This is a genomic window from Bilifractor porci (genome assembly GCF_009696005.1).
GTDB lineage: Bacteria > Bacillota > Clostridia > Lachnospirales > Lachnospiraceae > Bilifractor > Bilifractor porci.
Genome location: NZ_VUMV01000005.1, coordinates 57672 through 115342, shown reverse-complemented (window position 1 = coordinate 115342; position 57671 = coordinate 57672). Strand labels below are relative to the sequence as shown.

51 protein-coding genes (2 of these 51 cut by a window edge) are annotated in these 57671 nt (G+C 52.3%); 7 read left to right on the top strand and 44 right to left on the bottom strand.

Translation table 11 applies throughout. The annotated features are described in order from the left end of the window. On the bottom strand, positions 1 to 643 hold the 5' portion of the coding sequence (locus FYJ60_RS08215) for a hypothetical protein (protein ID WP_154458191.1). Its footprint begins 464 nt before the window's first position; only the first 643 of its 1107 coding nucleotides appear in the window; the start codon lies at positions 641 to 643; the stop codon falls past the left edge of the window. Positions 644 to 767: 124 nt separating this feature from the next. Between FYJ60_RS08215 and FYJ60_RS08205 the strand changes: the two genes are divergently transcribed. Next, positions 768 to 1637 (top strand): GNAT family N-acetyltransferase, encoded by an 870-nt coding sequence (locus tag FYJ60_RS08205; RefSeq protein WP_235903367.1) that lies wholly within the window; start codon positions 768 to 770, stop codon positions 1635 to 1637. Here the strand turns inward: FYJ60_RS08205 and FYJ60_RS08200 are convergent. From FYJ60_RS08200 to FYJ60_RS08175, 6 genes are all read right to left on the bottom strand, one after another. Next, positions 1621 to 1830: a DUF1858 domain-containing protein gene (locus tag FYJ60_RS08200; RefSeq protein WP_154458190.1), complete on the bottom strand. Its 210-nt coding sequence runs from the start codon at positions 1828 to 1830 to the stop codon at positions 1621 to 1623. The genes FYJ60_RS08205 and FYJ60_RS08200 overlap by 17 nt on opposite strands. A gap of 193 nt (positions 1831 to 2023) precedes the next feature. Continuing rightward, complete coding sequence (locus FYJ60_RS08195) at positions 2024 to 2197, bottom strand: DUF362 domain-containing protein (RefSeq protein ID WP_154458189.1); 174 nt, start codon at positions 2195 to 2197, stop codon at positions 2024 to 2026. Between the two features lie 179 nt (positions 2198 to 2376). Beyond that, the gene (gene dnaB / locus FYJ60_RS08190) at positions 2377 to 3720 is read right to left on the bottom strand and encodes a replicative DNA helicase (RefSeq protein ID WP_154458188.1); all 1344 of its coding nucleotides are present in this window, start codon (positions 3718 to 3720) and stop codon (positions 2377 to 2379) included. Between the two features lie 46 nt (positions 3721 to 3766). Beyond that, positions 3767 to 4213, bottom strand: a complete 447-nt coding sequence (gene rplI / locus FYJ60_RS08185) for a 50S ribosomal protein L9 (RefSeq protein ID WP_154458187.1) — start codon at positions 4211 to 4213, stop codon at positions 3767 to 3769. Beyond that, positions 4210 to 6261 (bottom strand): DHH family phosphoesterase, encoded by a 2052-nt coding sequence (locus FYJ60_RS08180; protein WP_154458186.1) that lies wholly within the window; start codon positions 6259 to 6261, stop codon positions 4210 to 4212. The genes rplI and FYJ60_RS08180 overlap by 4 nt, the downstream gene beginning before the upstream one ends. A gap of 200 nt (positions 6262 to 6461) precedes the next feature. Further along, positions 6462 to 6944: a single-stranded DNA-binding protein gene (locus tag FYJ60_RS08175; protein WP_154458185.1), complete on the bottom strand. Its 483-nt coding sequence runs from the start codon at positions 6942 to 6944 to the stop codon at positions 6462 to 6464. Between the two features lie 723 nt (positions 6945 to 7667). On the opposite strand from FYJ60_RS08175, the gene FYJ60_RS08170 reads away from it, so the two are divergent. Next, positions 7668 to 8066 carry a helix-turn-helix domain-containing protein gene (locus FYJ60_RS08170; RefSeq protein ID WP_154458184.1) on the top strand — a complete coding sequence of 133 codons (399 nt, stop codon included), beginning with the start codon at positions 7668 to 7670 and terminating at the stop codon, positions 8064 to 8066. A 53-nt stretch (positions 8067 to 8119) separates the two neighbouring features. Here the strand turns inward: FYJ60_RS08170 and rfbG are convergent, their stop codons facing one another. The 4 genes from rfbG to FYJ60_RS08150 all read right to left on the bottom strand — a co-directional run bounded on the left by rfbG (position 8120) and on the right by FYJ60_RS08150 (position 13865). Beyond that, complete coding sequence (rfbG, locus tag FYJ60_RS08165; protein ID WP_154458183.1) at positions 8120 to 9280, bottom strand: CDP-glucose 4,6-dehydratase; 1161 nt, start codon at positions 9278 to 9280, stop codon at positions 8120 to 8122. Between the two features lie 108 nt (positions 9281 to 9388). Beyond that, on the bottom strand, positions 9389 to 10345 hold the full coding sequence (locus FYJ60_RS08160) for an NAD-dependent epimerase/dehydratase family protein (RefSeq protein WP_154458182.1): 957 nt from the start codon (positions 10343 to 10345) through the stop codon (positions 9389 to 9391). Further along, complete coding sequence (locus FYJ60_RS08155; RefSeq protein WP_154458181.1) at positions 10338 to 12191, bottom strand: thiamine pyrophosphate-binding protein; 1854 nt, start codon at positions 12189 to 12191, stop codon at positions 10338 to 10340. The genes FYJ60_RS08160 and FYJ60_RS08155 overlap by 8 nt, the downstream gene beginning before the upstream one ends. Positions 12192 to 12392: 201 nt before the next feature. Then, the gene (locus FYJ60_RS08150) at positions 12393 to 13865 is read right to left on the bottom strand and encodes a radical SAM protein (protein WP_154458180.1); all 1473 of its coding nucleotides are present in this window, start codon (positions 13863 to 13865) and stop codon (positions 12393 to 12395) included. 324 nt (positions 13866 to 14189) lie between these two features. On the opposite strand from FYJ60_RS08150, the gene asnB reads away from it, so the two are divergent. Beyond that, positions 14190 to 16157: an asparagine synthase (glutamine-hydrolyzing) gene (asnB, locus tag FYJ60_RS08145; RefSeq protein WP_330579153.1), complete on the top strand. Its 1968-nt coding sequence runs from the start codon at positions 14190 to 14192 to the stop codon at positions 16155 to 16157. A 225-nt stretch (positions 16158 to 16382) separates the two neighbouring features. Here the strand turns inward: asnB and FYJ60_RS08140 are convergent, their stop codons facing one another. Together FYJ60_RS08140 and FYJ60_RS08135 are read right to left on the bottom strand one after the other, a co-directional pair. Further along, on the bottom strand, positions 16383 to 16685 hold the full coding sequence (locus FYJ60_RS08140; RefSeq protein ID WP_205839033.1) for a hypothetical protein: 303 nt from the start codon (positions 16683 to 16685) through the stop codon (positions 16383 to 16385). A 107-nt stretch (positions 16686 to 16792) separates the two neighbouring features. Further along, positions 16793 to 16981 carry a hypothetical protein gene (locus FYJ60_RS08135; protein WP_205839032.1) on the bottom strand — a complete coding sequence of 63 codons (189 nt, stop codon included), beginning with the start codon at positions 16979 to 16981 and terminating at the stop codon, positions 16793 to 16795. A gap of 226 nt (positions 16982 to 17207) precedes the next feature. On the opposite strand from FYJ60_RS08135, the gene FYJ60_RS08130 reads away from it, so the two are divergent. Then, entirely contained in the window at positions 17208 to 17615 is a 408-nt protein-coding gene (locus tag FYJ60_RS08130; protein ID WP_154458178.1) for a metal-dependent transcriptional regulator, read from the top strand. Positions 17616 to 17920: 305 nt separating this feature from the next. Here FYJ60_RS08130 and FYJ60_RS08125 read toward each other — a convergent pair whose 3' ends face one another. The 5 genes from FYJ60_RS08125 to FYJ60_RS08105 all read right to left on the bottom strand — a co-directional run bounded on the left by FYJ60_RS08125 (position 17921) and on the right by FYJ60_RS08105 (position 26508). Continuing rightward, positions 17921 to 19579: an ABC transporter ATP-binding protein gene (locus tag FYJ60_RS08125; RefSeq protein WP_154458177.1), complete on the bottom strand. Its 1659-nt coding sequence runs from the start codon at positions 19577 to 19579 to the stop codon at positions 17921 to 17923. Continuing rightward, on the bottom strand, positions 19566 to 21323 hold the full coding sequence (locus FYJ60_RS08120) for an ABC transporter ATP-binding protein (RefSeq protein WP_154458176.1): 1758 nt from the start codon (positions 21321 to 21323) through the stop codon (positions 19566 to 19568). The genes FYJ60_RS08125 and FYJ60_RS08120 overlap by 14 nt, the downstream gene beginning before the upstream one ends. A 346-nt stretch (positions 21324 to 21669) precedes the next feature. Further along, a complete protein-coding gene (locus FYJ60_RS08115; protein WP_154458175.1) occupies positions 21670 to 23574 on the bottom strand; it encodes an ABC transporter ATP-binding protein in 1905 nt (634 codons plus the stop codon). Then, a complete protein-coding gene (locus tag FYJ60_RS08110; protein WP_154458174.1) occupies positions 23574 to 25343 on the bottom strand; it encodes an ABC transporter ATP-binding protein in 1770 nt (589 codons plus the stop codon). The genes FYJ60_RS08115 and FYJ60_RS08110 overlap by 1 nt, the downstream gene beginning before the upstream one ends. 142 nt (positions 25344 to 25485) lie before the next feature. Beyond that, the gene (locus FYJ60_RS08105) at positions 25486 to 26508 is read right to left on the bottom strand and encodes an AraC family transcriptional regulator (protein WP_154458173.1); all 1023 of its coding nucleotides are present in this window, start codon (positions 26506 to 26508) and stop codon (positions 25486 to 25488) included. 331 nt (positions 26509 to 26839) lie between these two features. Here FYJ60_RS08105 and FYJ60_RS08100 point away from each other — a divergent pair, with 331 nt between their 5' ends. Both FYJ60_RS08100 and FYJ60_RS08095 read left to right on the top strand, forming a co-directional pair. Beyond that, positions 26840 to 28231: a radical SAM protein gene (locus FYJ60_RS08100; protein WP_154458172.1), complete on the top strand. Its 1392-nt coding sequence runs from the start codon at positions 26840 to 26842 to the stop codon at positions 28229 to 28231. A 247-nt stretch (positions 28232 to 28478) separates the two neighbouring features. Then, a complete protein-coding gene (locus FYJ60_RS08095) occupies positions 28479 to 29843 on the top strand; it encodes an MATE family efflux transporter (protein ID WP_235903366.1) in 1365 nt (454 codons plus the stop codon). 6 nt (positions 29844 to 29849) lie between these two features. On the opposite strand, the gene FYJ60_RS08090 is transcribed toward FYJ60_RS08095, so the two are convergent. The 15 genes from FYJ60_RS08090 to FYJ60_RS08020 form a co-directional block, all read right to left on the bottom strand. Further along, positions 29850 to 30512, bottom strand: a complete 663-nt coding sequence (locus FYJ60_RS08090; RefSeq protein WP_330579152.1) for a DUF4317 family protein — start codon at positions 30510 to 30512, stop codon at positions 29850 to 29852. Positions 30513 to 30716: 204 nt separating this feature from the next. Further along, a complete protein-coding gene (locus tag FYJ60_RS08085; RefSeq protein WP_154458171.1) occupies positions 30717 to 31280 on the bottom strand; it encodes an ATP-binding protein in 564 nt (187 codons plus the stop codon). A gap of 65 nt (positions 31281 to 31345) precedes the next feature. After that, complete coding sequence (locus FYJ60_RS08080; RefSeq protein WP_154458170.1) at positions 31346 to 31915, bottom strand: alpha/beta hydrolase; 570 nt, start codon at positions 31913 to 31915, stop codon at positions 31346 to 31348. Positions 31916 to 32070: 155 nt separating this feature from the next. Further along, positions 32071 to 33474: an AI-2E family transporter gene (locus FYJ60_RS08075; RefSeq protein ID WP_154458169.1), complete on the bottom strand. Its 1404-nt coding sequence runs from the start codon at positions 33472 to 33474 to the stop codon at positions 32071 to 32073. A 35-nt stretch (positions 33475 to 33509) separates the two neighbouring features. Then, a complete protein-coding gene (gene purD, locus FYJ60_RS08070; protein ID WP_154458168.1) occupies positions 33510 to 34790 on the bottom strand; it encodes a phosphoribosylamine--glycine ligase in 1281 nt (426 codons plus the stop codon). A 15-nt stretch (positions 34791 to 34805) separates the two neighbouring features. Continuing rightward, positions 34806 to 35450, bottom strand: coding sequence for a phosphoribosylglycinamide formyltransferase (gene purN / locus FYJ60_RS08065; protein ID WP_154458167.1), 645 nt, complete (start codon positions 35448 to 35450; stop codon positions 34806 to 34808). After that, the gene (purM, locus tag FYJ60_RS08060) at positions 35444 to 36472 is read right to left on the bottom strand and encodes a phosphoribosylformylglycinamidine cyclo-ligase (protein WP_334296184.1); all 1029 of its coding nucleotides are present in this window, start codon (positions 36470 to 36472) and stop codon (positions 35444 to 35446) included. The genes purN and purM overlap by 7 nt, the downstream gene beginning before the upstream one ends. A gap of 56 nt (positions 36473 to 36528) precedes the next feature. Further along, positions 36529 to 37035 (bottom strand): 5-(carboxyamino)imidazole ribonucleotide mutase, encoded by a 507-nt coding sequence (purE, locus tag FYJ60_RS08055; RefSeq protein WP_154458165.1) that lies wholly within the window; start codon positions 37033 to 37035, stop codon positions 36529 to 36531. A gap of 111 nt (positions 37036 to 37146) precedes the next feature. Continuing rightward, the gene (locus FYJ60_RS08050; RefSeq protein WP_154458164.1) at positions 37147 to 39267 is read right to left on the bottom strand and encodes an aminopeptidase; all 2121 of its coding nucleotides are present in this window, start codon (positions 39265 to 39267) and stop codon (positions 37147 to 37149) included. Between the two features lie 90 nt (positions 39268 to 39357). After that, a complete protein-coding gene (locus tag FYJ60_RS08045; protein ID WP_154458163.1) occupies positions 39358 to 39675 on the bottom strand; it encodes a hypothetical protein in 318 nt (105 codons plus the stop codon). Continuing rightward, positions 39675 to 40367 (bottom strand): orotate phosphoribosyltransferase, encoded by a 693-nt coding sequence (gene pyrE / locus FYJ60_RS08040; protein WP_154458162.1) that lies wholly within the window; start codon positions 40365 to 40367, stop codon positions 39675 to 39677. Before pyrE ends, FYJ60_RS08045 begins: the two co-directional genes overlap by 1 nt. A gap of 87 nt (positions 40368 to 40454) precedes the next feature. Then, positions 40455 to 41369, bottom strand: coding sequence for a dihydroorotate dehydrogenase (locus tag FYJ60_RS08035; protein ID WP_154458161.1), 915 nt, complete (start codon positions 41367 to 41369; stop codon positions 40455 to 40457). Beyond that, complete coding sequence (locus FYJ60_RS08030) at positions 41366 to 42151, bottom strand: dihydroorotate dehydrogenase electron transfer subunit (protein ID WP_154458160.1); 786 nt, start codon at positions 42149 to 42151, stop codon at positions 41366 to 41368. Before FYJ60_RS08030 ends, FYJ60_RS08035 begins: the two co-directional genes overlap by 4 nt. A gap of 219 nt (positions 42152 to 42370) precedes the next feature. Then, the gene (pyrF, locus tag FYJ60_RS08025; RefSeq protein ID WP_154458159.1) at positions 42371 to 43288 is read right to left on the bottom strand and encodes an orotidine-5'-phosphate decarboxylase; all 918 of its coding nucleotides are present in this window, start codon (positions 43286 to 43288) and stop codon (positions 42371 to 42373) included. 90 nt (positions 43289 to 43378) lie between these two features. After that, the gene (locus tag FYJ60_RS08020) at positions 43379 to 44731 is read right to left on the bottom strand and encodes a dihydroorotase (protein WP_154458158.1); all 1353 of its coding nucleotides are present in this window, start codon (positions 44729 to 44731) and stop codon (positions 43379 to 43381) included. Between the two features lie 184 nt (positions 44732 to 44915). Between FYJ60_RS08020 and FYJ60_RS08015 the strand changes: the two genes are divergently transcribed. Beyond that, positions 44916 to 45116, top strand: coding sequence for a cold-shock protein (locus FYJ60_RS08015; RefSeq protein ID WP_154458157.1), 201 nt, complete (start codon positions 44916 to 44918; stop codon positions 45114 to 45116). A 101-nt stretch (positions 45117 to 45217) separates the two neighbouring features. On the opposite strand, the gene FYJ60_RS08010 is transcribed toward FYJ60_RS08015, so the two are convergent. The 11 genes from FYJ60_RS08010 to uvrA all read right to left on the bottom strand — a co-directional run. Beyond that, positions 45218 to 45574 (bottom strand): hypothetical protein, encoded by a 357-nt coding sequence (locus FYJ60_RS08010; RefSeq protein WP_154458156.1) that lies wholly within the window; start codon positions 45572 to 45574, stop codon positions 45218 to 45220. A gap of 130 nt (positions 45575 to 45704) precedes the next feature. After that, a complete protein-coding gene (gene glmS / locus FYJ60_RS08005) occupies positions 45705 to 47531 on the bottom strand; it encodes a glutamine--fructose-6-phosphate transaminase (isomerizing) (protein ID WP_154458155.1) in 1827 nt (608 codons plus the stop codon). Between the two features lie 77 nt (positions 47532 to 47608). Beyond that, the gene (locus tag FYJ60_RS08000; RefSeq protein ID WP_330579150.1) at positions 47609 to 47920 is read right to left on the bottom strand and encodes an HPr family phosphocarrier protein; all 312 of its coding nucleotides are present in this window, start codon (positions 47918 to 47920) and stop codon (positions 47609 to 47611) included. 30 nt (positions 47921 to 47950) lie between these two features. Beyond that, positions 47951 to 49276, bottom strand: a complete 1326-nt coding sequence (locus tag FYJ60_RS07995; RefSeq protein WP_154458154.1) for a CdaR family protein — start codon at positions 49274 to 49276, stop codon at positions 47951 to 47953. Then, positions 49266 to 50138 carry a diadenylate cyclase CdaA gene (cdaA, locus tag FYJ60_RS07990; RefSeq protein ID WP_330579149.1) on the bottom strand — a complete coding sequence of 291 codons (873 nt, stop codon included), beginning with the start codon at positions 50136 to 50138 and terminating at the stop codon, positions 49266 to 49268. Before cdaA ends, FYJ60_RS07995 begins: the two co-directional genes overlap by 11 nt. Before the next feature lie 44 nt (positions 50139 to 50182). Next, positions 50183 to 51466, bottom strand: coding sequence for a hypothetical protein (locus FYJ60_RS07985; protein WP_154458153.1), 1284 nt, complete (start codon positions 51464 to 51466; stop codon positions 50183 to 50185). Then, positions 51459 to 51899 (bottom strand): hypothetical protein, encoded by a 441-nt coding sequence (locus FYJ60_RS07980; RefSeq protein WP_154458152.1) that lies wholly within the window; start codon positions 51897 to 51899, stop codon positions 51459 to 51461. Before FYJ60_RS07980 ends, FYJ60_RS07985 begins: the two co-directional genes overlap by 8 nt. 75 nt (positions 51900 to 51974) lie before the next feature. Then, positions 51975 to 52883 (bottom strand): ComF family protein, encoded by a 909-nt coding sequence (locus FYJ60_RS07975; protein WP_154458151.1) that lies wholly within the window; start codon positions 52881 to 52883, stop codon positions 51975 to 51977. Beyond that, entirely contained in the window at positions 52880 to 55123 is a 2244-nt protein-coding gene (recD2, locus tag FYJ60_RS07970) for an SF1B family DNA helicase RecD2 (RefSeq protein WP_154458150.1), read from the bottom strand. The genes FYJ60_RS07975 and recD2 overlap by 4 nt, the downstream gene beginning before the upstream one ends. Positions 55124 to 55145: 22 nt before the next feature. After that, positions 55146 to 56150 (bottom strand): rod shape-determining protein, encoded by a 1005-nt coding sequence (gene mreB / locus FYJ60_RS07965; RefSeq protein ID WP_154458149.1) that lies wholly within the window; start codon positions 56148 to 56150, stop codon positions 55146 to 55148. 158 nt (positions 56151 to 56308) lie between these two features. After that, positions 56309 to 57671 carry the end of an excinuclease ABC subunit UvrA gene (gene uvrA / locus FYJ60_RS07960; protein ID WP_154458148.1) on the bottom strand. The gene runs 1484 nt beyond the window's last position, so 1363 of the gene's 2847 nt are visible here — the last part of the coding sequence; its start codon lies off the right edge, out of view; it ends in the stop codon at positions 56309 to 56311.

Below are 57671 nucleotides of genomic sequence, written 5' to 3'. Positions count from 1 at the left end.
GACGGCGTCTGTCGGAACGCCTTTCCGCTTTGCTGCTCTTTGTCTTTCTGGCACTGTCTTTTTTATGTTTCTTCTTATTATATTTTTCCTCTTCTTCACGGTCTGATTTTCTTTTCTTTTCCGCCAGATCCGTATAGAAGGTGTCATCGTCCTCCTCCGGCTCCTCCTCGTCCTCATCGTAATCATCCGAGCCTTTCTTGAGGATCTCCGCGATAATAAATACAATGATAATCAGAGCCAGTACGGCGGCCAGAACAATAAGCCCGGTCACGCTCTGCGTGGCGATTGACAGAAAGCCGATAAACGGCACTGCCGCCAGAACATGGAGATAATTTCTGGAGACGGTCGCTGTCCTTCCTGTCCCCCCGGTTACCGTGATGACGCCGCTTTCCGCATTGTAATCCGTAACGGTAAGAACATTCAGTTTATTAGTATCAAGCTCCAGGATTTTCTGTCCTGCAGCCAGGGAAGAAACATCTTCCTTCTTTGAGTATACGGCAGTTCCTACCTTCTGATTGCTGACTGTTGTTTCCTGGACAACCGTCACATCAATTCCAAGGAACTGCGGAATAATAAGTCCCGCCCCTGCCGCGATAAACACTGCCAGCATGATACCTACGATGAATTTCAAAAATTTTGACATCGTTGTTTCCCCTTATATAAGCATTTGCGTACAATCCCGCATATTGACAAAATTATACCCCCAAACAGGAGGGATTGCAAGGAAGGGCTTTCACCTTTACCGGCAATCTGCTATGATTGTCACCATGAACAGCAGAACAGAAACAAAAATAATTGAAGATCTTTCTCTGAATGCCTGGCCCTCTCACCAGATGCAGCTGTATGACGGATGGATTCTCCGCTTTTCCTATTTTTACACACACAGGACAAACTGTGTGGAACAGATCGGACCGTCAACACTCCCCATACCGGAAAAGGTCCGGTACTGCGAGGACATCTACCGGCGCTGGGGAACCCCGGCCATCTTCAAAATCACGCCGCTGACGGATCCGGACTTCGACCGTTTTCTGGAAAACAGGGGATATGGCAAAGAACACATCAACCACATTATGCGGCAGACCTTCCCCTTCTGCGGTGCTCCCGATGAGAAAACCGGGGCAGAGTCCCTGTGGAGGCTTCCGTATCCAAGACAGCTGCTGGAAGAAAATTCCGGTGAACAGGGCTTTGCCGTGACCGTTCATCCGGACCCGGAAAAATCGTCTGTCACGCTGGAATGCACTTCCTTTATCCCGGACGCCTGGATTGAAGGCCTGTTTTCCCTGAAGCATACCACCAATGCCATGCACCGCAGAGTGGTTCCTTCCATGTACCGCGCGATTCCCAAGGACACCATCTGCGTCGCCCTGCGGGACGGAAAACAGATTATCGGGACCGGACTGGGAATTCTGGACCGGGAGTATATCGGCATCTATGCCATTCACGTGCACCCCGGCTACCGGCGACGGCATTACGGCCGAACCATCGTCTGCACCCTTCTGCAGAAGGGACGGATGCTGGGAGCCGAAAAATCCTATCTCCAGGTTGTGGACGGAAACACACCAGCGGAACGGCTCTATTCCTCGCTGGGATTTTCCTATGCCTATACCTGCTGGTTCCGCGTCAGGCAGTTGCTATGAAATCATTCAGCTGCTCGACCAGCGCGTTGACGCCTTTTTCGTCAAACCCGTGTACCGCGCAGGCTTCCTCCAGAGTCTCTCCGTATGCGGCCTCACAGGTAATGCAGTGCATGCCCTGACCCATGAGAATATTCGCGATCATCGGATCTATCTGCAGAATTTCCGTTATGGTCATATCTTTTCTGATTTTCATTTTGATCTCCTTTTCCCCGCGCCGCGGGGCGAATAACGTACTATTCCCCTTTGCCGCCTCAGCACTTTTCTGTCCCGCCAACCGCTGGCAGACTGCCTGCTGGCAGATCCATGGCAGATCAACTGCCGGAAAGGGCAAAAAGAAAAGCTGCCGAAAACGGCAGCTCCTATCATGGATTTCTTTTTCTGAAATTTTATTCAGCTTCGGAAATAGCGCCGGTCGGGCATGCCTCTTCACATGCGCCGCAGTCTACACATGTATCAGCGTCGATGACATATTTTCCGTCTCCCTCGCTGATCGCATCTACCGGGCACTCACCTGCGCAAGTTCCGCAGCTAACGCAATCATCACTAATAACTCGTGCCATTTCAAATTACCTCCTTGAGAATTAAAGCGCCATAGAGTTCATCACTTCTCTACATGCATCCCATTCTAACCCAAGGTTCCGGCGAAAACAAGTATATTTTTCGATACAAATATCCCTGTTTTTCAAGAAACTTTTCCTGTTCCTGCCATCAGGCCGCCGCAGGATGCAGAAGCCCTGTCTTACTCTCTTCTTGGCTCCGCGTTGACAAATTTTGTGTAATCCGGCAGCCATGCCAGATTGACGGTGCCAATCGGGCCGTTTCTCTGCTTAGCGATAATCACCTCGCAGATTCCCTTGTCCTCGGAATCCTTGTGGTAATAGTCGTCTCGATAGAGGAACATCACCACATCCGCATCCTGCTCAATGGCTCCGGATTCACGCAGGTCCGAGAGGATAGGCCGATGGTCCGTCCTGCTTTCCACCGCACGGCTGAGCTGGGACAGCGCGACGACAGGAACGTTCAGCTCCCTTGCCAGCGCCTTCAGGGACCGGGAGATCTCGGAAATTTCCTGCTGCCGGGAGTCGGAATTTCTGCTCCCGCTTCCAGTCATCAGCTGCAGGTAATCGATCATGACAATATCCAGCCCGTGTTCCAGCTTATATTTCCTGCATTTGGTGCGCAGCTCCCGGACGGTGATACCGGGGGTATCATCTATAATCAGATTTGACTGTCCGATGATCCCGGCGCTCTCGATCAGCCTTGTCCAGTCCTCGTCTTTCAGGTTTCCGTTCCGGAGAGCCTGGGAATTGACGTGTGATTCCATGGCAAAGAGCCTGTTCATCAGCTGGTTCTTGGACATCTCCAGACTGAAAATAGCCACAGAGCGGTTCTTCCGGAACGCCATGTACTCTGCAATGTTCAGTACAAAAGCCGTTTTCCCCATGGAAGGACGGGCGGCAACAAGAATCAGGTCCGAAGGCTGAAACCCGGACGTCTTGAAATCCAGATCCGTAAACCCGGTGGCAAGTCCGGTTACATTCCCCTGTGTCCGGGATGCCATCTCTATCGTTTTGATCGTATCAATAACAACCTGCCGGATGGGGACAAAGTCCGTTGTATTTCTCTGCTGAAAAAGATTAAAGAGTTTTTTCTCCGAATCATCCAGGATATCGTCCACCGGTTCCTGATTCAGATAGCAGGTGTTTTCAATCTCCTCTGTTGTCCGGATCAGCTTTCGGAGCGTGGATTTCTCCTTCACGATGGACGCGTAATTTTTAATATTGGCGGAAGTCGGCACGGCGTTCAGAAGATCCCTGACATATTCCATATCGGAAATTTCCGGAGGCACATTTTTCTCCCGGAGTCTGTTCTGGAGCGTGACGATATCAACCGCTTTTCCCTCATTATACAGCTCCACCATGGCATCAAAAATAATGCCGTACTGCCTCTGGTAAAAGTCCTCACTGGTCAGGATTTCCGACGCAGAAACAATGGCCTCTCTGCTTAACAGCATAGAACCGATGACCGACTGCTCCGCCTCCTCGCTGTGGGGTAGTATTCTTTTTACAGCCGCTTCTTCCATCCTGACTCCCTGCCTGTTCCGGTACTCACTGCTTATCTCCCGCCTTTTACTCGGCCGTCACATGGACGGTCAGCTCCGCCGTCACCTGCGGGTGAAGCCTGATGGCAATCTTATGATCTCCCAGCTCCTTGAGCACCCCGTTCATCTGGATCTTTTTTTTATCAAGTTCAAAGCCCAGCTGCTCCCTGGCGGCATCGGCAATCTCGCGGGAAGAGACAGATCCGAAAACTTTTCCGTTCTCTCCGGTTTTAATGGAAACTGTGACGGCAGACGCCTCTATTTTCTTTCCGAATTCCCTGGCAGCCTCCAGCGCCTCTTTTGCCAGCTTCGCATCGTTGGCATTTTTCAGTTTCAGGCTGTTCAGATTTGCCGGGGTTGCCTCTACGCCTTTTTTCTGCGGAATCAGCATATTGCGGGCATAGCCGTCGCTGACATTTACAACATCTCCCTTTTTGCCAAGTGATTTGATATCCTCGGTAAGAATAATTTTCATTCGATTTCTCCTTCCTCTATCATTTCATCCAGGACGGATTTCAGCAGTGTTTTCACCTCATCCATCGTTTTTCCGGTAAACTGGGTTCCGGCCATGTTCAAGTGACCGCCCCCGCCCATCCGCTCCATGATAATCTGGACATTTACCTCATCAATCGCGCGGGCGCTGATATAGATAACTCCCTTATCTTCCGTCAGGACGAAGGATGCCTTCACCTCACGTATATTCAGAAGCTGATTGGCCACCTTCGAGCCGACAATACTGGGGCTCTCCCCGGCATTTGCCGGGCATTCCGTTATGGCAAAGCGCCCTCTGTAGAGTTCTACATTCCGCAGCGCCTCTCCCCTGGCCTTGTATTCCTCCATATCTTCCCGGAACATTTTCCGCACACGGGTGACATCCGCGCCGCACCGCCGCAGATAAGCCGCGGCTTCAAACGTCCGCACTCCCGTATGCTGGATAAAGCCGTCCGTGTCTATCATAATTCCGGCGTACATCGCGTCCGCCTCTACATTTCTGAGCTTAATTCCCTCGGTGAAGTATTGAAGGATTTCCGCAACCATTTCACAGGCAGATGAAGCATAGGGCTCAATATAGGAAAGCACCGCGTCCCGGATGCTGGCATTCCCCTGACGGTGATGATCCAGGACCACAATGGTTCGTGTCTGGTGCAGAAGCTCCTGGCACTCTGTATAATCCGGCTTATTCGTATCGACAACAACCAGAAGTGTGTCTCTGTCCACCATTTCCTTCGCCTCGGAAACCGAAAGAAACATATGCGGATCATAATCCGGATTTTTCCGGAAGCTTTCGATAAAGGGCCGGGTAGACGTGTTCGGCGTATCAATGACGATATAAACCTTCTTATTCAGCGCCTGCGCCGCGCGGCTGATCCCGATGGCCGAACCGAAGCAGTCAATGTCAAAATTCTTATGACCCATGACAACAACCTTTTCCTTGCTGTCCATGAATTCCTTCAGCGCATGCGCCTTGACCCTGGCCTTGACCCTGGTGTTCCGCTCCACGGCCTGGCTCTTTCCTCCGAAGTAGGTAATGCTGTCCCCGTCCTTCAGGACAACCTGGTCGCCGCCTCTTCCCAGGGCAAGATCAATGGCAATCCGGGCGCACTCATAATTGCGGCGGTAAGAACCGTTGTTCGCGCCGATTCCGATGCTCAGTGTCATGGCAATGTCATTTCCGATATTGACGCTTTTGACCTCTTCCAGAATATTAAACTTCAGAGCCTTCATCTCGTTCAGCGAGCGCGTCCGCATCACGACAATGTATTTATCCGACTCATATTTTTTGACGATTCCGTCTACATCCTGCACGTATTTGCTGATCTTCCGGTCAATCAGCGCGGTAAGCAGCGATCTTCGGACAATCTCTACATTTTCCAGAGCTTCATCGTAATTATCCAGATAGATCAGGCCGCAGACCATGGTCTCATCTTCATACTTCCGGATATAGCTTTTCAGCTCCGTCTCATCAAAGAGGAAAAACGCGTACATGTAGGCAGGTTCTTCCGTCTTTTTTTCTATGATTCCTGACTGTGCGATCAGCGGATCAATCTCTACGCTGCGGATCTGCATCCGGTAATCCCTGCTGTCCGCCGAGACATGGTATTCAACCGAATTCCCGTTTTGGGGAAATTTATCCATGGTGATTGTGGAGAACAGACTCGTGATGGATTTACTGTACCGGTGCCGGTCCTTTCCGGTAATGCTCTCAAACGCGTCATTAAACCAGAGAAGATGGCCGTGGTCATCGGTGATGGCATACGGAACTGCGAGTTCCGTGACCAGCTGCTTCTGAACCTGGCCGTAATGGGCCGCAAACGTGACCATTTCGTTCAGGATACTTCTGCTGTAAATGTGATTAACAATCAGTTCTGCCGCAAGATAAGCCAGGATTGCCACTGTAACAAGCATCCCGGCGGGAACGCTGATAAAATAAATCCCGATATCAACGACGACAAAGAACAGAACCAGCAGGATCGGCACCCGCAGCAGACGCCGCAGCTGGCCGGTCAGTTTTACTTTATTCATAGGATTTTCCCGCCTCATTAAAATCTGAGTGTGATAGCCGTGTCCACGCCGGAAAAGCAGACATTATGACGGAAATACCGGCGAAACCACGTGAGTATTATATTCTATCTCACAAAAGGAAGCAAGAGAGGCTGCCGCATGCGGGCAGCCTCTCGGTCTTTCCCTGTTCGGATGAGCAGGTTTTTTCTTATTAATCCGTTTTATTGAAAAGGAAGCTCCTCATCAATTCCGTCCGGAATATTCATGAACCCGTCCGGATCTGCCGTCGGCGCCGATCCGGAACCACCGGAAGCCTGTGCCGGAGCGGGGGCCGGAGCTCCCTGCGGCGGCTGATAGGATGCCGCGTTTTCCGAAGAAACGCTCTTGCTCTCCGCAAAATCCTGTTCTTCAATGACAACATCGGTGGTGTAAACACGTGTTCCGTCATTCTTTGTATAGCTTCCTGTCTGAAGACGCCCGGAAACCACAATTTTTGTGCCTTGATGCAGGTATTTCTCGGCAAACTCTCCCTGCCTGCCAAATGCGACGCAGCTGATAAAATCCGCGGTCTGATCATCATTCTGCCGGCGGAATCTTCTGTCCACAGCGAGGGTATACCTGGCAACAGCCTGCGGATTCTCCCCAGAGGAATAGCGGACAATCGGATCACGGGTCAGACGGCCCATCAAAATTACTTTATTCATAAGACAAATACCTCTGCTTCTCTTTTACTTTTTCATGCAGTGAAAGTGTAACATAGCAGAAAATCAAAATCAAGTTCAGGTGGCATGCGTAAAAATAGCCGCACATTTATTCCGCATTTGCGCACTATATAGATTATTTTTCAGATTATTATATGTTTATATCTCTTATTTCTGAATATAACATTGAATAGCAGTCATTTTTGCAGTATAGTAAAAATAGCTAAAAAAACAACCTGCAGGTAAGCTGCACTACTCTTCCCGGATGCCTTTCCGCATCCGACTCAGGACATCCGGCACATAGCGGCCGCGGCCGTTGTGCTGTCCTCCCCTCTATTCTGGCCGGTCTGTGAACAATCTGCCCGTCTGTTCCAGACCGGCCTGTCTCTTTATAATTATCCAGAATATACGGTTTAGGCAGAATTCTTATTTCTGATCGAAACTCATACTGCTTGCTGTGTATTGGGGCATCTCTCTCTTTTCCAGATCTTCATACTCTATGATTTTTTATTATCAGCAATATCCGTTTCTGTTTCTTAAGAAGGAACCAACACAAAGGCCAAATGGAAGCAAACGAAAGAAATAGTGTGCATTTGCGTAATACACGTTGTCATTTTGTATACTACCCGTATTATGATGGGGATATTAAAATAATCCTGCAGGGCGTCCTTTTGTCCTGTTCACTACTTGCTTTGTTACTCTGATTGAAGGACGGGAATTTCAGGAATGCCAGAATATTCTTCAGACGAGAAGAACAATTTTACGACATATGATGTGAACGGGCGTCTGCTGGAGCTCCTGAAAAACTGCGGCGTCAGTAAGTATCAGGCAGCCCGGATTGCCGGTATTTCCCGGGGAACGGTTTACAGCTGGTTCCGCCGCAGCAATTCTCCCAAGGTATCAGACCTGGAGGCAATCTGCCAGAAGGTTTTTCACATGACACTCGCCGATTTTTTCCGCAGTCCGAAAGAGGATATCATTCTCGGAGACAGTAAGGAAGCGGTTTTTCTGGAACAGTTCCGCACGCTGACGGAAGATCAGAAATCCCGCCTCTACGAAACCGTGGACGACTTTGTGCAGGCAAATGCCAACCGCAGCCGTTCCGGAAATAAAAACCGCCGGTAATCATCTGCCTGCGTTTTTTTCTATTTCTATCGTTCCTCTCTCAGATGTCTTCTCTATCCGTTTATCCGAAAAAACTCTCTGATTTCCGTGTCCATTTCTTCCGGTACGATTTCCGGGTCAGCAAGCATCCGCCCGCTGAACTGCACCGTTTTTTTCATGCAATCTCTGATATGCCAGCGGGGGGTCCAGCCCAGCCTGCTCCGGATCAGACTGGTGTCCAGTTTCAGAAGGCCTGCCTCATGAGGCGCCTCTTTCTCCGCACGGCTCTCCCATTCCGCCTTGACCGGGAGAATGCTTTCACGGTTCCACTCCTCGCAGAACAGGCTGACCAGTTCTCCCGCCGCGACGCAGTCCGCGTCGTCCGGGCCGACATTATAATATCCCGAACACTGCCTGTCTTTTTCCTGCCTTTCCGCTATCAGAAGATATGCGCCAAGCGGTTCAAGCACATGCTGGAAGGGGCGGGTAGCGTACGGATTTCTGACGCCGATCACCGCGGTATCCTTCCGGTTTTTCCATGCCTGTTCCACCGCCCGGATAGAGTCCGGAAGTATCCGGTCTGCGGCAAAATCTCCTCCGCCGATCACGTTTCCGGCGCGGGCCGTGGACAAAGCAAGAAAGCGCCTTCCCTCTCTTCCGTCCGCATCCGCAAAGAAGGAATTCCTGTAGGAATGGGTGGCAAGCTCCGAACAGGATTTGGAATTGCTGTACGGGTCAAAGCCGTCCAGCGGGTCTGTCTCCCTGTAACCCCAGACCCATTCCCGGTTCCGGTAGACCTTGTCTGTCGTCACGTTCAGTGCGGATCGGACAGAGTCCTCCAGACGGATGCATTCCAGGACATTCACCGTCCCCATGACATTCGTTTCATAGGTTTCCCTCGGATTTCTGTAGGACTCCCGGACAATCGGCTGCGCCGCCAGATGAAAGACGATTTCCGGCCGGAAATCATGAAAAATTTTCTGCAGTCTCCCGAAATCCCTGATATCGCCGATTTCCGAGCGCAGCTGGCCGGACTCTGCAAACCGGGAAAAGCCCGCCATGGAATACAGATTCGGCCGGGTAGGAGGTTCCAGGCTGTATCCCTGCACCTGCGCTCCTGCCAGAAGCAGCATCCGGGTCAGCCATGTTCCCTTAAATCCTGTATGCCCCGTTACCAACACTTTCTTATTCCTGTAAAAGTCCAGCCTTTGCCTCCCTGCGGTGTTCCGTTCCATTTTCTACCCCTCCGCTCATACGTTTTTTATACCATGCATTTTCGGCAACTGTGCCTGAGACAGTCCCCGTCTGTTTTTCGTTTTCCCATGTACTTCGGACAGCGGTGCCTAAGACAGTTCTTCCTGCTCCGGCCCACACTCCCTTCTGCATTCTTCGATCAGTTCCCTGATCCCTTCCGTAAAACTTATCCGGGGCACAAATCCGGTATCCCTTGTCAGAGAGCTGATATCCGCACAGAGCTTCATCACGCTGTTCCCGGTATAGGGAACTTCCCCGTACCCGACAGGGAGCCGGTAGCCGGAGAGTCGTGCCGCCTCTTCCACATACTCACGCAGAGGCTTTTTCTGTCCGCTGCCCAGGCAGTACACCGCTGATTTCCCGCAGCGTTCCCCTGCCAGATAAAACGCGCGCCCGGCGTCGTCGGCATTCAGATAGTCCCACTCCTGGATTCCCTGCGTCATGGCAATATGCTCTCCCCGGATCATTTTTCTGACAAGAAAACCCATCAGCATGTCTTCCTTGTCCCCGATTCCGTATGTGCTGAAGATCCGCATCCATACCACCGGAATTCCCAGCTTCTCTCCTTCCAGCCGCGCCAGCCTTCCTGCCGCGTATTTGCAGATTCCGTAAGCCGCAGCCGGATGCTCCGGCGTATCGGGGGAAATCCTGTCCAGATTCAGCGGCCCGTACTCGGCCTGGCTGCCCGCGCCGATAAAAAGCCTGCAGGAAAGCGCGGCAGCAGAGCGCAGCGCGTCAATCGTAAAATCAATATTCTCTGTCTGAAATTTCACATCGCCGTTTTTTGCGCGCCCGGTATGCCCCCAGCCAAGGTGATAAAAGACATCACACCGCTCCGGAATACTGCCCGGCAGCGAATCCAGATCCGACAGGTCACACTCCAGCTTATGAATCAGCGGATGTTCCGGAAGAACCGACATCCGTCTGGATCCCGGCCGGATCACCGCGTATACCTCCGTATGGTTTAACACACACTGCCGGATCAGCGCGCGGCCGATCAGCCCCGTCGGGCCCGTAATAACCACCCGTTTCTGTGTCTCACTCATTCTTTTCTCCCACTTCCATAATTTTCTTCAGCTCTTCCCGGTCAAGGAACGGCGCCATATCTTCCAGCGGGGCGGAAACCATTTCTCCTGACGGGAGTTTTCTTGTACTTGCCTTCGGGTCCGTAGTCTGCGCGGGATCTACAAATGCCTCCGCCAGCAGCACCCCTTCTGACGCAAGAATGCGGTCCACAAACCTGTCCACATCCTCGTTTCTGCGGACGCTGATATAAGGGATTCCATACGCGCCCGCTATTTTTTCCATAAAGGGAAAACTGATATCACCGGACTCCGGACCGATGCCGATAAAATTATCATGGAAATAATTGTGCTGTGTCTGTTTCACCGTATGGTAGCCGCCATTATTGATCAGGACAATCTTCAGCGGAATGCGGTTGTGCACAATCGTCTGCAGCTCCTGCAGATTCATCTGGATGCTGCCCTCTCCGGTAACAACAGCCGTCAGCCTCTCCGGCGCCGCCAGCGCAGCACCGATTCCTGCGGGAAGCCCGTAGCCCATGCTGGCTGTCGTGGCATTGGCCAGAAAGCGCTGTCCCTCCCGGATATTGGCGGCCTGGCTGAAAATGATCCGCGACTGGCCGGCGGATACCACCATGGTACTTTCCAACGGGAGTTTTCCGGTCAGGACATCCGCAAGATGATAAATATTCGCCTTTCCGGGCAGCATCTTCTCCTTATTTACAAGGGGATAGTTTCTCCGCCACTCCAGACACATGCTCCGCCAGCCCGCATAGCGCTCGCGGAGCAGCGGCGCCTCTGCGGTGTCCAGAAGCCCGTTCAGTTTATCCAGAAGGCTCTTCACGTCACAGGCAAGCGCCAGATCCGCGTGAACCGTATCCTTCCGGATCTCCTCCGGATCAATATCATTGATCATACGGAATGCATTGCGTCCCCACACACCGTCAAAACCGGTCTGATTATAGTTCAGCCTGCTTCCGAGAGACAGGATGACATCGCTGTTCTGGACGGCAAAATTTCCCGGCCGTGTTCCGGTGGTTCCGCACCTCCCCGCAAACAGCTCCGAATCTGTCGGAAACGCATCCACGGAGCTCATTCCGTCCACGACGGGAATCCCTGTTTTTTCCGCAAAGAGCATGAAATCTCTGTGTGCCCCGCCCAGCCGGATTCCATTCCCGGCAAACAGGACCGGCCTCCGGGCAGTCCGCAGATGTTCCAGCACGGTTTTGGCCAGTTCCTCCGGACATTCAAATCCGGATTCCGTTTTTTCCGCGCAGTCTTTCCAGCCGTCAGCCGTATACACGCGTCCGGTAAAAAAGCCATAGCCCTCCTGCGATTCCGGGGAAATGTCTTTTGTCTGAATATCCATCGGAATATCAATCCAGCATGGTCCGGGCCGCCCCACTCTGGCCAGGCAGAAAGCTTTTTCCATGTGATACCGGATCGTATCCGGGTTCTTGATCATCACGGCATATTTGGTGATCGGCTCCGCCACCCGCACAATCTCGCACTCCTGGATCCCTCTGCTTCTCAGCGTCAGGCCGGATTCACATGCCATCGTCGCCAGACGGGAATTCCCGCTGATGACCAGAAGCGGAATCGAATCCTGCCAGGCGCAGAGCACTCCTGTCAGCGCATTTGTCGCTGCCGGCCCGCCGGTTGTAGAAACGACTGCCATCCGGTTGTTCACCCTGGCATATCCTTCTGCCGCCATGGCGCAAGCCTGTTCGTGATGGTTCAGCACGCAGTGAAGTCTTTTCTCAGACTTAAAAGAATCATTCAGGTGCATGGCAAGTCCGCCCGGCACCATAAACGCCGTTGTAATACCGTTTTCCACCAGAAACTGTGTCACATAATCTGATAATTTCATTCTAATCCCCCATCCGGCAAACGCATCTTTCCCTCATATTCTTCTACATTCTATCGGAAACAGCAGGGTCCCGCAAGCACAGCAAAAGACTGCCGCCCCGCACGCGCCAGATGAATCATAATAAATTCATTCTGAACGCGTGTGAAGCGGCAGTCCAAAAGCCCGGCACAAAAGTTCTGTCCGGCTTTCCGGAATCAGACATCAGATGTGATTGGTTCCGTCCGCATGCTCGAATGCGGCAAGATCCGGATGTTCCCTCTTTTCTTTCGTATAATTCTCGTAGGTCGGTTTTTTATGAACCTCGGATGCCCAGATCTCATCGGCAACCGGCTTCCAGTTCTTTGCGTAATCGTCGCACTTTGCGCAAAGCTCATCCGCGGATTCCGGAGCCTCTTCATTGGTCTGGTGTGCCCCGGTCTTCGCAACCATCTCCCGCAGCAGCTGCGGATTCTCCAGCATGGGACAGGGACGCAGATGATTTCTGTTGAACGGCTGGCCCTCATGATATGCCATAAACAGCGGGCTCTGCAGCATTTCCAGAACAGAATTCTGGTGAATGTTTGTGTTAGAGTAGTGAATAAATACGCAGGGCTCCGCGTCACCGCTGGAATTGATATGGAAGTAGTTTCTTCCTCCTGCGATACAGCCTCCCACATACTCCCCGTCATTCTGGAAGTCCATGGGATAGAACTGAATATCACTCTTATCCGAGCGAATATAGCGGATACGCTCGATCATATACTTTCTCTGCTCCGGAGTCGGAAGCAGATCCGGAACTGCGTTTTTTCCGGTCGGCATGTAATGGAAGTAGAAGCCGAACTTCGCTCCCTTGCGCTCCAGCATGTGGAAGAACTCGTCGCTGGTAACCGCGTCGATATTCGCCCTGGTGTAGCAGACGGAAGTACCGAACAGGATTCCATACTTCTTCAGAAGATCCATAGCCTTCATCACTGCCGCGTAGTGACCGTTTCCGCGGCGTCCGTCGTTTGTCTCCTCCGTTCCCTCAATAGAAAGGAAGAAAGTCATGTTTCCAAGCTCTACCAGCTGTTTGCAGAGTTCCTCGTCAATCAGCGTAGAATTGGAGAATGCCGCAAAATAGCAGTCATTATGCTTCTTGATCAGCCGGAGGATATCTTTTTTCCGCACCATGGGCTCTCCGCCTGTCATGAGGTAAAGATACACGCCGAGCTCCTTGCCCTGGGTAACAATTTTGTCCATATCTTCAAAGGACAGATTATTTTTATGTCCGTAAGTTCCGGACCAGCATCCGGCACAGTGCATATTGCAGGCAGAGGTCGGATCGAACAGAATCAGCCACGGAATATTGCAGTTGTATTTTTCCCTGTTCTCCCGAATCGTCTTGGTTCCGCGAAGGAAAGCCTCGTAACCGAGATTCAGAAGCGTCATTTTGGCAAATTTCGGATTGATTTCATCGATCGTTTTATCAATAAACTTCATCCAACGGTTGTCCGGATCCTGGATTGCCGCCTTAACCGCAGCGATTTTCTCCGGTGTGAAAGATTTTCCGAAGAATTTTTCCGCAAGATCCATGAACTTCAGATAAGTTTTTCTCTTGTCAGAACTTTTCTTTACATCTCTAACCAGGCCATCAATGACAACGCCAATCGCCTGACGCTCTGCCGCATGTCCCAGTTCCTGAATTTTAGAAGCCATAGTATCCTCCTTTAGTTAAACACAGGCGTATTATAGTCCGAATTTTACGGGAATTCATGGGACAAACTGCTGTTTTCGTCCGAAATGGAGCCGCGTTTTCCCACTTTCGCAAAAATGTAACCCTGAAACGCGGCAGGGCTTCTTTCTTACCTGTGTACGCATGAGTCTCTCGCGCTGTTCCTCTGCTTAAAAGAGCTCTCGCATCGCCGCAAGTACTTTATTTTCTTACTTGCGGGTATTTCCCGTCTGCTCTATACTATCTGTTAACTGAACCCTGGTTCCGGCTATCCGCTGAACCGGGGAGAGGAATTAAAAAGCGCCTTCATGATTTATTTCTATTTTGAAGATATTTCCCTGCGGGCGCAGAGTCAGCAGCTGAAAGGAGTCGCGCACATGTGTGGAATCTGCGGATTTACAGGAACTCTTCCGGACGGAAAAACCGTCCTTACGAATATGATGAACCGGATTATTCACCGGGGGCCTGACGGGGGCGGGCAGTTTATCAACGAAGATATGACCATGGGATTCCGCCGCCTGTCCATCATTGACCTGAACACCGGCGACCAGCCGATGTTCAATGAGGATAAAAGTCTGGTCATTACCTTCAACGGTGAGATCTATAACTATAAGGAGCTGAAAGAGGAGCTGATTGCCAAAGGGCATATTTTCAGCAATAAGGCAGATACAGAAGTCCTGCTTCACGGCTATGAGGAGTGGGGCGAGAAGCTTCTGGACCGGCTCCGCGGCATGTTTGCTTTTGTTATCTGGGATATCCGGAAAAAGGAATTGTTTGCGGCACGCGATATGTTCGGCATCAAGCCGTTTTATTTCACGGAAATTGACGGTCACCTGGTATACGGCTCGGAGATCAAAAGCATCCTGGAGTTTCCCGGCTATCACAAAGAAGTGAATCTTCAGGCTCTGGAACAGTATCTGTCGTTCGAGTACTCGGTTCTGCCGGAGACTTTCTTCAAAGGAATCTTCAAGCTGATGCCCGGCCACTACATGCGCTGGAAAAACGGGGAAATGGAAATCTGCCGCTATTTTGATCCCATGCTTGCCCCCACGGACCAGCCGGTAAACCACGAAGAGCTGATCGACCAGATTGACAAGACCCTGCAGGACTCCATCCGCTATCACATGGTCAGCGACGTAGAGGTTGCCTCTCTCCTGTCCAGCGGTGTGGATTCCAGCTACGTGGCCACGCAGTTCCACGGCCAGCACACCTTTACCGTCGGATTTGATTATGAAACCTACAACGAAATCCCCTATGCGCAGGAGCTTTCCAAGAGCCTTGGCATTGACAATGAGAGCATGGTGATCAGCACCGAGGAATATTGGAAGGAGCTTCCGAAAATCCAGTACTACATGGACGAGCCCCTGGCCGACGCCTCTGCCTCTGCCCTGTATTTTGTAGACCGCATGGCTGCGGACAAGGTTAAGGTTATCCTTTCCGGAGAGGGATCGGATGAGCTGTTCGGCGGCTATGTCATTTACCACGAGCCCATGTCTCTGGCGCGCTATGAAAAGCTCCCGAAAGGTTTCCGGAAGGGACTTGCTTCCATAGTAAAGCATATCCCGGGACATCCGAAGGGGAAGGGCTTTATTCTCCGCGGTTCACAAAGCGTGGAAGAGCGCTTCATCGGCAATGCCAATGTTTACTCCACCGAGCAGCGGAACCGGGTCCTTCGCTATCCCACACCGGATTCCGATCCGAAGTATTTAACAAAGCCTTACTACGATAAGGTAAAGGATCTGAAAGATCCGGAAAAAATGCAGTATATTGATCTGAACTTCTGGCTGATCGGCGATATTCTGCTGAAAGCAGACAAGATGAGCATGGCACATTCCCTGGAGAGCCGTGTTCCGTTCCTGGACCGCAAGGTTTTTGAACTGGCAAGAAAGATACCTCTTTCCGAGAAAATCAATGACGAAAACACAAAGGTATGTTTCCGCGAGGCCGCGCACCGCTATCTCTCAGACAGACAGGCATCCAAAAAGAAGCTTGGCTTCCCTGTTCCGATCCGGATCTGGCTTCGCACTGATAAATACTACGAGATTGTAAAGAAGGAATTTACCAGTCCGGAGGCAGAAAAATTCTTCCACACGGATGAACTGGTCAGGATTCTGGACGCGCATAAATCCGGGAAAGAGGATTACGCCCGCCATATCTGGGTGGTCTATATGTTCCTTCTCTGGTACCGGGAATACTTTACCGAAGGCGGCTGCAGCGTGAGCATCGAGGACGAGCTTGCCATCGAGGAACGCCGGAGAAACAAGGTTTACGCCTGAATCCGGCGGCCGCCGGGTATGTAACGCAGAGCCCTGGGTCACAAAAGTCAAACGGTTCGCATGATTAAGATCTGACAGGCATTCAGGGTGATGCTGCATGAAAAATAAAAAAGGGCTGCTGTCCGAAGCGGGACATGAATGATTCATGTGCCCGGCATACAGGACAGCAGCCCTTTTTATCCAGTAAGCGCACCGGCCGACGGAGGTGACGGCCGGATTGCGATTTTACACCGCAGCAGCTTCCGCCTCTCTCGCGGCTTTGCGTGCCGCCGCTTCCGCAAGCTGGCGCTCTTTGTTCTTCTTCGCGACTTCCATCATCGCGTTATACATATCTTCTCCGACGCACTGCTTTGCATACTTGCACCACTGCACACAGCTGAGCGCGTCATTGTAGACTGTCGTTCCGCAGTGCTCACAGGTCACCTCTGTATCGGTGGAAAAAATTTCAATCGTGTGTCCGCACTTCGGACACTTTTTTTCTCTGATCGTAGGAGTTTTATCCCTTCCCTGGCATCCGAACATCATCATAACAACCGCCTCCCATTATCTCCGACCCGGCCGGTCCAGACTGCCGCGCAGCACGTTAGCTGCCGGAGGAATCTGCCGGAATAACCGTTTTCCGCTTTCCAGGTAGATCATAGCGCCTTTTTGAAGAAAAATCCGTTGCCTATGTTACATTTTTCCGTGATATGCGGAGAGAGTTTTTTTACGCCGCTTACTCCATATCCCTCAATGCCGCATCCATCGGTATTTTCTTTATTTTCCTGTACTCCGACAAATTGACCAAAGGACATGCGGCCAGATGAATCCAGTACGTTGCTCATGCTCCTGAGGCTGATTGCTATGGTTGACAATGACCTTTCGTCCTTTTTCGTGTTCCGAGCGGATGAAGGCCGCCTTATCCTCCCGCCGCCCGACAGGGTGCCGCGCCTTTCTGCCGCTTGAAAGGGATCAGCTGTCCGCCCTCTCTTGATTTTACGGAGGCATAAGCGTATGATTAGATCATTAAAGGTTTTTAACATCAGTTAAGGAAAATGGAGATTTTTAACTATGACCATTCAGAAATCTGCGGAGGATTACCTTGAGGCAATGCTTATGATGAAGGAGCAGCACGGATATATCCGCTCCATTGATGTTGCCAATCATCTTGGCGTTACCAAACCCAGTGTAAGCTACGCGACAAAAAGGCTGCGTGAAAACGGGTATATCACGATGGATCATTCCGGCTTCATTACGCTTACCGACAGCGGAATGGAGATTGCAAGCCGTATTTACGACAGGCATAAGGTTCTTACCCAGCTATTCATCACCATCGGCGTGAATCCGGAAACCGCGCGGGAGGATGCCTGCAAGGTTGAGCATGATCTCAGCGAGGAAACCTTCTCCGCCCTGCGGGGACACGGGGAGAAAATGTCGGCGCTGATGTCCCGGATGCAGAAGGATGCGGACAAGGCATAAAAAAGTTAGATTTATTTAATTTAGGTATTGACACTTTCCCGCGTCTGTTATATTATATTTTTGTGGTTAGTAATATCTAACTACGCTGCATACAAATCCTTTCAAAATTGTGATCAGCGAAACGCCACGCAGATCGCAGCATCCGAACCGGGGAGGTGCCGCAGCCTCCTCCGGGTGCCGGATGCCCTGAAGGAAGACATTTGATTCACCCATCACAACTTGACGGATGTGCCCATCACACATCCTACCTCCTTGAAGAACGCCGGTCGCACATGCCGGCGTTTTTCACATTTCCCATTTCCGATTCAAATTTCCGAAGATGTATTTTTCCCCTGCTCCGAAATTTCAATGATTCTCGTACTTCCCAGCGCGGCGCTCAGGCGATGGGAGATGGTAAGAACCGTCCTTCCCTCTGACGAATTTTTCAGGGCGCGGATAACACGGGCCTCCGTCTCCGCATCCAGACTGGCCGTTACCTCATCCAGAAGAAGGATTGCCGGATCCGTTACCACGGCCCTGGCAATGGACAGAAGCTGCAGCTGTCCTCTGGAAAACTGCTGCGGATCCATCGGTGTGTCCAGTCCGGAAGGAAGGCCGTCGATAATTTTTTCAAGTCCCGCCAGCCTTACCGCCTTCCGGATCTGCTCCTCACTGATTCCTGTGTCATAGATCGTAATCTGATCCCTGACCGTCCCCGGCACCGGGGCAAAACTTTGCTCTACATAGCCGTAAACTTTTCTTTTTTCCTCCGGTCTCAGGGAGCAGGGGCAGCGTCCGGCCAGATTGACTGAACCACTGTCCGGTTCATACAGACCGGTCAAAAGCCTGAAAATGGTGGTTTTTCCTGCCCCGGTTCTTCCGGCAAAGGTGACCATCTCCCCCCTTTCCACGGAGAAAGACAGATCGTTCAGTACAGGATGTTCTTTCTCGTAGCCGAATGTCACATGCTGGAAACTTACGCAGGCATCCTGTTCCGGACAGGAATCGGCCGGATTCCACTCCGGTTCACTTAAAAATTCATTGATATGACCGATAGCCGCGGCCGCTGACTGTATATTCTGGATTTCCATGCCGATATTTTCCAGCGGGGCAAATATTTTATTCACATAGGCCATCATGGCGACAGCCGTACCTACCGAAATTCCGAAAAAGGACCGCCAGGCATCTCCCTTCGCCGCAAGAACCATCATCACCGCGGTAACACACGCCTGTGTCAGCAGGATCACCGGAGAATAAATGCTGTCGATAAGATTTGATTTTTCCACCGCGTCATAGCTTTCACGGATATATCCGTCATAAGTATCCTCCATATATTTTTCCGCGTGCAGGACATGAATCATCCGGATACAGCGCAGTGTTTCCGGCACATGGCCGTTCACTCTTGCAATCGCCCGGCGGTTGGCAAGCTGTGCTTTATTTGCCCGTTTCTGACAGACCCTGGTAAACAAAAACAGAAGCGGCGTAACCGCCGTAACCAGGAGTCCCAGACCCGGTGACCTTGTGAAAATGACGGCAAGGATGCCGATCACCTTAAACAAATCCGCAATCATGCTGACCACGCCGTCACTGTACAGGACATCAATCGCATCCCCGTCGTTCGTAAAGATGGACTCAATCTTCCCGCTCTCATGGCTGTGGAAATAATCCGCCGGAAGCCGGCCCAGCTTTTCACACAGGGCAGATCGGATACCGTGTGTAACCTTCTGTCCGAAGATGGTGATAGAAGCATTCTGTGCCGATTCCAGAATGTCCGCGATTACAATAAAAAGGAAATACAGAAGAGCCAGCCCCCAGGAAACATCCCGATAATCCGTAAGAAGATTTACCGCTCTTTCCAGCACAAGAGGCGGAATCAGAGAAGAAAACACCGAGGCGGCGATAATCAGGGTCAGGCCGGCTATCAGCCCTTTGTTTTTTGAGATCACCTTCCGAAGTGATTTCCGGAGAAGCTCATGATTTCTCATCGTAATCACCGCCTTTCATCTGCTCCCGGAACAGCGTCCGGTAGCCGGGTTCCTGTTCCAGCATTTTTTCATGCGGCAGAAATGTTCCTGTCCCGTCATGCAGATAGAGAACATGATTAAATTCCGGAAAATGCCAGAGCCGGTGAGACAGGATCAGTATTGTCCGGTCCCCGCAGTATTCCCGTATGGATTGGAGAATCTTCGTCTCTGTGGTTTTGTCAACGGCAGCAAACGGGTCATCCAGGATCAGAACCGATCTGGCGTGAGCCAGAGTCCTTGCCAGGGCGACTCTTTCCTGCTGCCCTCCGGAAAGCATGGTTCCTGCTTCTCCCGCTTTCCCGTGTTCCGTCCTCTGCATGGCCTCCAGATCCGCGTCCATAGCTGTCATTTTCAGGAAGAATCCGGTGTCAACCGGCGATCCCAGAGATACATTCTCCGCTATGCTCAGATTAAGAAGCTCCGGATCATGCCCCATCCAGGTGATCAGAGAACGTTTTTCTTCCTCCGTGAGTGTCCGGAAATCCTTTCCGCCCACCAGAATCATCCCTTTATAGGGGGCTTCTCCGATCAGGACCTTACCGAGAAGAGACTTGCCGCTTGCGATTTCCCCTGTCACCCCGACGATTTCTCCCGGACGCACCGTAAAATTCAGATCCCTCAGGTAATCGGCACCGTCATATCCGCAGCTGACATGACGAAAGGCAAGAGAAGCCTTCTCTACCGGGGCATCCGCCGCGTCCGGAGTATCCTTTACCGGGTCTTTCATCAGCGGCTGGATTCTGTGCCAGGAGACGCTCGCCTTCTGCACCGCATTAAACAGCTTTGCCGCATGCGATGCCTTTACTGCCAGCTTGGTAAAGCAGGCAAGGAAGGTCGTGAATGCCGCAATATTCCAGGGCGTCCATCCGGTTCCGTTTACATTTCTCGCCCCGAAATAAATCACCATGACCGCTCCGAACATGGCAATCGCGTCATACAGAGGAGTCATGGAGCCTTCAAAAAGATTAGCCGCCGCGCTTTTTTTCTCGTAATCCGCAAGCGCCTCCTCATATTTCTCATTGCGGTTTTCTTCCCTTCCGTAAACGCGGTAAGTCAGCGCGTTGCCAATCCGGTCCATGGTCTGCCCGCTCAGGGAAGCGGCACTTTTCTTATAGGCCGCATTCGCGGCTGTGACGTTTTTTTTCAGCCTGTCCGCGGCAAAATAGGCTGCCGGGGAGAAAATACAACTGAGAATGGCAAGCCGCCAGTCATAATAGACCAGCATGCCGATGTAGGCCACCATAACCACACCGGTATCAAAAATCTCCGTCGTGAACTTTCTCATCCCTTCCACGCAGGAATCCACGTCCGCGATCGCCTTGGTAAGCAGCTGTCCCAGGCCCTCTTCCGCCAATTCCTTCTGACTTGCGTGGACAAGACTGTTATACAGGCACCGCCGCATGCTGCGGCTGACATTATTGGCAAACCGCCTGACGCCGAAACGCTTGACTGCCCGCATCAGCTGCACCAGAAAAATAACTGCCACATACGCCGCAGCCAGAACTCCCATATCCCGGAGTACGGCCTTTCCCCGGATAATGTCATAGAGACACTGGGCGAGTCTTCCCTCAAAATAAGGTCCGGCCAGCATACCGACGTTATAGATCAGTCCTGAGACCGTGACGACAATCAGAACCGGAATTTCTGCCTTGAAATAAGAACGAATTCTGTCCGGGTGATCCGGCTCTCTCGTATTCGTGTGCATTTCCAATCTCCTCCATGATTTCTGGGAGATCCGCCGACGCCTGATAAACAGCATCCCGGTATCCTTATCTGGATTATACTACGTCTCTTCTACTATACAAACCTGTCTGCAGCATCCGGAAAATTTCTGATGATCTCTCGCTTTTGTTTAACAAATCCCTCTTTACCGTTTCACTTTAAGGCTCCATCTGCATAAAAAAATATCCTCCATATTCCGTGCATCCTTGTTAAGACAACACTGAATATAGAGGACAAATCTGAACAGCCGAATGGCAGCTGCTTAAGAAATTCTAAAGTTCCGGTGAAAAAGCGATGTCCGCCCGGCTGTTTCTTTTACAGATTTTCCGTCAGGAGATGGAATTTCCTGTGTACAGCTGATAATACCTTCCCTTCTGCTCCATCAGCTGCTCATGGGTACCTCTTTCTATAATGCGGCCCTGCTCCAGCACCATGATACAGTCCGCATTGCGAACCGTGGACAGCCGATGGGCGATGACAAAGGATGTCCTTCCGTTCATCAGCTTGTCCATGCCCTCCTGGACGATCTTCTCGGTTCTGGTATCAATCGAGCTGGTAGCCTCGTCAAGAATCAGGGCCGGCGGATCCGCCACCGCTGCCCTGGCAATCGCCAGCAGCTGTCTCTGACCCTGGCTCAAGTTTGCCCCATTGCCCGTCAGAACAGTATCATATCCTTTCGGGAGACGCCGGATAAAGCCGTCCGCATTGGCAAGCTTTGCGGCATCCTCGATTTCCTGATCTGTCGCGTCCAGTTTTCCGAAACGAATATTTTCCCGGACCGTTCCGGTAAACAGGTTGGTGTCCTGCAGAACAATTCCCAGAGAATGACGGAGGTCTGCTTTCTTTATTTTGTTGATATTAATGCCGTCATAACGGATTTTCCCGTCGGCAATATCGTAGAATCTGTTTATCAGGTTTGTGATTGTTGTTTTTCCCGCCCCTGTAGAACCGACGAAGGCTATCTTCTGCCCCGGCTCCGCGAACAGTGTGATATCATGAAGGACCAGCTTTCCGGGAACATAACCGAAATCCACATGATCCATGACGATCTCGCCCCGCTGTCTTCTGTATTCTACCTGGTGTGTCTCCTGGTGCTCATGTCTCCATGCCCAGATTCCTGTGTGTTCCTCACACTCTGTCAGGGTTCCGTCGGAATTCTCCTTCGCGTTGACCAGACGCACATATCCCTCATCCACTTCCGGGGTTTCATCCATCAGACGGAATACACGATCCGCTCCGGCAATGGCCATGATGACCGCATTCAGCTGCATGCTGACCTGGTTGATCGGCATATTAAAACTCTTGTTAAAGGAAAGAAAGCTGGCCAGTCCTCCGACCGTCATCCCGCTGATGTGGAAGATGGTAAGAATCCCTCCGACAATCGCGCACAACACATAGCTTACGTTTCCCAGCTGCGCATTGATTGGCATCAGGATATTGGCAAAATTATTCGCGGAAAACGCGCTCTCATACAGCTGATTGTTCCGTCTGGTAAATTCCTTTTTAATTGCTTCCTCGTGATTGAATACCTTGACAACCTTTTCCCCGGCCATCATCTCTTCAATATAGCCGTCCAGACTGCCGAGGTCCTCCTGCTGCTTCATGAAGAACTTTCCGGAGAGTCCTCCCAGTTTTCCGGTAACCAGGAGCATAATGACAACCATTCCCATTGTCACAAGCGTCAGCGGAATGTCCAGAATAATCATGCTGACCGTAACACTGACGATCGTAATGGCACTGTTGACAAGCTGGGGGATACTCTGGCTGATCATCTGCCGCAGGGTATCAATATCATTGGTGTACACGGACATAATATCGCCGCGCACATGTGTGTCGAAATAGCTGACAGGCAGCGTCTCCATGCGCTCAAACAGGTCATTGCGCAGATTCTTAAGCGTTCCCTGCGTCACGTAAATATTTATTTTGTTGTAGGCAAAGGTACTTGCCACACCAATCCCGTAAAAAACCGCGACTCTGGCAATCGCCATGGCAAGCGGTCCGAAATCGGCCTTGCCCGGTGTTGTGAGCATCGGCGTAATATAATCATCAATCAGATTTTTGATAAACAGAGTTCCCTGTACATTGGCCAATACGCTGACAAAAATCAGCACCAGAATCAAAATGACATGGATTCTGTATTTCCTGTTCACATACTGAAGCAGCCGGTTAAGAGTCTTTCCCGGATTCTTTACCGATGACTTCATGCCCCTGGGCTGCGGTCCATGTCCCGGCATTACTGGTCACCTCCTTCATCAAAATCCCCGTTTCCGCCCGTCTGTGATTCATAAACCTCTTGATAGATTTTATTGGTTTTCAGAAGATTTTCCGGTGTATCAAAGGCGTCTACATGACCGTCATCCATGACGATAATTCTGTCTGCATTCTGCACACTGGAAATACGCTGTGCAATAATCAGGCGGGTGGTATCCGGTATGTCCTCCTCCATCGCTTTCCGTATTTTCGCATCGGTGGCGGTATCAACGGCGCTGGTGGAATCATCCAGGATCAGGATTTTTGGTTTTTTGAGCAGTGCCCTGGCAATACAGAGTCTCTGCTTCTGTCCTCCGGAGACATTGCTTCCTCCCTGCTCAATATAGGTGTTGTACCCCTCCGGCATCCGATTGATAAACTCATCCGCACAGGCAATCCGGCAGGCCTCCTTGCACTCCTCTTCTGTGGCATTTTCGTTTCCCCAGCGAAGATTTTCCAGAATGGTTCCGGAAAACAGGACATTTTTCTGCAGAACCACAGCAACCTGGTCCCGCAGGGTAACAAGGTCGATGGTTCGGACATCCTTTCCTCCGACCCGGACCGCGCCCTTGTCCACATCGTACAGCCTGGACAGAAGGTTCACGAGCGAAGTTTTCGCGCTTCCGGTCCCCCCGATGATGCCGACCGTCTCTCCGGAACGGATGGACAGATTGATATCGCGCAGCACCGGCTCGCCGCTTCCCTTCGCATAGCTGAAATCTACATGGTCGAAGGCGATGCTTCCGTCCGAAATCTCGTAGTCCGGATTTTCCGGGTTCGTCAGATCCGGCTTCTCATTTAATACCTCGCTGATTCGCTCGGCACTGGCCTCGCTTATCGTAACCATGACAAATACCATGGCGACCATCATCAGGCTCATCAGGATATTCATGCAGTAAGTCAGCAGGCTCATAAGCTCTCCCGTTGTCAGCGTCGAGGAGACAATCATCTTTGCCCCCAGCCAGCTGATCAGCAGGATGCAGGTATAGACAGTGGCCTGCATCAGCGGGGCGACCACGACAAGGTTGTTTTCCGCTTTTGTAAAAAGCCTGTAAATATTTTCCGACGCCCGATGTTCCTTCTTTGTCTCGTAGTCCTCTCGGACAAACGCCTTGACGGCGCGAATTCCCGTGACATTTTCGTCAATGCTTTCGTTCAGATCATCGTATTTCGGGAAAACCTGGGAAAAATACCGGGTTGCCCTTCTCATAATGAAGAAAAGCAGGAGACCCAGGACAATGACAGCCACCAGGTAGATGCTTGCCAGATGGGAATTGATGGTAAAAGACATGAACAGCGCCACAATCATGCTGATCGGCGCCCGCGTGAACATCCGGAGCAGCATCTGGTAGGCATTCTGGATGTTTGTCACGTCCGTCGTAAGACGGATGACAAGACTGGACGTGCTGTATCTGTCGATATTGGAGAATGAAAATCTCTGGATGTTATAGAACATCGCCTCCCGCAGATTTTTCGCGAACCCGGCCGATGCCATTGCTCCGTACCGGCCGCCAAGAACGCCGCAGATAAGGCCGCACACCGCCAGAATCAGCATGCGGATGCCGATGGAAATAATGGCGTTCATATCTCCTTTTTCCACGCCATCGTCAATAATGGACGCCATCAGCAGAGGAATCAGCATTTCAAAGATTACCTCTCCGACCATAAACACAGGGGTCAGAATGGAGGGGATCTTAAATTCTTTGATCTCTGCTGCCAGCGTACGCAGTACACTCTTTTTTTTGCTCTGCATAATTCTCCTTTCTTTTCGATAATCTTTCTGATCAAATACCTCTGTCTGTACAGAAAATAGTCCTGCCGAAATCAGGGCGTACCCACGATTGTATCATTTTGCGTACACGGAAACAAGGAGTATGGAGAGTTATTCCCTGATTTCACATTTTTTTAACATTTCCGCCGTCGATCCGGATTCTCTTCATCTCCTGATTCTTTTTCCTGAAAGCATGCGGCGTCATTCCGTACCTGGCCTTGAAAACCCGGTGAAAATAGCTGTGATTTTCATATCCTACCATGTCAATAATGTCATTGATCGGTTCATCGGTTTCTACCAGCAGCGATACAGCCCGGTTCAGTCTTTTTCTCTGAAGCAGCTCCGTAAAATTTCCTCCCGCCGAGCGCTTGATCATCCTGCTCAGGGTATGGACAGGGAGCTTCAGGTTCTGTGCCAGCTCCCCAAGCGAGGCAGTCGGATAATTCCGGTCAATATAGTCCAGCGTGCTCATGACAATCATATTCTCATACTGATCCGGATTCAGGCTTTCCGCAGACTGCACGGAATCCAGAAGATGCATGAACAGCAGCCCCATCGTCGTCTGGTTAATCCGGTTTCGGTTGACCACTCCGTCCCCGGCAGTTCCTGTAACCAGTGATGTGATCAGATTCTCCATCAGATTCTGAATCTGAAGGATCCCCGAAACACGAAAGTACAGATATTCCCCCTTCTGGCCGTCTTGGCGCAGGGTGTTAATGACAAAATTGGCAAGCATGTTATTGCCGCCGATCATCTCCAGGGCAACATCAAAAAACTCCGGGAGTATGATGAAGTTAATGATGATATCATCCATGCCGGCCGGGAGAAGCTCATGCCTGGTATACTGATTGAGAAACAGCAGTTCCCCCTGCCTGACGGTTATCCTGTTTTCCCCGATGATGTTTGTCACGGAACCACGGCACACATACACGACCTCCACATAATTATGGCGGTGCATGGGAAACCGGATAAACCGTGTATGGGGACGGACCGCGATCAGCTGCCCGTCTTTCAGCATCCGGGCGCTGTCCACCGTAAATTCCTCTCCGGAGGTGTAAAGCTGCTTTTCCACTCCCCCGTTTCCATCCAGAATTCTCTGCTCTTCTTCCGTAATAACGCTAAGCTTTGAAAGCAATTTCTCATCCATAAGATATTCATGCCCTGCGGCAGACCTGCCGGGCCTGATTTAATATTCCCCGAAAAACCGGCTGTATGAAAATGTACCTAATATAGTTTAGTAAAAAAAAAGTGCGCCGACAAGCTTTTCTCCATCTTTTCCAACATTGCCCAGTTTAAAAAATCTGTAGACTTTTCGGACATTTTTCACTATCTGTCCCAGCGTATTGAACAAGCCCTGCTCGACTTTCTTTTTTGTTTTCTTTATAATTTTCAGCATATGAGATTATAAAAGACGCTCATCCGGATGAATGGTCTGATTGATTATACGTCTGAATGGACATGCGAGGAGGAGTTGCACTATGCCAAATAAAATCGTACATGCCGCAGAGAGAAAAGCCTTTGAAATAGCGCTGGATCAGGTCATCAAGACGGCCAACAAGGAAGACGGCTATCTGAAGATCATTGATGTGGCATCCAAGTTTCTGGGAGATACCTGGCGTCCGGAGGCTTTTGAAAACCTGAAAAACAATTTCAAGCCCGGTATGAAATGGCCCAATTTCTTCGACCGTGTCCTGCGCGATGTGGATCCGGAGGTTGTCAAGGGTCTGTTCCTGTCCTTCGGTTTTGAAACCGGATACATCGGCTACCATGAGACCCAGAAAAATGTCAAGAAATACGGAATTAACATTCCGTGGGTCATCCTGTTTGATCCGACCAGCGCCTGCAATCTGCACTGCACCGGCTGCTGGGCTTCCGAATACAGCCGTACCCTGAATCTTTCTTATGAGGATATGGATAAAATTGTCACCGAGGGCAAGGCGCTTGGCACACATGGCTATGTACTGACCGGAGGCGAACCGCTGATTCGCAAAAAAGATATTGTCTCGCTTGCGAAAAAGCACAAGGACTGCGGTTTCATGATCTTTACAAACGGAACGCTGGTAGACCAGCAGTTCTGTGATGACATGAGAGAGTGCAAGAACATCGTTCTGTCCATGTCTGTAGAAGGTCTGGACGACGCGACCGACGCCCGCCGCGGCAAGGGTGTTTTTGCCAAGATCATGAGTACCATGGATCTGCTCCGCAAGAACAAGCTTCCTTACGGAACATCTATCTGCTACACCAGCGCGAACTATAAGGCAGTTACCAGCGACGAGTTCCTGGATTTCCTGATTGACAAGGGTGTCCTTTTCAGCTGGTACTTCCACTTTATGCCGGTGGGCAACGATGCCACCATGGATCTGGTTCCTACTCCGGAGCAGCGTGAGTATATGTATCACCGGATCCGTGAGGTCCGCGGATACCAGGGCGGAAAAGAAATCTTCCTGATGGATTTCCAGAATGACGGAGAGTGGGTGTCCGGATGTATCGCCGGAGGAAAGGCGTATTGCCATATCAATCCGCGCGGAGATGTGGAGCCCTGCGTATTTATCCACTACTCCTCTGCGAATATCCATGACAAGAGTCTTCTGGAGTGTCTGCAGCAGCCGCTGTTCAAGGCATATCACCAGCAGCAGCCGTTTAACGAGAACCTGCTTCAGCCCTGCCCGTTCCTGGAGAATCCGAATAAGCTGCGTGCCATGGTAGAAGAAACCGGCGCCAAGAGCACGGATATGCTGGATCCGGAATCCGTGGAGCATCTGACTGACAAGGTCGAGGACTACGCAAAGAACTGGGCACCTGTGGCAGAAAAGCTCTGGAGCTCCAATCATCCGGATTATAAGGCGCACACCTCTTCTCACGCGGAATAAGCGGTTCTGCCCGCAGACGGGCATGAGGAATGTGCTTTAACAGATGTCGGCAGAACACCGGCTTTATGTGATTTACGAGAACATCCGTTTTTCGTAAATCACATTTTTGTTGTCTGCCGATTATAAAAACTTCGTGGAGGAGTGACAGCACTTCAGGACACTTCCTCCCATTTTTGCGATACGCCAGGCGGCGTATTCTTTGATACAGGATCCGCATCTGCTTCGGCGGGCGGACAAGAGAGGGATTATGGAACGTACGGAAAATAAGATGGGCGTCATGCCCGTAAAGAAACTGGTTGTGTCAATGAGCCTTCCCATGATGGTATCCATGCTGGTACAGGCTTTGTATAATATTGTGGACAGTATTTTCGTCTCGCAGATCTCGGAGGCGGCGCTGACGGCAGTCACGCTTGCCTTTCCCCTGCAGAATCTGATGATCGCGGTCGCTTCCGGTACGGGAGTCGGTATTAACGCTCTTCTGTCCCGGTCACTGGGAGAAAAAGACTACAGGAAGGCAGACCAAGCGGCAAATACCGGCCTGTTCCTGGCATTTCTGAGTTTTCTGGCTTTTCTGGTGATCGGGCTGACCGTCTCCGGTCCGTTTATCTCTTCCCAGACCTCCGATCCGACTATCCGGGAATACGGCGTCACTTACATACGCATCTGCTGCACGCTCTCCATCGGCGTTTTCTTCCAGATCACCCTGGAACGTCTGCTGCAGGCGACAGGGCGGACGCTTTACAGCATGTACTCGCAGATCACCGGTGCCGTGATCAATATGATTTTTGACCCGATTATGATTTTCGGTCTTCTGGGATTTCCGAAAATGGGAGTGGCAGGCGCCGCTTACGCAACTGTTCTGGGGCAGTGCCTTGCATCCGTCCTCGGACTGTTTCTGAACAGAAAATTCAACAGCGATATTACTCTTTCCTTCCGTGAAATCATTCATCCTGACAGACCGACGATCCGGCAGATTTATGCTGTCGGCGTTCCTTCTATTTTGATGATGTCCATCGGATCCATCATGACGTATCTGATGAACCGTATTGTAGGCACCTTCTCTTCGACGGCAACCGCCGTGTTCGGTGTATATTTCAAGCTCCAGAGTTTCTTCTTCATGCCGGTATTCGGACTGAATAACGGGCTGATACCGGTTCTGGCCTATAATCTGGGCGCAAAAAAAACAGACCGGATCCGGGAGGCGCTGCGCTTCTCCGTGAAACTGGCCTTTGCTGTCATGGTAGTCGGAACCTTATGCTTCGAACTGATTCCGGGACCGCTTCTGAAAATCTTTAATGCATCCTCCCAGATGCTTGCTATCGGAAGCCCTGCTCTTCGGATTATTGCTGTCCATTTCCCGATTGCGGCAATTTCCATCGTCCTGGGCTCTGTTTTCCAGGCATTTTCCAGAAGTATTTACTCGCTGATTATTTCCGTCTGCCGGCAGCTTGTTGTCCTGATCCCGACCGCCTGGCTTCTCTCCCTGACCGGAAACCTGAACAATGTCTGGTGGTGCTTCCCGATCTCGGAAATTGTCTCTCTCACCATTTCCTATATCTTCTTCCGAAAAGTAATGAGAGATGTCTCGGAAGAAATCGGCGTTCAGGTATAATTCCGGCTACAGCCGCATGCCTGTCAGCTTATACATCAGACCTTCCTGGATTTTACCGGGATCTGCGTGGTAAATATCTATCCGGTCTGCGTCCGCGCTGCGGAAGCGGAAGGCCGGATAGAGAAATCCGAACTCCGGATTTCCCGGTTCATATTCCCCGGACAGCGGTCCGATTGTACAGATGATAAAATCGTAGACTTCCTCGGATTCCTCGAAATATTCCCTGTCTGCGCGCCGGAGAGGAACATCGTAAGTACCGGAAAAAACAAAGATGGCGCTTGGGCTGTCTGAAGGGTAGGCATCAATCATCTGCTCATAGAATACATCCAGAAGCGCGTCATTCTTCAGGCGGCATTCCACCATAGCTGTCAGCAGCTGGAAGATACTGTCTCTGCCCTTCATGGATGCCGGAATGGTATATTCCTTCAGCTGGTCGTTTGTTCTGGAAAACGGGACCTTTTTTGCCAGCCTGATATTTTTTGCCTTCTGCGAGCCGTCGAGCTTCAGAAAATTGATATTGAAGGTATCTTCGATTTCTCCTTCTTCCGTCACATAAGCTCCGGCCAGCCTGGTAAAGCAGGCACGCTCCGGCGTCATCCGTCTCGTCAGTTCCAGCATATCCTCACGGTTAATCATCTTGACTCGCCCACTTTCGTTCACTTTATCCACAGATCGTACCTGTTCTGGGTTGCCATTTCAGAAAAGATGATAGAATCTCATCGCATAAAGGAATTTTACCGATAATCTTCTATTCACTGAAATTTGATTTCAGCTATCCTGCTTCTACAGGGTATACAAACTGATACTATATATAAGTTATCGCAACGTGTTATCACGGGCAACTGAAAAACCTTTTGGAACCCCGCAGCACATTTATCTCTCAACTTCCCAATGTCCGCTATATCCGCTTCCTACATAATGAATATCCTGCATTTCTTTCATATTTCTGCTGATCGTTTTCCTGCTGACTCCTAGTTTTTCAGCCAGCTCAGATTGTGTTATTTTATTGTTCCGGACAACTTCATCCCTGATTCTATCCTTCAAACTTGCCCCTTGAGGGACATCTTGAGAGACATCTTGAGGGACATTGGCACTCATGCCTGTCCCCCAGCCTTCTCCGCAGTGCCGGTGGAATCTCACCGTAAATCCATAATCATTTCCACGATATTCCACTTTGCAACCGACTTTATCACAAGCATCCTGAATCCTCCTCAATCCGGTCGCAAAGCTTTCCATATCTTTAGAGTAATACAGTGTTCTTGTGATTAACGGATTTCGGCGGATCGGGGCAAGCGGCTGTTCAATAAACAACTGCGGAGTCATCCCTTCCGGGAATCTTCCCGGACTGTAAATATCAATAAAGCTTCGGTAAACCGCTACTTCCACGCTCTGCCCCGATTCAATTCGCCGATGCGCAAACGCATTAATGACCGCCATCACAATAACGGGCTGGCTTTGCACACCTCTAACACTGCAGCCTCTCTCTTATCATTCCAGCTCGATCATACCATACTTAGAAATTGATATACCTGCTCCATTATCTTCCCCAGATTGGAAATATCCTTCCGCACATTCCCCGTTTCCAGAGAATGATTCGCGTTTTCTATGACAGTAAGCGGTATATGCATTTTTTCACATCCGCGGATAACTGCTTCGTCACCTGCCCACGGATCCGCGGTTCCATGAAAAGCAATACCACTCTCTGGTCTGATCCTGGAAAACGTCTCCTCCAGCGGGGTATAGTAAATATTTCTGCAGCACAGACCATGTCCCTCCGCATATGCTCCGGCTGCCGCCGTGCCAATGCTCTTGGAAACCATAACTATTTCAGAATACACAGAAAAATCCAACTCCTTCAGATCATCCTCTGCTGAACGCAGAGCCGCCTGAAACGCCTCCTTCATTTTGACCGGATCTCCTTTTACCTTGTCCGGAAGTCCGCGGTAGCTTACCCTTTTCAGCGTAAAACCAAATTCCGAAACAGCCATTTTACCTGTATAGTACAGAAGCGGCCTGTCATTTGTATAGCCGATTCCCGGAAAAAGAATCATTAACTTACCATGTTTCTTCATACTCTGTCCTTACCTTCTGCTTAATACTTCTACGGCTGTTATTCCTGTCAAATGTACAAAGGCGGCACACAGCTCTGTCCCGATCCGGCGGATTTATTTTCCGCTCTTTCCGTTAAAGTCGCTGTGTGCCGCTTCCTGCTGTAATCCGCAGCAGCTTATTCATCCGGAAGTTCCAGCTTCCTTCGTTTTATAATATAATTGATCAGTTTCTCAAAATATATTTTAGCAAGCGCTCCGCAAGGAACAGCCAGAAGCATTCCAAGAAAGCCTCCGATGGCACTTCCGATAATCAGCGACGCAATAACAAGCAATGGATGAATTTTTATCGCGTTGCTGAGGAATTTCGGGTTAATCACATTTCCGTCTATCGTCTGAATGATAAAAAGAACAATCAGCGCAATGATCAGTTTCCTGGGATCCCAGTGCAGAAGGCTGACGAAAATGGTGGAACCGTATGCCACAAAAGGTCCGACATACGGAATCAGATTCCCTATGCCTGTCAGGATTCCGATGACGATCGCGTATCGGATGCCTACCAGGGACAGAGAGATGCTGACAACAACCGCCATAAAGGTAGCATCCACCAGCTGTCCGCGGATGTAGCCGGAAAACACCGAATCTGCATCCCGAAAGAAGTTCCGGATGTTGTTATACGCATTCCACGTCGTGATTGCCTTCAGGGCATGACTCCAGTATTTTTTCAGCCCATCTCCGTCCAGCTGGAAATAGACGCCGAAGATAATGGCAAAAACAGTTGTGGAAAGTGTAGAGGGGAGGTGCCGTACACCGCCTGCAACAGATTTCGCAAGATCCCCGGCCCAGTCCACAACTGCTGTCCGCAGAGGTTCCAGGTATCCGGCAAGCTGATCCGAGGAAATAGAGAAATTATTCATGACCCGGATAACACTGTTGTAAAAGCTGTTCATGGAGGACTGAAGGCTGCTTAACAGCTTATCAATATCATTCACGTGGAACACGGTCAGTTCTCTGGTCACCGTGGAAACAATGGCAGACAGACCAGCGGCAATAATGCCCACCACAATAACAGCCGTGATTCCGACGGCAAGTCCCCTGGCAGAGAGCCGTTTTCTGCGGAACCAGGGAATTTTAAGCAGCTGTCTCTGAAAAAAATTGTCCAGGGGATACAGCAGATAAGCAATGGCAAATCCGATGATCAGGGGTTTCAGAAGGACGCTCAGCCAGCCCAGTCCGGCCCCGATCGCTGCCCCGATCTCCCCCAGATGATCCAGAATTTTCAACAGAATGTAGATGATGACAACTGTGATAACCACGTACCAGGCAATCTGTGTGTACTTGTGGTTGAAATTTTCCTTCAGCCGCTGATTTCTGCGCCTCTGGGATTCCTTTTCCGCTTCCGCCTGCTTTTCTCCCCTTTTTTTCTCCTGCTCCTCTTCTTCTCTGCTTTTCTGTGCGGCAGCTCTCTCCTCTTCCCGGAACTGCTCCTCCTCGTCCAGCTTTTCCTGTATTTTTTCTTCGCGGGCTATTTCTCTCTCCCGCTGTTTTTCCTGACGAATCTCTTTCGCATTTTGTATAAACACGGCGTATCCCTCATCGAATCCATGCGCGGCCGGGTTTATCCCTGAAACTCGTCGATGGCATGTCCGATGTCGTGACGGTAATATTTGTTGTCAAAATCAACCCAGTCCACCGCCTTGTAGGCATTGGCACGGGCTTCTTTGAGATCTTTGCCCAGGGCGGTCACTCCCAGGACGCGTCCTCCATTGGTAACAACCTCACCTTTTTCGTTAAACGCAGTACCCGCATGGAACACATAGTAGCCGTCTTTCCCCTTAAAGTTGTCCAGCCCCCGGATGGGATAGCCCTTTTTGTAGGAAACCGGATAGCCGTCGCTGGCCAGGACTACGCAGACACAGGCGTCATCCTTAAATTTCAGGTCAATCTGATCCAGCGTCCCGTCAATACATGCCTCACAGACATCAATAATATCGTTCTCCTGACGCGGAAGCACCACCTGCGCTTCCGGATCCCCGAATCTGGCATTGTACTCCAGAACCTTCGGCCCGTCTGCAGTCAGAATCAGTCCGAAGAAAATAACACCCTTGAAGGGGCGTCCCTCCGCGGCCATAGCATCTACCGTCGGCTGGAATATGTATTTCTGACAGTACTCGTCGACTTCCTTTGTGTAGAACGGTGTCGGAGAGAAATTACCCATTCCCCCGGTATTCAGCCCTTCATCCCCGTCTTTTGCCCGCTTATGATCCTGCGCGGAGGCCATGGTCTTTACGATTTTTCCGTCAACGTACGAGAGAACCGATACCTCTCTTCCGGTCAGAAATTCCTCCACGACCATTTTATTGCCGGCGGAACCGAATTTCTTGTCTTCCATGATCTCCCTGACACCGTCCAGCGCCTGTTCCTTGTTTTCACAGATCAGGACGCCCTTGCCCAGAGCCAGTCCGTCCGCCTTCAGGACAATGGGATATTTGGATGTCTCCAGGTATTTCACTGCCTCTTTCGGATCGGTAAAAGTCTCATAGGCGGCCGTGGGAATATGATACTTTTTCATGAGATCCTTGGAAAAGGCCTTGGAGCCCTCCAGGATTGCGGCGTTTTTCCGCGGCCCGAACACACGGAGTCCCTCCGCCTCGAAGGCATCCACAATTCCGCCTACCAGCGGATCATCCATACCGACAATCGTCAGATCAATGGCGTTTGTCTTTGCAAAATCCACCAGTCTGTCAAATTCCATGGCCTTGATGTCCACGCACTCCGCCAGCTCCGCAATCCCGGCGTTTCCGGGCGCGCAGTATATTTTATCCACTCTTGGGCTCTGCGCCGCCTTCCATACAATGGCATGTTCTCTGCCGCCGCTTCCTACGACAAGTACCTTCATTTGTGCCTCCTTTTTTCAGACCGTTCCGTAGGTATAATCTTTTATTTTTACTTTTCCGTTTTCAACCGAAACTCTTCCCTCCGCGATCAGGTTGATTGCCTCCGGCATAATCTTCCACTCCGCCTCTTCCATGACGCGCCGCTGGAGAATTTCCGGTGTATCCCCCTCCTGTACATATACAGCCTTCTGGAGAATAATCGGTCCGGAATCCGTTCCCGCATCCACAAAATGTACGGTAGCCCCGGTTACCCGGCAGCCTCTTTTCAGCACTGCCTCGTGGGGTTTTAATCCGTAGAATCCGGTTCCGCAGAAAGACGGGATCAGCGACGGGTGGATATTGATGATGCGGTTCGGAAATGCCTCCACCATCTCCGGCGGTATTACAACCAGACATCCCGCAAGCACGACAAGATCCGGACGGTAACCCTTTACCTTTTCCAGCAGGGCTTTCTCAAAATCACAGCGGGCGGAAAACCGGCCCGGGCTGACGCAGACCGCTTCAATTCCATGTTTCCTTGCCCTCTCCAGGGCATAGGCTTTGGGATTGTTGCTGATTACGGCAGCCACACGGGCATTCCTGATTTTTCCGCTGTCTATGGCGTCCAGAACCGCCTGCAGGTTTGTGCCGCCTCCGGATACCAGAACGACAAGATTCAGCATAAGATTACTCCCTTTTGTCCTTCCTCGATTTTTCCGATTACATAAGGATACTCCCCGGCATCACGGGCAGCCTGCATGGTTTTTTCCACATCCTCCGGGCGGACTGCCAGCACCATGCCGATACCCATATTGTAGGTATTGTACATGACCTTTTCTTCCACCTCGCCCTTTTGGGCCATCAGCCGGAAGATGGGCGGGACCGGATAACTGTTTTTGTCTATTTTTGCGCAGACGCCATCTTTCAGCATGCGCGGGACGTTTTCATAGAATCCGCCGCCCGTGATATGGCTGCAGGCATGAATCCGGACGCCGGAAAGCCTGATATTTTTCAGCGCCCTGACATAAATTTTCGTCGGAACCAGAAGGACATCTCCCAGTTTACCGTCCAGCTCCGGATAATAGGTATCCAGAGATTCCTGCGTCATATCAAATATTTTCCGTACAAGGGAGAATCCGTTGCTGTGCACCCCGGAGGAGGCCAGTCCGACCAGGGTATCTCCCGGCTCCAGATCCGCTCCGGTGATCATATCCTTTTCATCTACAATTCCAACGGCAAAGCCTGCCAGATCGTACTCGTCCTGCGGGTAAAATCCCGGCATCTCGGCAGTCTCGCCGCCGATCAGGGCAGCGCCTGCCTGGCGGCAGCCGTCCGCGACTCCTTTGACAATTTCCGCGATCTTCTCCGGATAATTCTTCCCGCAGGCGATATAATCCAGAAAGAAAAGAGGCTCTCCGCCGGCGCAGGCAATGTCATTTACACACATGGCCACACAGTCAATGCCGACCGTATCATGCTTATTCATCAGAAAAGCCAGCTTCAGCTTCGTTCCCACGCCGTCTGTTCCGGAAACCAGTGTGGGTTTTTCCATGCTCTTAAAGCCTTCCATGGAAAAAGCACCGGAAAATCCGCCGAGACCGCCCAGCATTTCAGGGCGGGCCGTCGTTTTCACATACTGTTTCATCAGCTCCACGGACTTATATCCGGCCTCAATATCTACTCCTGCATTTCTGTAATCCATAATACCTCCCGTTTTCTGTCCTGACCCTCAGCGCAGGCCACATACTTTTATCATCCCATTCAGGCATTGTAATTTTTATATCCGACCTTCTGAAGCTTCTCATCCTTGGCCACAACTCCCCTGCGGCCCTCTTCTCCGTACGCAATCACTTTCTGAAGCAGTTCCGGATCGGAAACAGCAAGAATCCTGGCGGCAAGAATAGCCGCGTTCTTTGCCCCGTCAACAGCCACCGTGGCAACCGGGATTCCGGAGGGCATCTGCACAATCGAATACAGGGCGTCTGTTCCTCCAAGCGCCTTTGAGCTCATCGGGACTCCGATCACCGGAAGCGGGAACAGCGCCGCAACCATTCCCGGCAGGGCTGCTGCCATCCCGGCTCCCGCTATGATCACGCGGATGCCTCTGTCCGCCGCTCCTTTTGCCCAGGCTACCAGCTCCTCCGGCTCCCTGTGGGCGGAAATGATACGCATCTCGTAGTCAATTCCGAATTCCTCCAGCGTTGCAGCCGCCTTTGCCATGACGGCCATATCCGAATCGCTTCCCATTACGATACCAACTTCAGCCATTTTCTTCTCCTTTTCCTTCCTCCCGGATGACGGGATTCTTCCGGGCTCACCGCCTCAGAAAATACGTTGTCTATGCCCTATCATAATAGATTTCCCGAATGCCGTCCATACTCAGATCAGCCCCTTCAGCGGCTCATTCAGCTCCTCCGTTCCGGGAAGGACAAAATATCCTTCCTCGATAATCGGAATCATGCTTCCATCCGGACGGATCACGCGGATATGTCCCAGCTCTTCATACGGAATGGTGATATCCGTGTGGCAGCCGAAATATGCCTTTCCCGGATCCGTTTTCCGCAGCAGCGATTTTTCATTATCCCTGGCGATCATCTCCCTGCCGTCCGGATTGTAGACCGGAACCTCTTCCTGCCAGCTGTAGCAGGTGTCCCCGAAGGCAAAATGCGGTCCCATCTTCTCCGCGATCAAAATCGGAAGCTTATCCGCGATATGGAACCGGGCAGCCATCCGATAAGCTGTCGTGTTTGTCCCGACAGCAAACTCTCCCATGGGAAGAGCTGGATGATGGTACAGGATATTTTCTTCGATAAAGCGGCGGTTGTCCTCTTCTTTTTCAAAATTCGCGCAGGAATAATCCGCGGTCATCCCGTCTCTCACCGTGATGCACAGGTCCCGGAACTGAAAGTCCTCCAGATAGACCCGGCTGACATGCAGCACGCCGTTCGTCCCTTTCAGAACCGGAGAGGTAAAGACCTCTCCCACCGGGATATTGACGTCTGCCACACAGTTTTCAAATTTTGTCTGCGTTTCGGGGTTTTCCAGCGGATGCAGGGCGACGGTAAGATCTGTCCGGTTGCCCTTTCGTCCCTGAATGTGCACGCAGACGCCCTGATCCAGCACGTCAATCAGCTTCTGCTGAATCTTCTGATATTTCCGGTAATCCAGGTTATTGATTTTTTCCGTCTCCCGGAAGATTTCCGGAAAACTGCTCCCGATTTCCGGCACCGGGTAGGCGATGATGGTAAAACTCCTCTCATCCCCGCGGATATACCTGTTCACAATCTGTCCGGACTCATTCTGATAACGGACCTGGAGAGCCTGCTGCGCGGCGCTCAGACGGCAGCAGGATTCCTTGGCCTCCGGCGTAAACGGCAGTTCCCCGAAGGTATCCATGCAGGCAGGGCCGCCGTGCACAGCCGCCTCGGCCTTTCTGCTCTCATAGGAGCTCTGTAAATTCTGCAGCTTTCTGGTGATAAAACGCTCGTCGGTATAAATGGCCGCGTCATTCCGGTGGTCATACTCAAACTGAGGGTTGGGGAGAGGACCCAGAAATCCGATTCTCAGGTGCGAGCGTTTATTCACGGAATGAAACGCGGCTCGGTAGATCACAGATTCCAGACCCATACTCCGGAAGCGAAGCACCGCCGCCCGGACAATCCTCTCAAAGCCGAGGGAATATCGGACATTTACCGTTTTCTTTTTCCGTATCTCTTTTCGCTGCACCTCAAACCCGATGCGGTATCCCTCTGTCCAGGTATTCGCAATCGCATCGATTTCCTCCTGGGAGAGAGTATTCAGAAACGCGGCGAGCTGCTTTTCATTTTCCGAGACATACTCCCCAAACCGGTACAGATAACGGATGTCCGTGAGATCTGACTGCATAACCAGATCCCGGATAAAAGACTCGTCCGGATCCAGCGCTTCCCGGTTTCTCTGGTCCATCATTTCCCGGCTGTAATCCATCACGTACCAGTACAGGGCGTCCTGTACGCTGCCCTCTTCCGGAATCTGCCGGTCCGCGGCGGCCGAGACAAACAGGCCGTAGATCTCCAGAAAAAGCTCCGTCATCACCAGCATATCCCACTGCCTGTCCTCGTAGGCGCAGGGAATCATGCCGCGCAGCTCCGCGTAAAGAAAGGACAGAAGCCGGCCCATCTTTACACCTGCCTGTCCTGCCGCGTAATCCGGATTTCCCCAGCAGGAGCCGTAATGCTCCGGCAGAAGTTCCCCGTACAGTCTCTGATTCCTGTCTTCCAGTACACGGAGTTCCGTCTCTGCGGTTTTCTCTTTCTTCAGCGTCTCCCGGATTTCCTCCGTATAAAGCAAAAAACGAGCCTCACGGCGGAAAAATTCCAGGAACGGTTCCTGCAGAATAGTTTCCTCCGGTATGCTCTTCAGCCGTTCGAGCGCAAGAGATCTCCGCTCCTGCTGCTCCTCTGTTAAAATCTGTTCGCTCAAGCTTCTCCCCCTTTTCCGGACTTCCTTCTGTGCGTTCATCCCGGGTCTGTCCTCCGGCGTCCCCGTTCCTTCCGGGCAGGAAAACCGGTACTGTATCAATCCGTCCGCTATACAGCCGGCTCCGGGGCTTTATTGGTTCAGTCCCAGCAGAAGCAGGGAAAGCCAGCCGATAAAAAGCCCTCCGGCATAGATGGTGCAGAAGGCGGGAAGCCGCAGATGCTCCGGCCTTCTGACAAGAATTCTCATACTGGTCACAAAGGAATAGAGCGCCAGCAGAAATCCTCCCAGCCCGAACGCTCCCGATGCCGCAAAGCCCTGTCCCTTTCTGAAAAAGGATATCAGGAGAAGCACGGCCATTACCGCAAGCGAGACTGTGGACAAAAGCAGCGACCACTTCAGATCCGGAAGATTTTTATTCTTCAGAAATGTATATCTGGGTCTTGCCATCAGTGAAAGAGCCCCCTGTATTCCTCTGCCGCATACCGGTCATAGTAGTCTGCGATTGCCCTCTTCAGGTCATCCGTAAGAATCCTGTCCGGACCCTCCTGATTCTCCAGATACTCGCAGACGTCCGCCATGGTTACAATGGCGTTGACAGGAAATCCGTATTTTTCATGGATTTCCGTCTGGGCGCTCCTGCTTCCCTGACCCTTTTCCATGCGGTTCAGGGAGACGATCAGTCCTTTGATATCCACCTTTGCCTGCGCCTGAAGAATCGGATAGGTCTCCTCAATCGATTTTCCGGACGTGGTGACATCCTCGATGATAACGACCCTGTCTCCGTCCCTCAGCCTGCTTCCCAGAAGGATGCCGGCGTCTCCATGGTCCTTGGCCTCCTTACGGTTGGAGCAGTAACGGACATCCACCCCGTACAGCTCACTGATTGCGGCAGCTGTAACAACGGAAAGCGGAATTCCTTTATAGGCCGGTCCGAAAAGGACGTCAAAATCCAGGCCGTAATGATCGTGTATCGCCCGCGCATAATACTGTCCGAGCCTGCGCAGCTGGGTTCCCGTCACATAGGCTCCCGCATTCATAAAAAAGGGAGAACGGCGTCCGCTTTTCAGCGTAAAATCACCGAATTTCAGCACCTTGCTGTCCAGCATGAACCCGATAAACTCTTTTTTATATTCTTCCATATTCCTCTGCCTTTCTGCGTTGTGATATTTCTCTGCCCTTCTGTGCTGTTGTATTCTTCTGCCTCTCTGCGGGATAGTTTTCTTCTCTTACCGCACCGCTCCGATGAGCTCCCGGATGCTGTCTATCTTCTGCTCCTGCAGATAGCGCTCCAGCCCGTCCGCAATCTTCACTGTGGCCTCCGGGTCGTAGAAGTTTGCTGTTCCGACCGAAACCGCCGTGGCACCTGCCAGAATAAATTCCAGGGCATCCTCCGCCGAGGCAATTCCCCCCATGCCGATCACCGGAATCTGAACCGCCTGTGCCGTCTGGTAGACCATCCGGACAGCGACCGGCTTAACCGCCGGGCCGGACATGCCCCCTGTCCGGTTGGCCAGGACGAAGGTCCTGCGGTTCACATCAATCTTCATCCCCGTAAGGGTATTGATCAGAGAAACCGCGTCCGCTCCTCCGGCCTCCGCCGCCCTGGCGATCTCGGCGATGTCTGTGACATTGGGACTCAGCTTCATGATCAGCGGCTGCTTTGCGTGGCATTTTAATTCCCTGGTGATATTCTCCACTCCCCGCGGGTTTGTGCCAAAGGTAATCCCCCCGGCCTTTACATTGGGACAGGAGATATTGATTTCCAGAAGATCCACCGGCTCATCCGCCAGCCGGTCCACCACCCGCACATATTCCTGTTCCGTATGGCCGCAGACATTAACGACAATTTTCGTATCAAACTGCTTCAGATAGGGGATATCCCTCCGGCAGAACACCTCCACTCCGGGATTCTGCAGACCGATGGCATTCAGCATGCCCCCGTATACCTCTGCGACCCTCGGAACCGGATTGCCCTCCCAGGGCACATCGGAGACGCCTTTGGTAACCACTGCCCCCAGCCGGTTGAGATCGACAAAATCGCTGTATTCCACCCCGCTTCCGAATGTTCCGGAAGCAGTCATAACCGGATTCTTCAGCTCCACTCCGGCGATTGTTACCGTAAGATCCTTTTCCGTATTCATAATTTCACCTCGCCTGCCTCGAATACCGGCCCGTCCTTGCAGACCCGTCTGTTTTTCACATGGGAATGGCTGTCTACCTCTGTTGTCTCGCAGACGCAGGCAAGACAGGCGCCGATCCCGCAGGCCATCCTCTCCTCCATGGACAGATAGCAGGGAATACTGTTTTTTTCCGCATACTCCTTCAGCGCACGCAGCATCGGCCGCGGCCCGCAGGCAAAAATAAGATCCGCGGAAAGCCCGTTTTCCCGGATGGCATCCAGTACATTTCCCCTTGTGCCCACGCTTCCGTCCTCCGTGGCAGCGATGACTGTCCCGTACGGCTCGAATTCCGCCCGGAGAAAGGTTTCCGCATCTCTCCATCCGAGGACGCTCTCCACCTGTGCTTTATCCGCCAGCACGCGCGCGGTTTCCAGCATGGGCGGGATGCCGATTCCGCCCCCGATCAGAAACACCTTTTTTCCTTCCGCCATCTCCAGCGGAAAACCGTTGCCCAGCGGTCCCATGACTTCTATGGTATCTCCGGCCTTCCGTTCCGCAATCTGCGCCGTCCCGGTCTGTTTCCCCGTAACGCGGTAGACCAGCCGGATGGTTCCTTTTTCCGCGTCAATCCCGCACAGGCTGATCGGCCTCGGCAGCAGACGGCTCCTGTCCCCGCAGAACAGGCTGACAAACTGCCCCGCCCCGGCCTGCTCCGCGATCTCCGGGACATCCAGCGTCATGTCATAAATTCCGTCCGCAATTTTTTTATTTTCTAAGACAGGAGCCGTTATTTTTTTCTTCATATCCGCCGTCTCTCCTCTTTTTCTGTCCGTCTGTCCCGACGGCTTTCCCTGGTGATGCCTCTCCACCGGCCGTATTCATCTTTTGCACACCCGGCAGCCGCAGCACGGCAGGTGTTTTTCCTTCTCCGCGCAGGTCTTCAGCTCACTGCCGGTGTTCTCCCTTATCCGGGCGGCGTGCAGCCTCAAAACTGCCGCCGTCCTCCTGCGGGGTACAGATTCTTACAGGATGCTTCGGATATCCCCGATCATGTCGAGAACTGCCTGCCGGCTCGCATCCGCATAGTTTTCCGGACCGAATTTCTGATATTTTTCATTTTTCCAGGCACAGATGATTCCTCTGGAAGAATTGACAACTGCTCCAAGCCCGTCCTTATTAAAGAACGGCTTCAAATCTTCCGCCGTGCCTCCCTGGGCGCCGTAGCCGGGCACGAGAATGTAGGCCTTCGGCATGATTTTCCGGAGAACCCTTCCCATTTCCGGATAGGTTGCTCCCACAACAGCACCCACATAGCTGTACTCCTCACCGCAGAAGCTCTCGCCCCAGGACGCGACCTTTTCCCCTACCAGTTCATAGAGCGGGCGGCCGTCCACCAGCTGGTCCTGGAATTCCCCGCTGGAAGGATTGGATGTCTTGACCAGGACAAAAATCCCCTTTTTATGCTCTCTGCAGACCTGCAGGAACGGTTCGATGCCGTCGCTGCCCAGGTAGGGGTTGACAGTGGCAAAATCCTCATGAAACCCTTCCAGGCTTCTGCTCCCCACCTGGACGCTTCCCAGATGGCCCGCGGCGTAAGCCGCGGAGGTAGAGCCGATGTCACCTCTCTTGATATCCCCGATGACCAGCAATCCCTTGGACTGGCAGTAGGAAACGGTTTTTTCAAACGCCGCCATTCCCGGCACCCCAAACTGCTCATACATGGCTGCCTGCGGCTTTACTCCGGGAATCAGGTCACAGGTAGCGTCCACAATCGCCTTATTAAACTGCCAGACGGCCTCCGCCGCCCCCTCCAGCGTCTCTCCGTATTCCTGAAACGCCTTCTTCTGCACCTGTTCCGGCACATAGGAAAGCATGGGGTCCAGTCCCACGACAACCGGCGCCTGAAGCTTTTTGATCCGGTTAACCAGCCTGTCTATCATCTTCTGTCTCCTTTATCTCTGTTTTTCCTTTTCTCTGTCTCTCTGTTTTGCTGCGCTCCGAAACCCGCGCCGGTCTGCGTTTCTGCAACTTCAGCCATACAGCCTTCCATCACGGTAAACGATTTTTCCCCCGCAGATGGTAACTCTGACCCGGCCGGAGACCTTCATTCCGTCAAAGGGAGTATTCCGCCCGCGCGAATAGAATTTTCCCGCGTCAATGCAATACTCCTCTTCCGGATTGATAATCGTGACATCGGCCGCCTTCCCCGCCTCCAGGGAACCTCTGTCCTCCAGATGCAGCAGGCGTGCCGGGTTCCCGCTCAGCTTCTCCGCCATCTGCAGCGGCGTCAGAATGCCCTTTTTCACGAGCTGCGTGACTGTCAGCGGCACACAGGTCTCCAGGCCGACAATGCCAAAGGGCGCCCGGTCCATGGGCTGCTGTTTTTCCTCCGCCGTGTGGGGCGCATGATCGGTGCTGATCACCTCAAAGGTTCCGTCCGCCAGCCCCTGGAGAAGCGCTTCCCTGTCCTCCCCCGTCCGGAGGGGCGGATTCATCTTGTAATTGGTATCTCCCGGAATCCGGTCCGCGCTTGTAAGTGTAAAATGATGCGGGCAGACCTCGCCGCTGACAGAAAAGCCCTGCTCCTTTGCCCGCTTCAGCATCTGATAGCTGAGTTTCGTGGAGCAATGGCACAGGTGCAGCTGCGCCCCGGTTTCTCCCGCCAGAAGAATATCCCGTGCCGCTATCACATCCTCCACGGAATTGGATATTCCCTTCAGGTGCTCTTTCCTGGAAAAGCTGTCCTCGTTCACACATCCTCCGTTTACCAGAGCGGCATCCTCACAGTGATCCAGAAAAGGCAGATGCAGCTCCGCGGCAATTTCCATTGCCTCCCTGCAGAGCCTGGCATTCATGACGGAACGGCCGTCCTCGCTGATCGCCGGAATCCCGTGTGCAGCCATGCCCCGGATATCCGAAAGCTCCTCGCCTTTCAGCCCTTTGGTGACAGAACCGGCCTGCAGGACATGAACCGGCGCGACATGCGCTGCCTTATTCCGCACATAATCCACGCGGTCCGGGGAATCGATCGTCGGCCTTGTGTTCGGCATAGCCACAATGGTGGTAAATCCCCCTGCGGCGGCGGCCCTGGACCCGCTGGAGACATCCTCCTTCCAGGTTTGTCCGGGATCCCGCAGATGAACATGCATGTCAATCAGTCCGGGCATGACATAGCAGCCGGAAGCATCCAGAACCACCGTATCTTCCGGCAGCGAAACTGTTCCGGAATTCTTTTTCCCCCGGACGCGCGTTTCGTCTTTTGTTCCCGCAGGACTGCCCGGCAGTTCCGCGATCACACCGTCCTTCAGAAAAAGATCGCCGACCTCATCTCTTCCGACTGCCGGATCCAGAATTCTTCCGTTTTTTATTAAAATAGAACTCATAAATTATCCCTTCTTTTCTTACCCCACAGTATAATGGAAGGGCAGGCGCTTTTCAAGAACAGGGTCTGCGGCCCCGCAGATGATGCGCAGAATGTCCAGAAATCTCTTGACAATTTAGCCAGAAAATGACTATACTTAACACAGTTTTTTTAACACTTTTACGCAAGTATGGAGGTACTTCAAAATGAACAAGGGAACTGTTAAATGGTTCAAAGCTGAGAAGGGATACGGTTTCATCACCGGAGAGGATGGACAGGATGTATTTGTACATTTCTCTGCTATCCAGGGTGACGGATACAAGACCCTTACAGACGGCCAGGAAGTGACCTATGACCTTGTAGAAGGCAAAAAGGGAATGCAGGCTGCCAATGTTGTTAAGCTTTGATCATTTTTTCTGATAAAAGAAAGCGGTAATACAGCTTTAACTCAGCATTTCACAAAAGAGCGGGCCATACAGCCCGCTCTTTTCTGTTCTTTTCCGAATGATCAGGACGCAGATACCACAGAGTCCGTGTTTGCTTCCTGCGCGGAGGAAGACGCCGTAACCGACTCGCCGGACTGGTCCGAAGAGGCGGCAACCGTACCGGCACTCTGTGCCTCGCTCAGCTTCTGGTTATACTCATCCACAGCGTCCAGATGCAGCTCTGTCGTTACGTTCGCCGCACTGGCTTCTTCGTTCGCTGTTACGTTGTGATAAACTGCCACACTGAACCAGCCGATCAATACCACCAGAACCGCCAGCGTGCCGAAAATTTCAAGCCGGCGTACCCATTTCTCCTTTTTCATGATTTTCTGACGGTTTTTCTTTTCCTTCTTGTATGCGTCAACCTTTTCCTGACTCATGATACCTGACTCCTTCTCCAGTTGAATTTCCGGGCTCCCTGCAAAGCCCCGGTCCGGATTCCGGCATTTTACGGAATCCGGTTACAGGGAATAAGTATATCTGATAATTGTGAAATTGAAAAGTCCTGTCTTACTCTACCGTTACGGACTTTGCAAGATTCCTCGGCTTATCGGGATCCAGTCCCCTTCCGATGGACACATAATACCCGAACAGCTGCAGGGGGATAATCGCGAGAGAATTCGCGAAATACGGATTCGTCTCAGGAATATAGATGACATAATCAGCCACCTTTTCCACCTCTGTATTTCCCACGGTGGTGACCGCCATGACAAATGCCCCCCGGCTCTTCACTTCCACCACGTTGCTGAGCGTCTTCTTAAACAGCTGCGGCTGCGTCATAACGGCGACAACCAGACGCCCGTCTTCAATCAGGCTGATGGTCCCGTGCTTCAGCTCTCCGGCCGCGTATGCCTCGGAATGGATATAAGAAATTTCCTTCAGCTTCAGCGAACCCTCCAGAGAAATGGCATAGTCTATTCCGCGCCCGATGAAAAATACATGTTCGGCAGCCAGATAGCGGTTCGCGAATTTCTGAATGCTGGTCTGGTGGCTGAGCAGCATGGAAATCTGTTCCGGAAGCTGCTTCAGGTCCTCAATCATTCCGGCCGTCTGGTCAGCACTGATCTTTCCTCTGACCTCCGCGAAATGAATACTGAGAAGATAGAGCGCAATCAGCTGCGTACTGTACGCCTTGGTCGTCGCAACGGCAATCTCCGGCCCGGCCCAGGTGTACATGACGTTATCTGCCTCCCTGGCGATAGAGCTTCCCACGACATTAATAATACCCAGCGTGGCAATTCCCCTGCTTTTTGCTTCGCGGAGCGCGGCAAGGGAATCCGCCGTCTCCCCGGACTGGCTGATCACAATGACAAGCGTGCCCTCTTCCAGAATCGGATTCCGGTAGCGGAACTCGGATGCCAGATCCACCTCTACTGGGATACGCGCCAGTCCTTCCATGACGTATTTTCCGGTCACTCCCGTATGATAGGCAGATCCGCAGGCTACGATAAATATTTTTTTCACCGCGCGTATCTGTTCGTCCGTCATATTCAGCTCGTCTATGACGATCTTCCCATCCTTGATCCTGGGACTGAGCGTATCGGAGACAGCCTTCGGCTCCTCGTTCATCTCCTTCAGCATGAAGTGCGGATAGCCTTCCTTTTCCGCCGCGTGGATATCCCAGTCGATCTTGCGGGGCTCCTTCTGCACTTCGTCCCCGTCGATATTATAGAAATGGATTTCCCCGCCCTTCAGATGGGCGATCTCCTCATTCTGCAGATAGTAGACCGTTCTTGTATATTTCAGTATGGCCGGCACATCGGAGGCGATAAAGCCGGCGTTCTCGGCCGCCCCGACAATCAGAGGGCTGTCTTTTCTGGCCGCAAAAATCTCTCCGGGACAGTCCGCGAACAGAATTCCCAGCGCATAGGAGCCTTCCAGGCGGCTGAGAACCGTGGTAATGGTCTCCAGCGGATTCCCCTTATAATAATAATCCAGAAGATGGACAATCACCTCTGTATCTGTATCAGAGACAAATTCGTAGCCCTTTTTCATCAGATACTTCTTGTAATACAGATAATTCTCGATAATGCCGTTATGGACAACCGCAATCGTCTTGTCCTTGTTGGTATGCGGATGCGCGTTGCATACCGACGGCTCCCCGTGCGTCGCCCAGCGGGTATGCCCGATTCCGCAGGTTCCCGGAAGCGTGGAGCCTCCGTGTGTCTGATTATACAGCACCTCCAGATGGCCGACTGCCTTGGCGACATTTATTTTTTTTCCGTCATACACCGCCAGTCCCGCAGAATCATAGCCGCGGTATTCCAGCTTCTCCAGCCCGTCCAGAAGAATGGGCGCCGCCTGTGTCTCCCCGGTAAATCCAACTATTCCACACATACGAACTGATCTCCTTTGTAAAAGTATCCTTGCGGATTATTGCGCGTTTCGTGCTCCCGCAATCCTCCCGAAACGGATCAGCAGGACTGCTCCATCTCGTCAAAAAGCTTCAGGATCTCCCTGGCCGCCTCTTCCTCATCCGGTCCGTCACAGCAGACGGCAATGGTCTCTCCCCGCCCGATGCAGGCCGCAAGAATGCCAAGGACGCTTTTCGCATTCGCGGTACAGAGCGCTCCCTCTCTGCTGTACTCCAGGGTGATCCTGCTCTGAAAACGGACCGCCTCCTCGCACAGCTTTCCGGCCGGCCGCAGATGAAGTCCCATGGGATCTGTGATTTTTACTGTCTTCCTGATCATCGCCTGCTTCTCACATCCCTTTTCCTGATTCACGGCTCCCTCTGCCGGGGAGTCCGCAGGGCGTCAGCCGGCCGCGGATGACGGGGTTTCCGTCGCGGTAGGCGTCGCTTTCGCTTTTACATGCACCTTCATATTTACCGGCTCGGACAGACTTACCCCTGTCGGAAGAGATACATTCAGGGTGACATCCATATCCCCCTCCTCCAGATTTCTGGCGTCTATCGAGACTTTTATGTCACTGGCCGTCATGGCATCCACCACACTCTTCGTGCCTGTCACAATAACGGCCACCGTTGTCTGATCGTAAGAGATGCTCAGGCTGTCGCTCAGATCATCCACCTCGATGTTGTCTACATCAATCGAAAACTCCCGGCTTCCGTCTGAAAGAACCTGTATGGTCACGGAAACTGTGCCGGAGGTATTTTCCGCGACACGCATGTTGTCGGGCAGAATATCCGCCAGGTTGATTTCCGCGGTGACATCCGAGGATGCGCCGCTGACCGAAATCATGTCCGCGGGTATGGTCAGCTTGTTTCCCTCCGCCCCGAGCTCGGCTACCGCCTCGTCGTCTCCTACCAGCGTTACGGTCTGGGGCGTCGTGGAGACAGAATTTACATTGTACCCCTTTGCAGGCGTCCCCGAATACTGCACATCCAGAGTCACCCCGGACACCTTTTTCCAGAGTTCCACATAGACCGTTACATCCGGCACGCCTCCGTCAAAGGTCAGGTCATCCGCGATTGTCTCTTCGGACAGCTGTTTTCCGCTGGTATCCGAGATAACCAGCGTCGCGGCCTTCGTCCCGTTCTGGGTCATTCCTGTAACATCAATCTTTGCGACAACCGTATCAATGCTGTCTACAATGGACGCAGCTCCCGTAATCACCACTTTTTCCGGATTCGGCGTTGTCGTGCCGACCTCATAATTTGTTCCGGGCTCCGAATCCCCGACATCCACCGTAACCGGGAACTCCCTGCTGTCCACCGTCTCGATGGTGATCGGTATTGCCTGTCTGGAAAGTGTAATATTGGAAGCGGAAATCCCCGGACACGACGCGGACAGCGGAACCATGACCGGATCCGTATCCATGTCCACAATCTGTGTCAGATCCGCCGTAACCGTAATATCCTCCGCGCTGATATTCTTCAGGACAGAACGGTTGCCCTTCAGATAAACCGTTACCGTCTTATAGCTGTCATCAATATGGTACACCTGCTTCCCGTTGGAAATATAGGAGTCATTTTCCACCGTGATCTTTACACTGTAGGACTCCGTCTCCACCGGGTCGTTGACATCTACAACCACATACCAGATCACAACCGCAATCAGGACAGAGAGCAGTTTAAGACCCAGATTTTCCTTCAGTTTAGCTAGAAATCTAGATCCCATTCCGTTTCCTCCCCTTTTTCAGGATTCTGGCACTGTCGTCATAGATCTTCTGAGCCTCCTGAAGCGCCCGGCGCAGTTCACTGGGCGACACAGCCGCGTGGAGTCTTCCGCTCTGCGCGTAGGAAACAGCCCCCGTTTCCTCCGAGACAATGAGGACAAAGCAGTCACTCTGCTCGCTGATGCCGACACCGGCACGGTGACGGGTTCCCAGCTTTTTGCTCAGATCCATGTTGTCAGAAAGAGGCAGGTAGCAGGTTGCCGCCGCAATCCGGTTCTCGCGAATAATGACCGCGCCGTCATGCAGCGGTGTGTTATGTTCAAAAATATTCACAAGGAGCTGGCTGGAGACCACAGCGTCCAGGGGAATCCCGGTATTCTCATACTCGTAGAGATGAGTTTCCCTCTCCAGGACGATAAGGGCTCCTGTCTTAACCTCGCTCATCTCAAAGCAGGCCCTTACCAGCTCACTGACGGTATGGTCGCTGAAGCGCTTGTTTTCCTCCGGGGAGCGGTTGATCGCCATCAGCGAATTCACAAAATTGCTGTGTCCCATCTGCTCCAGCGCTTTTCGCAGCTCCGGCTGGAAAATAATGACAACCGCTGTAAACGCCACAACACTCAGGTTGCCCATCAGCCATACAATAACCTCCATATTCAGAAGGTTGGCAAGCACCACAAAGGCCAGAATAAACAGAATTCCCCGCAGGAGCGTATATGCCCTGGTATTTTTCATCCAGAGAATCATACGGTAGACCAGCCAGGCAATCAGCGCGATCTGTACGATATCAATCACCTGTATGGTCTTTGGCGGCTTCAGCCAGGATAATACATTGATTTGCAGCCACCCAAGTACAGCGTCCACCGTATTACCACTCCTTTCCTGAGAGAATTCTGCAATTCCACGTCTTAATCTTTTCCGGATCCCTCCTGATTCCTGTCAGAAGATGCCGTTTTCTTCTGCGCCCGCATAGAGGCTTCCAGACGTTCACGGAACTGATCGATGGTTTCTTCCTCCCTCGGCTTCTTATGGATTTCCGTAAGCTGAATCGTCTCTCCGCCAATATCCGGCTTTTTCCCCAGCGTTTTTCCTCTGTTTTCCTGGCTGATCCAGGACTCGATCTGCTCTTCCGAAGGCATCCGGATTGTTTTTTCCGCCTCCGGGCCGCGGACAGCGCCGAAATGCCGGTCCTCAACGGTCAGGCCGTCGTCCTCCGTCTCCTGTGTGTCATCATCCAGAAAAGAGTTGTCCTCTCCTTCCCCGTCTTCCGCGTCCTCGTCCTCCCGGAAGGATTTCTTTCTGGGAAGGACCTTGGGGATAACCTTGACCTTATAGTAGTATTTATCATCCTCAAACTCCAGGTACTCGCTTCCCGCGTAATCCGGGAAATAGAAAAACAGCTTGAGGACCAGACAGACAGCCAGAGAGAGGACCGCTCCAGCCACCAGCGTGACAATGTCTGTTCCCATTCCCAGAATAAAGGATCCGGCGATATTCAGAAACAAATAGAGAATGGTTCCGACAACAATGGCCGTCTCCCAGGAGTAAACCGTAATCAGCCTCCGGATGACCATGACCGCCAGCATCACGACGACAAAGGTAATCAGCTGCATAATGATTTCCTGAGAAAGCAGCTTCTGCGGCATCGCCTCCAGGACATCCAGCAGATTTGATGTGCCGGAAGCGGTATTCTTCATCGGCTCAATATCCGTCTTCACCACATGGATGAACTCGTAAGAGATCAGCCCGCACACAACAGAGATGGTGGATAAAGGCCCGCGGAGCAGCCCCGCCCCGATCGGAACAGCCGCCGGCATATGCAGCCGGAAGGCCACCGGCGTAAGAAGCAGGATCAGGGAATCCCTGGAATTAAACCGGAAGTACAGAATAATCATGATCAGGTAGATAATCAGCGCGAAACCGCCGACCTCCACGCCCAGCCCGAAGCAGTGCGCAATAATCAAAAGGACACCGATCACTACCGTTCCGTTAACCGGCAGGATCGAACAGATCACAGCCAGAATCACAATGACGAACAGACTGTTCAGGATGGTCAGATAGCCCAGCTCATTGTTGATGGACATGAAAATAATCAGCGCCAGCGCGAATTTCAGCAGCGGCCGGATATACACATCATAGTTCGCGTACAGCTCTTTCACCTGTTCGCGGAAATTTGCCAAAGCGTTATTCATCTCGATTTTTTCTCCCCCAGTTTTTGCGGATCGTGTCGAGCTGTTCCTCGTCCTTGTACATTTTGTACAGCCTGCGCAGCTGTCTCTGATATTCGGCCATCCTTGCCTGCGCGCGGACATAGCGGAGCTTTGCCCTCGTGTATGAAATGACCGAAAACACGCCCAGCACGATCAGATAGACAATAATGACCACAGCCAGCATCGGCCTGAAATTCAGGTCGTTCAGATTGGCCAGAAGAAAATTCATGTTATACATGGCAAACAGCACAAGCGCCAGAATATAGGCAACTGTAGTAAGAACAAAATTACCCAGAAGCGACATGGCAATATAGTCATTCTGATAGGTCCTGCTGATGCGGAGCGCCTTATCCCTGTTTTTATTTTCAAACCGGGCAAGGCTGATCATCTGATACAGCCGTTTTTCATCAATCATAGGAAATCCCCTTCCGTTCCGGCTGTGGCCGGCATGTGGATTTATTCTAGCACACTTCCTTCTGTTACGAAAGTATTAATCCATGCTGGCACAGGCGGCATACACCTCCTGCGCCCCGGATTCGTACAGGGTACGAGCAAGCTCGTCCACCGTTGCCCCGGTGGTAAAAATATCATCGACAATCAGCACACGGGCAGGCATCCGGGTTCCTGCCCGGACCTGAAACGCCCCCTGCAGGTTTCTGCGGCGCATCCGACCCGTCAGCTCCTTCTGCGGCTTTGTATTCTTTACGCGGCAGACGCCGTCCTCCTCCACGGGAACATGAATTTCTTTTCCCAGGACCCGCGCAATCTCCGCGGCCTGATTGTAGCCTCTTCTGCGCTCTCTGGACGGATGAACCGGAACAGGAACCAGCAGCTGCACGTTCCACTGCTCCAGCCAGGGCTGTCCGTAGACAGCCAGCGCCTTTCCGAAAAACCGGGCATACTCGGCCCGGTTCCCGTATTTCAGGCGCATCAGGGACTGACGGATCTCGCCCCGGTAAAGAAACGGCGCGAATCCCTGCACAAAGGCATGCGGCACGGCCTTGCATTTCGGACAGAATTCCGCCGACTCTTCCGGCAGCAGGATTTCCCTGCAGCCCTGCCCGGAATTTTTCTCCTTCCTGAAATCAGCGCCGCGCTCCTGTCCCTCTCGGAAACCCCTGTCAGAGGCCTGGTCTTCCCGGGATTCCGCGCCGTACTCCTGCTGCTCCGCAAGAGGGGCTCCGCACTTCATACACACCGGTCCCCGGATAAACCGCACCTTCCCGGCGCATTTCCTGCAGAGAAAGGGTTCCCCGCCTGACAGGATTCCGTCACAAAGCGGACACCTTCTGGGATACACCGCAGACAGAATCCGTTCCCGGATTCTTCCCCCTGCTCTTTCTGCTGTTTTTTCTGCTGTCTTTCCTGCAGTTTTTCTTCCTTCGTCCTGTCTGGTCACTCTTCTCCTCTTATCTGTTCCGAACCGATTTCCCGGATTCTTTCCGCGAGAGTCGTATAACGGTTTTCTTCCGTCGGATTGGCAACCATCTCCCGAAAAATCTCCGCGCTGCCAACCAGGACCACACATTTTCTTGCGCGGGTGACCGCTGTGTAGATCAGGTTTCTGGTCATCAGCATGTGCGGCACTCCCAGCAGCGGGATGACGACTGCCGGAAATTCGCTTCCCTGTGCCTTATGAACCGTGGTGGCATAGGCCAGTTCCAGCTCATCCAGCTGCTTAAACGTGTAGTCGACCATTTTGCTGTCTTCAAATTCAACCGTTAAGGTTTCCAGCTGCGGGCTGATTGTCCGAATCATACCGGTGTCTCCGTTAAACACGCCGGTTCCTCTCTGGGCGACAATGCCGTATCTGCCGCGAATCTCCCACTCCAGCTGGTAGTCATTCCGGATCTGCATGACCTTGTCCCCTTCCCGGAAACAAGTGTCTCCCGTTATTTTCTCTGTTTTTCCGGGAGCCGGAGGATTCAGGTATTTCTGCAGAAAGGCATTCAGTTTTTCTACTCCCAGCTCCCCCTTCCGCATGGGAGAGAGCACCTGGATGTCGGATATCTCGGATCCGGTATATCTCGGAAGCTTGTCGCTGACCAGCGAAAGAAGAATCCGCTTGATTACAAGTACATCGTTTCTCTGAAGAAAAAAGAAATCCCGGCTTTTATTGTCCAGTGAAATACTCTGGCCGGCGTGGATCCGGTGCGCATTGACAATAATATCGCTCTCCTGTGCCTGACGGAAAATATGCTGCAGCGTAATAACAGGAAATGCCCCGGAACGGATTATATCGCGCAGCACACTGCCGGGTCCTACGCTGGGAAGCTGGTTGCGGTCGCCTACCAAGATCAGCCTGGTACCGGGAACAACTGCAGAGAGGAGGGCATGCATCAGATAAATGTCCACCATGGACATCTCATCAATAATAATGACATCCGCCTCCAGCGGATTTTCCGCGTTCCGCTCAAACCGGGCGGGTTCTTCCTGATCCTCCTCGACCATCCCGCCGTTCACCTCCAGCATCCGGTGAATGGTGGAAGCCTCGCAGCCGGTGGCCTCCGTCATACGCTTGGCCGCCCGCCCTGTGGGCGCCGCGAGCAGGATAGAAAGATTCTCCGCTTCAAAATAACGGATCATGGTATTTATGGTAGTCGTCTTTCCCGTCCCCGGTCCCCCGGTCAGTATGAGGAGGCCGTTCTGCGCCGCCGCGGCCACTGCCTTTTTCTGCATCTCATCCAGACGGATTTTATCCTGCTTCTCAATACCTGCAATCCGTTCCTCAATTCTCCGCGAATCCTCGCCGGTCCTCAGGTTCAGATCCTGCAGCATTCTGGCCGTATTCAATTCAAGAAAATAATTCTGATAAGTGTATACCAAGACGTCCTGTCCCTGTGTTTTCAGGGTCAGCTTTTTTTCGATGACAAGATCCGTCAGATATTTTTCCATCTGTCCGGCATCCGTCCCCAGAAGATCAGAAGCGCGCCGCAGCAGCTCTTCCTTTGGCAGATACAGGTGCCCCTGCGCGGAGGCTTCCCGAAGTGTAAAGTACAGGCCGCTCCGGATCCGGAACTCCGAATCCGCGCGGATGCCGACCTTTCCGGCAATCTCATCCGCAATCTTAAATCCCACTCCCCGGATGTCTTCCGCCAGCTTGTACGGATTTTCCCGAAGTACCTGATACAGTCTGTCCTGATACTGGTTATAGATTTTTACGCCGAGGCTGAGAGAAACCCCATACTGTGATAAGAAAATCAGTGCATTCTGCATCTGCGCTTTTTCTTCCACCTGTCCGGCGATTTCCTGCGCCTTTCTCTCGCTGATCCCCTTAACCTCGGACAGCCGCTCCGGCTCCTCCTCCATAATCCGGAGTGTATCATCGCCGAATTTTTTAAGAATCCGGGCGGCCAGTGCCGGCCCGACTCCCTTGATGGCGCCGCTTCCCAGGTAACGCTCCAGCGCGGCGCCGCCGGAAGGAACGGTGACCTCGCAGTGAGAGGCCCGGAACTGCCTGCCGTACGTGGGATGCACCGTGTACTCTCCCTCGGCACGCATATACTCCCCCTCATTCACCGAAGGGGCCGTGCCGAGAACCGTCACTTCCTCGTCCCGCATGCTGAGATTCAGCACGGTATAGCCATTTTCCTCATTCCGGAAAATGATGTGTTCAATATAGCCCTCTACTTTATCCATAAGCCTTCCTGCAGCCCCATCCTCAGACGTGATAGGTTTTATCCATGACATTGATGTTCCGGATATAGACACCGGTGCCGCGGGCGACCGCAGTTTCCGGATTTTCCGCCAGCATGACCGCGATCCCCGTATCCTTGTGAATAACCTCTGTCAATCCGTTCAGCTGGGCGCCTCCTCCTGCCAGAAGAATTCCTCTCTCCGCGATATCCGCGGCAAGATCCGGGGGCGTCCTCTCCAGAACCGCGTGCACGGCGTCCGAAATCTGCCGGACCGGCTTTTCCACAGCCTCCCGTACCTGCCCGCTGGTCATACTTATCGTGCGGGGCGTGCCGGTATGAATGTCCCTGCCGCGGATTTCCGCGTGATCCAGTCTTTTTTCCCGGTCCGCCGTGCCGATATGAATTTTAATTTCCTCGGCTGTCTGCTCTCCGATAAACAGCCCGTAGACATCCCTGACATACTGGAGTACCGCCTGGTCAAAGCTGTCCCCGCCCACCTGGATGGACTGCGAAACCACGATGCCGGCCAGTGAGATGACGGCGATTTCCGTAATTCCGCCTCCCACACTGACCACCATGCTCCCGCTGGGCCGGAGCACATCGATGCCGGCACCCATGGCAGCCGCCACCGGCTCCGGCACCAGAACCACATCTCTGGCGCCTGCCTGATAAGCAGCCTCCTCCACCGCACGCTTTTCGATTTCTGTGACGCCGCTGGGGATGCAGAGCACAATATGCGGCTTGAAAAGCCGGAAATGTCCCATAGATTTCTGGATAAAATACTGCAGCATCTTTTCTGTGACCAGAAAATCCGAGATCACTCCCCCCTTCAGCGGATGGAGCGCAAGCAGATTGCCGGAATTATGCTCCAGACGGTTCAGCGCCTCGTCCCCGAAGGCGACAACCATATTTTTATCCTTATCAAAGGCAGCCAGCGCCGGTTCCCGCAGGATAATGCCCTTCCCTTTTACATAGACCACGATTGTAGATGTTCCCAGATCAATTCCGATATCTGTCGCTGCCGGCATAATAACTCCCTTCCCCGGTTGCTCCCCTGTTTCTTGTCCTTGCGCGGGTTCCTTCCCCACGGACGCGCCGTATGGATGCGCCGTCTGCTCCCGATGAGACGTGACGTTCCGTTCCGCCGGAAACCGGTCATCCCGGTCCGGCTCCATCCTGCCGGCGCTCAGGCATTCTTCAGCATCTCCCGGATATACTGTCCGGTGTAGGAGTCTTTGCACTCCGCCACCTGCTCCGGTGTGCCCTTGGCAATCACCGTGCCGCCCCTGTCGCCGCCTTCCGGTCCCATATCAATAATATAATCCGCCGTCTTAATCACGTCCAGATTATGTTCGATTACAATGACCGTATTGCCGCCGTCCGTCAGCCGCTGCAGAATAGAAACCAGCTTGTCCACATCCGCGAAATGAAGACCCGTTGTGGGTTCGTCAAGAATGTAGACGGTTCTCCCTGTACTTTTTTTGGACAGCTCCGTAGCCAGCTTTACCCTCTGCGCCTCTCCTCCGGACAGCTCTGTAGAGGGCTGGCCCAGACGGATGTAGGACAGCCCCACATCGTAAAGCGTCTGTATCTTCCGTCTGATGGACGGAACCGGGGCGAAAAAGTCCAGCGCCTCCTCTACCGTCATGTTCAGCACATCATAAATACTTTTTCCCTTGTACTTCACATCCAGGGTTTCCCGGTTGTAGCGTTTTCCTCCGCACACCTCACAGGGGACATACACATCCGGAAGGAAATGCATCTCAATCTTAATAATACCGTCTCCGGAGCACGCCTCACAGCGGCCACCCTTGACATTAAAGCTGAACCTTCCCTTCTTATACCCTCTTGCCTTCGCGTCCGGCGTCGACGCGAACAGATCGCGGATCATATCGAAAACCCCGCAGTAGGTGGCCGGATTGGATCTCGGCGTCCTCCCGATGGGCGACTGGTCAATCGCGATCACCTTATCCAGCTGGTTCTCTCCCAGAATATCCTTATGCTCTCCCGGAATCACCAGTGCGCGGTTCAGATCCCGCTGCAGCCTCTTGTAGAGGATCTCATTGACCAGCGAACTCTTTCCCGACCCGGACACGCCAGTCACACAGGTCATCACGCCAAGCGGGAATTTCACGGTAATATTCTTCAGATTATGCTCCCTGGCGCCTGTGACCGTGAGCCACCCGGACGGGGTTCTTCTCTTCTCCGGAACCGGAATCTTCCGTTTCCCGCTCAGGTACTGCCCGGTGACAGACCTCTCACATTTCATGATATCCTCTGCGGTTCCTGCCGCCACCACTTCGCCGCCGTGCTCGCCGGCTCCGGGACCGATATCCACCACATAGTCCGCCGCGCGCATGGTTTCCTCGTCATGCTCCACGACAATCACACTGTTTCCCAGATCCCGGAGGTGCTTCAGCGTTGCGAGAAGCTTCCCATTGTCCCGCTGATGAAGGCCGATGCTCGGCTCATCCAGAATATAGGCGACTCCGACCAGTCCGGAACCGATCTGCGTGGCCAGACGAATTCGCTGCGCCTCTCCCCCTGAC

What these genes read in the sequence shown, in the direction of transcription:
- FYJ60_RS08205 (WP_235903367.1), top strand. Translation starts at nt 768, where the DNA reads ATGAACAGCAGAACAGAAACAAAAATAATTGAAGATCTTTCTCTGAAT.
- FYJ60_RS08200 (WP_154458190.1), bottom strand. Translation starts at nt 1,830, where the DNA reads ATGAAAATCAGAAAAGATATGACCATAACGGAAATTCTGCAGATAGAT.
- FYJ60_RS08195 (WP_154458189.1), bottom strand. Translation starts at nt 2,197, where the DNA reads ATGGCACGAGTTATTAGTGATGATTGCGTTAGCTGCGGAACTTGCGCA.
- dnaB (WP_154458188.1), bottom strand. Translation starts at nt 3,720, where the DNA reads ATGGAAGAAGCGGCTGTAAAAAGAATACTACCCCACAGCGAGGAGGCG.
- rplI (WP_154458187.1), bottom strand. Translation starts at nt 4,213, where the DNA reads ATGAAAATTATTCTTACCGAGGATATCAAATCACTTGGCAAAAAGGGA.
- FYJ60_RS08180 (WP_154458186.1), bottom strand. Translation starts at nt 6,261, where the DNA reads ATGAATAAAGTAAAACTGACCGGCCAGCTGCGGCGTCTGCTGCGGGTG.
- FYJ60_RS08175 (WP_154458185.1), bottom strand. Translation starts at nt 6,944, where the DNA reads ATGAATAAAGTAATTTTGATGGGCCGTCTGACCCGTGATCCGATTGTC.
- FYJ60_RS08170 (WP_154458184.1), top strand. Translation starts at nt 7,668, where the DNA reads ATGCCAGAATATTCTTCAGACGAGAAGAACAATTTTACGACATATGAT.
- rfbG (WP_154458183.1), bottom strand. Translation starts at nt 9,280, where the DNA reads ATGGAACGGAACACCGCAGGGAGGCAAAGGCTGGACTTTTACAGGAAT.
- FYJ60_RS08160 (WP_154458182.1), bottom strand. Translation starts at nt 10,345, where the DNA reads ATGAGTGAGACACAGAAACGGGTGGTTATTACGGGCCCGACGGGGCTG.
- FYJ60_RS08155 (WP_154458181.1), bottom strand. Translation starts at nt 12,191, where the DNA reads ATGAAATTATCAGATTATGTGACACAGTTTCTGGTGGAAAACGGTATT.
- FYJ60_RS08150 (WP_154458180.1), bottom strand. Translation starts at nt 13,865, where the DNA reads ATGGCTTCTAAAATTCAGGAACTGGGACATGCGGCAGAGCGTCAGGCG.
- asnB (WP_330579153.1), top strand. Translation starts at nt 14,190, where the DNA reads ATGATTTATTTCTATTTTGAAGATATTTCCCTGCGGGCGCAGAGTCAG.
- FYJ60_RS08140 (WP_205839033.1), bottom strand. Translation starts at nt 16,685, where the DNA reads ATGATGATGTTCGGATGCCAGGGAAGGGATAAAACTCCTACGATCAGA.
- FYJ60_RS08135 (WP_205839032.1), bottom strand. Translation starts at nt 16,981, where the DNA reads ATGAGCAACGTACTGGATTCATCTGGCCGCATGTCCTTTGGTCAATTT.
- FYJ60_RS08130 (WP_154458178.1), top strand. Translation starts at nt 17,208, where the DNA reads ATGACCATTCAGAAATCTGCGGAGGATTACCTTGAGGCAATGCTTATG.
- FYJ60_RS08125 (WP_154458177.1), bottom strand. Translation starts at nt 19,579, where the DNA reads ATGAGAAATCATGAGCTTCTCCGGAAATCACTTCGGAAGGTGATCTCA.
- FYJ60_RS08120 (WP_154458176.1), bottom strand. Translation starts at nt 21,323, where the DNA reads ATGCACACGAATACGAGAGAGCCGGATCACCCGGACAGAATTCGTTCT.
- FYJ60_RS08115 (WP_154458175.1), bottom strand. Translation starts at nt 23,574, where the DNA reads ATGCCGGGACATGGACCGCAGCCCAGGGGCATGAAGTCATCGGTAAAG.
- FYJ60_RS08110 (WP_154458174.1), bottom strand. Translation starts at nt 25,343, where the DNA reads ATGCAGAGCAAAAAAAAGAGTGTACTGCGTACGCTGGCAGCAGAGATC.
- FYJ60_RS08105 (WP_154458173.1), bottom strand. Translation starts at nt 26,508, where the DNA reads ATGGATGAGAAATTGCTTTCAAAGCTTAGCGTTATTACGGAAGAAGAG.
- FYJ60_RS08100 (WP_154458172.1), top strand. Translation starts at nt 26,840, where the DNA reads ATGCCAAATAAAATCGTACATGCCGCAGAGAGAAAAGCCTTTGAAATA.
- FYJ60_RS08095 (WP_235903366.1), top strand. Translation starts at nt 28,479, where the DNA reads ATGGAACGTACGGAAAATAAGATGGGCGTCATGCCCGTAAAGAAACTG.
- FYJ60_RS08085 (WP_154458171.1), bottom strand. Translation starts at nt 31,280, where the DNA reads ATGGCGGTCATTAATGCGTTTGCGCATCGGCGAATTGAATCGGGGCAG.
- FYJ60_RS08080 (WP_154458170.1), bottom strand. Translation starts at nt 31,915, where the DNA reads ATGAAGAAACATGGTAAGTTAATGATTCTTTTTCCGGGAATCGGCTAT.
- purD (WP_154458168.1), bottom strand. Translation starts at nt 34,790, where the DNA reads ATGAAGGTACTTGTCGTAGGAAGCGGCGGCAGAGAACATGCCATTGTA.
- purN (WP_154458167.1), bottom strand. Translation starts at nt 35,450, where the DNA reads ATGCTGAATCTTGTCGTTCTGGTATCCGGAGGCGGCACAAACCTGCAG.
- purE (WP_154458165.1), bottom strand. Translation starts at nt 37,035, where the DNA reads ATGGCTGAAGTTGGTATCGTAATGGGAAGCGATTCGGATATGGCCGTC.
- FYJ60_RS08050 (WP_154458164.1), bottom strand. Translation starts at nt 39,267, where the DNA reads ATGAACGCACAGAAGGAAGTCCGGAAAAGGGGGAGAAGCTTGAGCGAA.
- FYJ60_RS08045 (WP_154458163.1), bottom strand. Translation starts at nt 39,675, where the DNA reads ATGGCAAGACCCAGATATACATTTCTGAAGAATAAAAATCTTCCGGAT.
- pyrE (WP_154458162.1), bottom strand. Translation starts at nt 40,367, where the DNA reads ATGGAAGAATATAAAAAAGAGTTTATCGGGTTCATGCTGGACAGCAAG.
- FYJ60_RS08035 (WP_154458161.1), bottom strand. Translation starts at nt 41,369, where the DNA reads ATGAATACGGAAAAGGATCTTACGGTAACAATCGCCGGAGTGGAGCTG.
- FYJ60_RS08030 (WP_154458160.1), bottom strand. Translation starts at nt 42,151, where the DNA reads ATGAAGAAAAAAATAACGGCTCCTGTCTTAGAAAATAAAAAAATTGCG.
- pyrF (WP_154458159.1), bottom strand. Translation starts at nt 43,288, where the DNA reads ATGATAGACAGGCTGGTTAACCGGATCAAAAAGCTTCAGGCGCCGGTT.
- FYJ60_RS08020 (WP_154458158.1), bottom strand. Translation starts at nt 44,731, where the DNA reads ATGAGTTCTATTTTAATAAAAAACGGAAGAATTCTGGATCCGGCAGTC.
- FYJ60_RS08015 (WP_154458157.1), top strand. Translation starts at nt 44,916, where the DNA reads ATGAACAAGGGAACTGTTAAATGGTTCAAAGCTGAGAAGGGATACGGT.
- FYJ60_RS08010 (WP_154458156.1), bottom strand. Translation starts at nt 45,574, where the DNA reads ATGAGTCAGGAAAAGGTTGACGCATACAAGAAGGAAAAGAAAAACCGT.
- glmS (WP_154458155.1), bottom strand. Translation starts at nt 47,531, where the DNA reads ATGTGTGGAATAGTTGGATTTACCGGGGAGACACAGGCGGCGCCCATT.
- FYJ60_RS07995 (WP_154458154.1), bottom strand. Translation starts at nt 49,276, where the DNA reads ATGGGATCTAGATTTCTAGCTAAACTGAAGGAAAATCTGGGTCTTAAA.
- FYJ60_RS07985 (WP_154458153.1), bottom strand. Translation starts at nt 51,466, where the DNA reads ATGAATAACGCTTTGGCAAATTTCCGCGAACAGGTGAAAGAGCTGTAC.
- FYJ60_RS07980 (WP_154458152.1), bottom strand. Translation starts at nt 51,899, where the DNA reads ATGATTGATGAAAAACGGCTGTATCAGATGATCAGCCTTGCCCGGTTT.
- recD2 (WP_154458150.1), bottom strand. Translation starts at nt 55,123, where the DNA reads ATGGATAAAGTAGAGGGCTATATTGAACACATCATTTTCCGGAATGAG.
- mreB (WP_154458149.1), bottom strand. Translation starts at nt 56,150, where the DNA reads ATGCCGGCAGCGACAGATATCGGAATTGATCTGGGAACATCTACAATC.